We start from the raw sequence: 57,671 nt of genomic DNA on the forward strand, positions 1-57,671 counted from the left end.
GCCGCGCAGTATCGGTCGATGAGCTCAACCTGCTCGGCCTGGTCAATGCAAAAGCCGCGGTGGTTGAACCGCCGTCGATCGCCATCGGTGGCGTCGGCGCCCGGGCCTACAACGCACAGATCCGGGTCTTCCTCGACATCGACACCAACAACATTCCCGTTGCCGGTGGCGTGCTGGCACTGCTGGGCATCCGCCTGAAGCTGCCGGTGCATGCAGACGTGACCAATGCGATGGCGACCCTGACCAGCCTCCAGTGCGGCAGCACGCCTCCCACCGCGACGATCCAGGTCGAGTCCTCCGTGTTGCGCGCCTGCGTAGGCAAGGTGCCCGACAGCGAGCGGTTCTCCAAGCAGAACGTCTGCGGCGAAACGCTGCAGAAGGAGCAGATGCTGACACTGCTCGGTGCACCGTTGATCAATGACAGCATCAAGGTCAATACGCTGACCGACACCCAGAGCCTCACCCTTGCCGCCGGCGCGACCGGTTCAACCCAGGTCAACGCCCTGGAAGTAGGTACGGCCGTGTCCGAACTGGTCGGAGAACTGCTGCGCGTGCTCTCCGGTGTACTCGATCCGCGCGACGATGGCATGAGCCAGGGCTCGACGGCCGCCCAACTGGCCGACCGCTACCTGAAAGCGGCAAATGCCGGTCGCAAGCGATACGATGTTGACGCAACCATCAAGCTGCTGGAATTCGGAGACAGCACGCAGGGCTTGAAGCCACTGGGAAACTGGAATGTCACGAAGGGGGTGCCTACCAGTTGCCTGCTGGTGACCTGTATGGTCGACGGCAAGGTCTGGCAAGGATTTCGCAACGCGGTGACCGGGGTTGGTTCGGGTCTCCTCGATGGTGTCCTGGGAGCGCTTGTGGGTGGCCTGCTGGTCAAGCAATGCAACAGCCTGATCGGCGCGTTGGATGACACCACCTACAACAACTGCATGAAGTACAACCTGACTTCTTACTTGCAGACTGCCGATGCCGGCTTCCTGGACCAGTTTGCCGGCGACGGCGTCACCGCACCCGGCAATGGCCCGGTCAGCTGTTCGGGCCTGCTGTGCTTCCTGCTGAAGCCCGCCCTGGATGTCCTGAAGCCGCTCCTCAACAGTGTCGGCTCGCTGCTGCGCTCGCTGCTGGCCCAGGTACTGGGCCTGGAACTGGGCCGTACGGATGTGCACGTGCAGTCCATCCAGTGCACGCCCGCACAACTGGTCTACTGACCCGTGACGGGCGCCCTTGGCGGCGCCCGCGCGCATGCTAGACTCCCGGCGGGGAACCACCTTCATCTCAACCCACACTCATCCGTGGATGGTCTAGACATGCGAGAAACTTCAGGGGGCGCGGTCTTCGCCCGGCACACGCGCGGCGCGGCACTGCTGGCCGTGGCCATGATGCTGGTGGCACCGGCGGCGATGGCTGCCCGTGGCGACCGCGAAGCAGCCGCAGAGCCGGCCGCACGTACCGCACCGGTAGTGCGCAACACCGTTGATGAGCTCAAGCAGCTGATGGATGCCCGCCAGCTGACCGAGCTGCGTACCACCTACAACGGCAATTACGGCGCGAGCCTGCTGTTCAATGCCAGCACCCTGACGTACTACGTCGCGCTGTTCCAGGAGAAGAACTTCTGGCGGGTGATCAAGACCGACGCGGTCGACAACGCCGAGCGTGTCTACCGCACCTTCGCCCAGCAATCCGAGCAGCTGGCACAGGTCTACATCGACACCACACGCCTGGAAGCCGGCAAGCGTTACACCGAGCGCCTGGTGGCCTACAACGAGGAACGCCTGCGAACGCTGCAGCAGGAAATGGAGCAGCAGCAGGCGCAGTCGGCCCAGGTCAGCGCGGCCCTCCAGCAGGCCCAGCAGCAGGCGGTCAGCCTGAGCAGCGACGTGCAGAGCACCAACAGCCAGCTGGACGCCCTGCAGCGCCGCATCCAGATTCTGCAGGCCGAACAGGGCAACCCGGAGCTGAGCCTGCCCAAGCCGGACAGCACGCCTTCGCCTGCACCGGCGGCAGCGAGCGACGGTCGCTGAGGGCCAGCCCGCCGCAACCCGCTCAACGGCGCCTACGGGCGCCGTTGTCGTTTCCGGCCCCTCGATTCAGCGACACGCGTCGTACACCGCGTCGTCCAGCTGCCGGCGCTGTACCAAGTCCAGGCGTTTGGCCCTGGCCAGCATCTTCGTGCGCTGCGTCCGCGCACGCTCACAGGCGGCGGGATCCGTACTGATGGGTATCAACGCTGCCCGCCCGCGGCCCGACTGCACTGCGCGCGGCCGCGTCGACGCTGCCCGGGTCGCGCTCTCCGTCCTGGGTTGCGGTCGCCGCGACAATGGCGGCTCCACCGGCACCTCCCAGCGCCACTCCGCATGCCCCTGGCAGGGCGTCTGCTGATACACCGGATGCGGTCCGTCCACGCATTTGTAGACGTTTGTCTGCGCGTGGGCCGCCAGGGACAGCAACAGGCACAGCAGCGGGCTGCATCGCAGGCACGACATCGGGGACACCTCGACAGGACTGTCGTCCATGGTCAGCCGAGCGGCTGCGCACTGCCAGAGCGATATGCGTCACAGTCCGCGCATTCCGGCACAGCCATGCAAGCCCGCACGCAGGCACTGCGCTGTACTGCCGAGGGCACCGGCACACCCGCCAGCGCCTCCCCTCCCTTCCGCCAAGGAAACCACAATGAGCAACTTCGTCACCGTCACCGACGGCGCGCGCATCTTCTACAAGGACTGGGGCACCGGCCAGCCGATCGTGTTCGCCCATGGCTGGCCGCTGTCCTCCGATGCCTGGGACCCGCAGATGCTGTTCATGGGCCAGAACGGCTACCGCGTGATCGCCCACGACCGTCGCAGCCACGGCCGCTCCAGCCAGACCTGGAACGGCAACAACATGGATACCTACGCCGACGACCTCGCTGCTGTGATCGAAGCACTGGACCTGAAGGACGCCATCCTGGTCGGCCATTCCACCGGTGGCGGCGAAGTGGCCCATTACATCGGCCGCCACGGCAGCACGCGCGTGGCCAAGGTGGTGCTGGTTGGCGCCGTGCCGCCGCTGATGCTGAAGACCGAAGCCAATCCGGCCGGTACCCCGTTGGAGGTCTTCGACGGCATCCGCAAGGGCACCGGCGGCGACCGCTCGCAGTTCTTCAAGGACCTGACCACGCCGTTCTTCGGCGCCAACCGTGATGGCAACAGCGTCACCCAGGGCATGCGTGATTCGTTCTGGTTGCAGGGCATGCTCGGTGGCGTAAAGGGCCAGTACGACTGCGTGCACGAGTTCTCGGAGGTGGACTACACCGAGGACCTGGAGAAGATCGATGTGCCGGCATTGGTGGTGCACGGCGACGATGACCAGATCGTGCCGTTCGATGCCTCGGCCAAACTGTCCTCGCAGATCATCAAGGACGCCGAGCTGAAGGTGTACGCAGGCGCCCCACACGGCCTGACCGTTACCCACGCCGACCAGTTCAACGCCGACCTGCTGGCCTTTGCACGCAGATGATGTTCCGCGGCGGTGCCGCAAAGGTGCCGCCGCCCCTTCGGTAGTGCCGGCCGCTGGCCGGCAACCCGATCAATCCATCGCAATCTGCGCAGCCGGCCAGAGGCCGGCTCTACCAGGGGCAGCTCAGATGTCGTTGTGGTGGTGCGGGACCCCGGTCCTGGGCAGCGGATCGTGACCGCCGACGAAATGACGCACCACCGGTCCTCGTTCACCGCGATGCAGCCCGCGCAGCACTTCCTGGATCGCCTTGTCATCGGCGGTGATTCGTTCGTGCTGGCGCAGGTGCTCCAGCCACGACGGAGTCACGAAATACTCCAGGTGGATGCCCGGACTGGCCACATCCTCGACCACGCCCCAGACCACGGCGCCATCACGACGACGGGTCGTCCCCAACGCGCGCATCTGTGCCTGGAACGCGGCACGATCAGCATCGTCGATGCGGTACTCGATCGTGACCAGCACCGGGCCGCGGTCATTCGATACCGGCACCGACAGCTCCGGTGCCGGCCAATGCCCGGCCGGCCGCAGGTTCAGGTCTTCGGTACCGGCGATGCGCACGCGCCACACCAGCAATCCGCCGATCACCGCACCGGCGGCGGCCACCAGCAATGCCAACTCCGGTGACGTGCGTTGCGCAAGCGCGCCCCAGCTCAGGCCACCGGCCGCCATGCCTGCGGAGAACACCATGATGTACAGCGCCAACGCGCGCGCACGTACCCATGCAGGAACCGCGGTCTGGGCAGCGATCTGCAGCGACGACAGCACGGTGATCCAGGCAAAGCCATTGACCAGCATCACCAGCGGCAACACGTACCAGCTTCGGGTCACTGCCAGCCCGACCAGGCTGAGTGCCAGCGACAGCGTGGCCAGCAGCACCAGCAGGTCACGGTCCAGCTGCGCGCGCAGCTTCGGCAGCAGCAGCGCACCGCCCACCGCGCCGATACCGATGCAGCCCAGCAGCATGCCGTACTGCCCTGCTCCACCGTGCATCTGCCCGCGCACGACCACCGGCAGCAACGCGTTCATCGCGGCGGCGAAGAAGAAGAAACCGACCGACTTGATCAGCACGGCCTGCAGCCGTCCAGCGCGGCTGGCGTAGCGCAGCCCCGCCTTGAGTCCGGCGCCGAAGCCTTCCGGTGGCAGGCTGGATTGCTTCGGGTCACGCTTCCAGCCCCACACCACGAACAGCATCGCGGCGAAGGTGATGGCATTGAAGCCGAATGCCCACACCGCACCCAGCTGCGCCACGATCACGCCACCAATGGCCGGGCCGATCGAACGCGCGATATTGATGCCGATCGAGTTCAGCGCCACCGCCGAGGCCAGCATCGGCGGTGGCACCAGTTCAGACACGATCGCCGCCTGCGCCGGCATCGCCATTGCCGCGCCGCAGCCCATGCAGAACGTCAGCAGCACCAGCAGCTGCGGGGTCAACAGGTCCAAGGCGGTCAGTGCCGCCATCACTGCCGCCACCAGCAGCATCCACCCCTGGGTCGCCAACAGGTACCTGCGGCGATCGACAATGTCGGCCAGCGTTCCGGCCGCCAGTGCCAGCAGCACGATCGGCACCGTGGTGGCCGATTGCACCAGGGCCACCATCAACGGCGAACCGGTACGCTCGGCCATCACCCAGGCGGCGGCCACGTCATTGACCCAGGTGCCGATGTTGCTGGCCAGGATCGCCAGCCAGATCGAGCGGAACATCCGGATTTTCAGCGGGGACCAGGCGCCTGCGGCCTGTGCGGAAGGTTGCGACGCCGTTGCGTTCACCATTGCCATGCTCCAACGATCGAGGCGAACAACGTGTCCTGGCCTCCGGCCTGCTTCAGCGCAGGACCGGCGTCGACCCAGGCCAGCTGCAGCTGCCATTGCCAGTGTTCGCTGGCCTGCCAGCGGGTTTCGGATTTGTACTGATTACCGATGCGGCGCGCGCCACCGGCGCTGCCCGGCAAGGCCACCAGCGGTGCCGGCGTGGTGTAGACCGCATCGGCGCGACGATGCTTCCAGGCCATCTGTACGCCCAGCTCCGTCGTCACCGCGTCGTGCAGGCGCAGGCCGAGGGTCGGCTGCAGATCCATCAGGTTGGCCGGTACCAGCAGGCTGGCTTCGCTGAAGTAGGCCGATTTGGGAAACAGCGCATTGAACGTTCCCAGCCGCCCATCGCGAAGATTGCCATCACCGCTGGCGATGTCGGCCTTCAGTCCCAATCGAGGTTGCAGTGGCAGTCCGCTCCAGCGCCAACCCGTATCGGTGGCCAGTGTCCACGCGCGGATGTCGAGGTCGCCGACAAGTGTGCGCAACTCACCGCCCTGCGCGACCAGCTCGCTGTTCCAGTCCAGTGCACCGCTCTGGCCGAACCAGCGCGCACCCACGGTCTGCCGGCGCTCGGTGCCGCTGCCTGCTGCGAAACGCGCATCTTCGCGGCGATAGTCCAGCAGGTACAGATCCCACTGCGCGGGCCTCTGGCCACGCGCCGTGGTGGCATAGGCACCCCACAGGTGCGCCCCGGACTCAGCGCGGTCATCGAAAGCACCCGGCCGGTTCTGCACCGGCCGCAGCGCCATCAGATCCAGCGTGCCCAGCCGCCCCTTCCAGCCCGCGCGCGCGCCGTCGAACGCCAGCCGGATGTTCGGCCCGTCGCGCACAGACAGCAGGCGCGAGCTCCCGTAGCCCGCCTCCTGCCGGCCCAGCTGCAGGTGGATGCCACCGCGCTGCCAGCGCCAATAGGCCTGCTGTACGTCCAGTGCACTGCGGTCGGTTCTGCCCGGTCCGCCTGCCTTGCCATTCTCAGCGTGCACACCCAGCTGCAGCTTCGCCTGCCAGTTCCCCTCTGCATAGGTGGCCGAGGCCAGTGCACGCAGCAGACCGTAGCCATCCTCGCTGCCACCGATGCCGAAGCGGGTCGGGTCGTAGTACATCCCACGCACGCGCAGCGACGCGTCCCACTGCAGCTGGCCGTCGCCAACCTCATTGCAGACGCCGCTGTCGCAGGCGAGCGCCACTGACGGCGCCGCCAGCAGTGCCAGATTCAGAACGCGAAGCACGAGCATCCCATTGCGCCCCAGAACGCGGTCAGGTCGTCGGTCGGTGCCGCATGCTGTGCGGCGTGCCCGTGCGCACCATGCGTGCTGCAGGCCACGCCATGGTGATGGCGATGGGCGGCGGCCAACCCGGTGGCGGCACCGCCGACGTGGTAGCCACCGAACCGGTTGACCGGCGACCAGTCCGGCATCGCCGGCGGCAGCTGCGGCGCGAGCCCTGCATAGTCGGCATCTGCATGCACGATGCGTCCACCGACCACGGTCAGCACGCTGGTGATGTCGGCGATCTGCGCGTCATCCACGCGGAAGAAGTCGGCCGAGAGCAGGATGAAGTCTGCCAGCTGACCGGCTTTCAGGGTGCCCTTCACCGCCTCGTCGCCGGAGAACCAGGCGCTGCCCTGGGTCCACAGGCGCAGCGCCTGCTCGCGTTCAAGCAGGTTCTCATCGCCATACAGGGCCAGGCCGCCCACGGTGCGTCCGGTCACCAGCCAGGACAACGCCACCCAGGGGTTGTAGCTGGCCACGCGGGTGGCGTCGGTACCGGCACCGACCGGCACGCCTTCGGCCAGCATGCGCTTGACCGGCGGCGTATGCCGCGCGGCCTGCACGCCGTAGCGCTCGACGAAGGCTTCGCCCTGATAGGCCATGCGATGCTGCACGGCGATGCCGCCACCCAGCGCACGGATGCGCTCGATGTTGCGCGGGGTAATGGTTTCGGCGTGATCGATGAACCAGTGCAGGCCATCGAACGGCACCTCGCGGTTGACCTGTTCGTACACATCGAGGATGCGGGTGATGCTCTCGTCGTACGTCGCATGGATGCGGAACGGCCAACGCTTCTCGACCAGCAGCTTCACCACATCGTGCAGTTCCGGCTCCAGCTCCGGCGGCAGTTCCGGGCGCGGCTCGTTGAACAACTCGAAGTCGGCCGCGGAGAACACCAGCATCTCGCCGGCACCGTTGTGGCGCAGCAGGTCATCACCCTGCCGCGGCTGCAGCATCTCGCTCCATCCGCGGAAGTCATCCACTTCCTTGCCCTTGTTCTGGGTGAACAGGTTGTAGGCGATGCGCACCGTCAGCTGGTCATCGCGATGCAGCTGCTCGATGACCTGGTAGTCCTCGGGATAGTTCTGGAAACCGCCGCCGGCGTCGATCACCGAGGTGATGCCGAGCCGGTTCAGTTCGCGCATGAAGTGGCGCGTCGAGTTCGCCTGGTACTCGATCGGCAGGCGCGGGCCCTTGGCCAGCGTGGCGTACAGGATCAGCGCATTGGGTTTGGCCAGCAGCAGCCCGGTCGGGTTGCCCAGCGAATCACGCACGATCTGCCCGCCCGGCGGATCCGGCGTGTCCTTGGTGTAGCCACAGGCCCGCAGTGCGGCGCGGTTGAGCAGCGCGCGGTCGTACAGGTGCAGCAGGAACACCGGCGTATCCGGTGCGATGTCGTTGAGCTCCTGCAGGGTCGGCAGGCGCTTTTCATTGAACTGCGCGGCAGTGAAGCCACCAACCACGCGCACCCACTGCGGCGCTGGCGTGCGATCGACCTGGGCCTTCAGCATCGCCATCGCATCGGCGAGCGAGCGCAGGCCATCCCAGCGCAGTTCCAGGTTGTAGTTCAGACCACCGCGGATCAGATGGGTATGGCTGTCGTTGAGACCCGGCAACAGGCGCCGGCCCTGCGCGTCGATCAGGGTCGCTTCGTTGCCCCAGCCACGCATGATCTCCTCGTCGCTGCCGACGGCAACGATGCGCCCTTCCTGCACGACCAGCGCCTGTGCATGCGGCTGCTGTGGGTCGAGGGTGGTGATGCGGGCATTGCGGATGACCAGCGTGCTCATGCGACGCTCCTTGGAAGTGGAATCGAGTGCGGCACCGGCACGGCCCGCCAGGCCCAGCGCCAGCGCGGCGCTACCGGCCAGCACGACGTTGCGGCGGCCGTGATCGAGTGGATCGTGACTCATGCGAGATCTCCCGGAAAACGTTGACCATCCAGCGCCCAGGCGCCTGGCCCGGCCAGCACGAGGGCCAGCAGTACTGCCGTCCACATCAACGGGTACTCCATGCCGCCGCGCATCCAGAACCAGCCCCTGGGCAGGGCCAACAGGACGGTGAAGCCGATGAAGGCCGCCGCCGCAAGCGCGGCAATGCGGGTCTGCCAGCCCAGCAGCACGCCCAGCCCGGACAGCACCTGCAGCAGTGCAAGCAACAGCGGCAGCGGCGTCATCGCGGGCAGACCGAAGCCGCGCAGCTCGACGGCGAATCCGGCCAGCCCGGGGCCACCGAACCAGCCGAACAGCTTGCCCAGCGCATGCGGCAGCAGGAAGCCTCCTGCCGCCACGCGCAGCATCAGCAGGGCCAGGTCGAGGCCATGGCCAGCCAGCATGCTCAGTGCCCGCCTTCCTGCGCGCCGAACATGCGCTTGGCGTACTGGATGCCGATGCCATAGCCACCGGCGTGGTCGCGGGCGATGCCGGTGGTCAGGTCGTAGGTCTCGCCACGCGCCCAGTCACGCTGCAGCTCAAGCAGGTACTGCACGCTGGTCATCGGTACCGCACCGGCCTGCACCATGCGGGTGATCGCACGCTCGTGCGCTTCTTCGCTGACATCGCCGCAGGCATCGGTGATCACATGTACCTCGAAGCCCTGCGCCAGTGCCGACAGCGCTGGGCCGACGATGCAGACGCTGGTCCACAGGCCGGCAAGGACCAGGCGACGCTTGCCGATGCGGTTGATCTCATCGATCACCGGCTGGTCTTCCCAGGTGTTCATCGAGGTGCGGTCGAACACCGTCTGGCCCGGGAAGATCTCCGGCAGTTCCGGGAACATCGGGCCGGAGAACGACGCTTCGGCGACGGTGGTCAGCAGCACCGGCACGTTGAAGCCCTTGGCGCCCTTGCTGATCAACGACACGTTGTTGCGCAGCGCGGAGATATCGATGGTGTGGGTGGCGAATGCCATCTGCGACTGGAAGTCGATCAGCACCAGGGCATGGTCGGTGGGCGACAACAGGGCCGGGGCGGGCGTGGCGGTGGCAAGGCTCATGGTTGGACTCCGTTGGAAACACGATCAGGGGGAAGCAACAGGGCCGCATCGCCGGCCAGGTACTGGCCGGGGCTGCAGCCGGTCTCGGCGCGGAAGCTGCGGACGAAATGGCTCTGGTCGAAGAAGCCCAGCTGCTGCGCCAGGCAGGACATCGGCAGCTGCGCGACCGGCAACAACTGGCGCGCACGTTCGATGCGGCGACGGCGCACGTAGCGCAGCGGGCTGGCGCCGGTACCGGTCCGGAACAGGCGCACCAGATGGAAGCGGCTCACACAGGCGGCGGCCGCCAGCTCGGTCACCCGCAGCGGCTGCGACAGGTGCTCATCGACATAGCGCAGAGCGCGCTGCAACGCGGCGGCCTGCTGCGGTGCCAGCGGCATGGCGGGCGGATCAGGCGGAAAAACAGTGGCCATGCGGGACGCCGCGAAGGGGTGGCCCATGGTGCGTGGCTCCTGCGCGATGCCCTACCCCCGTCGGTCGGGCCCGGCACCTACCCGAATGGGGGAGGCCGACGTCCGAGCAGGCGACGTCCGAACAGGCGCGCATCCACGGAATACGCCCCCGGCCCCACCATCAGCAGTGCCAGCGGCAGCACCGCCTGCGGCCACGGCGCCTGCTGCGCGAACAGGCCCACGGCCGCCGTCAGCGCCGCCAGCGGCGTCACTGCGCCCGCCACCAGCATTGGCACCGCCAGCAGGTACAGCGTCGACCACCCGCCCACGTGCGTGCCGGGCATGCACAGCGCGGCAGCCAGGCACAGCCGCAGCCACAGCAGGCCGATGCCCGGACCGCGATCAGGGAACATCACGAACAGCCGCTGCATTGGCCGGCTCCAGAGGACATGCCGGCGTCATAGCCGACGCCGTTGCCCACTGCCTACCCCGTTCGGGTCACCCCGGACTGCCCCGCACCTGCCAGAATGCGCGCCATGCGTGGCTGCCCCTTCCCGTTCCTGCGTCGCCTGCCGACGCTGCTGACGTGCCTGCTGTTGTTGACCGCCCTGCCCGCCTTCGCCGTGCAGCACCCGGTGGTGAGCAGCGGCCTGCCGGGCTATGAGCACACGGCGTGGCGTGTCGGCCAGGGCGCGCCCGGCGACATCTGGGACATCGCCCAGGATCGCGATGGCATGCTGTGGTTGGCCACGGGCTCCGGCCTGTACCGGTTCGATGGGCGCCGCTTCGAACGGCAGGCAGCACCTGCGGGCAGCAGCTTCCCCTCCACCAACATGGTCACTCTGGCGCTCGGGCGCGATGATGCCTTGTGGATCGGCTACTTCCAGGCCGGCATCAGCCAGCTCACGCGCGGCCAGCTGTCCAACTACGGCCGCGCTCAGGGGGTCCCCGTCGGCGTGGTGCCGCACTTCAGCCAGGACTCTGAGGGCCGGCTGTGGGCGGCGATCAACGGCGGGCTGCGCCGGTTCGATGGCCAACGCTGGCAACCGCTGCCAGCCGCGACCGGACTGCCCGGGCACCGCGTGCAATGGGTGCTGCATGACCGCCATGGCACCTTCTGGGTGCTGGCCGATCTGAAGATCTGGATGCGGGAACCGGGCCAGCCAACGTTCAAGAACACCGGCATCGCCGTTTCGCAGATGGCGACACTGGTGGAGAGTCCGCAGGGCGAGGTGTGGCTGGCCGACCGTGTGCGCGGCACATCGCCGCTGGCCAATGCCCATGGACTACTGGCCGAAAGCGAGCGTGAGGCACGACGCCTGCCGGACCTGGTCGCCGCGCGCCTGCAGTTCACCGCCGACGGCGCACTGTGGGCCACGATGAGTCCGCACGGCGGCGTTGCAAGGGTCACCTTCGAGGGGACCCGTGCCGTACGCATGGAGCGTTTCGACTCGCCGCACGGGCTGACGGCTACGTCGGCCGTGCCGATCATCGTCGATCGCGAAGGCAATCTGTGGGTCGGCACCAATCTCGGCCTAAACCGGTTCCGGGCGCGCAGCGTACACACTCTGGCAGTCGGCCCGAGCGATCCCTACCGCTCGCTGGTGCGCGCCAGCGACGGCCGTGCCTATGGCTACGGTGAAGACCTCAAGCCGTACGATCTGCGCCGCACTGTGCTGGAAGGCAGCGCCATGCAGCTCCAGGCCGCTGCAAGGCAGGCGCCCACGCCGATCTGGCAATTCGATTGGATCAACCTCGCGCGCACCCTCCAGGGCCGCACCACGCTGATTCCGCTGCCCGCACCGTTCACCGGGCAGCCCCTGCACGCACTGCTGTTTCCCGATGATGCGCAGGCTTGGGTGTGTTCCGGCGAACGCGGTGTTCTGCATTACAGGCAGAGCCGATGGCAGCGTGAATCCCGCCTGCCCGAGCAGGCCTGTTCCGCGCTGGCATTGGACCGCAGCGGCCAACTGCTGCTTGGTTATGCCGATGGCCGGGTGCGCCGCATGGGAACCACGGCCATCGACAGCTTTGGTACCGCACAGGGCCTGTCGGTCGGACCGGTGACCGCCATGCTGCACCACCAGGACCTGCTGCTGGTCGCCGGTGAAGCCGGGCTGGCCGCTCGCATCGACGAGGGACGTTTCACCGCGGTACGCACCGATATGGCTGGGGTGCTCGAAGGCATCACCGGCATGGTCGCCGATGCGCACGGGCACCTGTGGCTGAATGGAAGCCGTGGCCTGGTAAGGCTGGAAAGCAGCCTGCTGCGCCACGCGCTGCGCTCGGGATCGCAGGTAGCGCCGCGCCTGTTCGATGCCGTGGACGGCATGCCGGGCATCGCCCTGCAGAGCGGGCCGATCTCCACGGCTGTCCTGGCCGACGATGGCCTTTTGTGGCTGGCCACCAACCAGGGCCTGGCCTGGCTGGACACCCACCGTTCGCACGTCAATGCGATGGCTCCCAGCGTCCGTATCGGCGACGTTCTGTATGGCAGCGAGCAGGAGCCGCTGCGCGATGGCCTGCGCCTTCCGGCCGGCACCAGCCAGTTGCAGATCGATTATGTGGCATTGTCGCTGGCGCGGCCGGAGCGCAACCGCTACCGCTATCGCCTGTCCGGCGTGGACGAGGGCTGGCAGGAGGCTGGCAGCAGCACGCGTGCCTATTACACCAACCTGGCACCGGGCAACTACCGGTTCGAGGTGGAAGCGGCCAACGAGGACGGCATCTGGAGCACCGCGCCCGCCAGCCGCAGCTTCCGCATCGCCCCCACCTTCATGCAGACCGTGTGGTTCAAGTTGCTGTGTGCGGCCGCCGTGCTCGTGCTGCTGGTGATGGCCGTGCGCATCCGCAGTGGCCAGCTGGCGGCACTGTTCCGTGCCCGCCTGCAGGAGCGCCACGGCGAACGCGAGCGCATTGCCCGCGATCTGCACGACACGCTGCTGCAGGGCAGCCAGGGCCTGATCCTGCGCCTGCACGCGATCAGCCAGTCACCGCAGACCCCGGCGCCGATACGCAGCCAGCTGGAGTCGGCGATGCAGCTGGCAGAACGCAACCTGGCCGAAGGCCGCGAGCGCGTCAACGCATTGCGTGACGGTCCTTTCGCTGGCCGCGACCTCGCTTCGGCACTGGCCGACGTGCATGCCGAGTACGCCGGGCATGGCACCAACCCACTGCGCTTGACCGTGGAAGGTGCGACGCCTCCACTGCAGGCCGACGCCGCTGAAGAGGTATTCCTGATCGGTCGCGAGGCGATCCGCAACGCGTTGCGCCATGCCAGCGCGAGCGCTATCGAGGTGGAGCTTTCCTACGGCACGCGATGCTTCCTGCTGCACGTGCGCGACGACGGCGTCGGCATCGCAGACGAGAATGCCGGCCATGGTCACTGGGGCCTGCAGGGCATGCGTGAACGCGCGCAGCGCCTCGGTGCGGAACTGCAGCTGTGGACCCGCGCCGGGCTGGGGACCGAAGTCGCGCTGGCGGTTCCCGCCCGGCGCCTGTATCACCGCCGGCCATCGCGTTGGCACTGGCCCTGGAGCAAAGCAAACCATGACTGAGTCCCCTGCCCTGATCGGCGTGCTGGTGGTCGACGACCACCCCCTGCTGCGTGACGGCCTGGCGGCGCTTCTGGGCGCCCATTCCGACCTGCGCCTGCTCGGCGAGGCCGCCGATGGCGAGGACGCCATCGCGCGCTACCAGCAGCTGCAGCCGGACGTGGTGCTGATGGATCTGCAGATGCCGCGCCTGGATGGTGTGGAAGCCATCGTGCGGATCCGCACGATGGACCCGCGCGCGCGCATCATCGTGCTGACCACCTATCGCGGTGACGTGCGTGCGGTCAGGGCACTGCAGGCCGGCGCGAGCGCCTATCTGCTGAAGGACATGCTGCGCCACGAGCTGGTCGATACGATCCGCATGGTCGCAGGCGGGCGGCGCGCACCGATTCCCCCGGCCGTGGCGGCCAGCATCGCCGCGCACGTGGTGGAAGACCGCTTGTCGCCCCGCGAGACCGAGGTGCTGCGTCACGTGGCCGGTGGCCTGTCGAACAAGCGCATCGGCGAGCGCATGCAGATTTCCGAGCAGACGGTGAAGGCGCACATGAAGAGCCTGATGGACAAGCTCGGCGTGGGTGATCGCACGCATGCGGTGACCCAGGCGCTGAGGCGCGGCATCATCAGCCTGGACGACAGCGGGCACGATTAGGGGGGTGTTCGGCAGGGCCTGCAGCCCTGCACCCGCGGAGGCAACGGCAACAGCAACAGCGTGCATTCGGTGGGATGGCGGGATGGGTCCGGTGGCGGGGGACGCCGTGAATACGTCCTTGTAGGCTCGGTCGCCGCATCCATGCGGCTCACGCCCCCGCCACCGGACCCACCCCGCCTTCGACAGATTTCCGCGATCTGTCGGAACGACGTATTGCCCTTGTGGGTGTCGACCTTGGTCGACACAGTAGATCCACGCCATGCGTGGATGACTCATTCGATATCTGACAGATGTGTCGACCAAGGTCGACACCTACCAACAGCCACCGGAATCTGTCGGAGGCGGCTGCCAAGCCTACACGGACGTACTTGCGGCGTCCCCGCACTCGGACACCACACCACCAACCCACGGAATCCACGCTGTTGGGGTTGCTGTTGAGGTTGCCGGCCAGCGGCCGGCACTACCGCAGGTGCAGGGCTGCAAGCCCTGCCGAACACCATCCCCTACTTCAAACGCAGCAGCAGACTGCCGCCCGCGCACACCACCGCCAGCCAGGCCACGCCGTGCCAGCCCCACTGCGCCAGCGCCAGGCTGCCCAGCGCACCACCGGCGGCCATACCGATGAACATGCCCGTGAACAACAGCGCATTGAGGCGGCTGCGCGCCGGCGGCACCAGGCCGTAGACCAGCGTCTGGTGCGCCACCAGCGCCGACTGGAAACCGAAATCGAACAGCAGCGCGCTCACCACCAGCAGCGGCAGCAGCGCAGCGGGCGGCAGCCAGGACTCGGTCAGCAGCAGGCCAAACCCCAGCAACGCCACCCCGATCGCCAGCCGCGCCACTGCGTGGCACCCCAAGCGATCGGCGAATCGACCCGCAAACGGTGCAGCCAGTGCACCCGCCGCACCCGCAATACCGAACGCACCCGCCGCCGCACTGCCCAGGCCCAGACGTGCATGCAGCATCAGCGCCAGCGTCGACCAGAACGCACTGAAGCCGACCGCCAGCAACGACTGGCTGGCCACCGCACGGCGCAGCTGCGGCTGCTCACGCCACAACGCAAGCAATGAACCCAGCAGCGCCGGGTAGCGCAGCGTGCTGGTCGGCGCGAATCGTGGCAGCGCACGTGCCATCACCGCCCCCATCGCCGCTACCGATACCCCGGCCAGCACGAACTGGGTGCGCCAGCCCCACGCCTCGGCCACTACGCCGCTGACCACCCGTGACAGCAGGATGCCCAGCAACAGGCCCGTCATCACGCGGCCGACAATCTGGCCGCGCTGGGCATCCGGCGCGAGCACCGCAGCGGCCGGCACGATGTCCTGCGCCAGCGTGGCCATCAACCCGACCAGCAGGCTGGCCATGAGCAGGCCTGGCAGGTGCCCAGCCATCGCCGCAGCGCCCAATGCCAGTGCCAGCAACGCGGACTTCAACAGGATCAGGTGGCGGCGGTCGAACCGGTCACCCAACGGCGCCAGCAGCAGGATGCCCAGCGCATAGCCGAGCTGGGTCAGGGTCGGCACCAGACCGGCGGCGCGCTCGCCAGCGCCGAGGTCCTGGGCGATCAAGCCCAGCATCGGCTGGCTGTAGTAGAGCGAGGCCACCGAGAAGCCGGCGCCGGCCGCCATCGCCAGCACCAGCGGCGTGGACGGTGCGGTCGCGGGTGCAGCGACGACGGATAGCGAAGGGGTAGACATGGCGGAGTCCGGTAAAGGAAGTGGGCGTATCCTGCCGGTATTCGCCATACGTCTGTAGTAGGCTTCATTACATATCCTTCATACGCCATACGCATGAACGACCTTGCTTCCGGTGCGGATCGCCTGGATCTGCTGCGCACCTTCCTGCGCATCGTCGATGCCGGCAGCCTGTCTGCCGCGGCCGTGCAGTTGGGCACCACCCAGCCGACAGTCAGCCGCCGCCTTCAGGCACTGGAGCGGCAGCTCGGCCTGCGCCTGCTGCAACGCTCCACCCATGGCCTGCAACTGACCGAGGAAGGCCTGCGCTGCCAGCGTCATGCGCAACGCGTGGTCGACGAATGGGAGTCGCTGCAGGCCGAACTGCACGGCGAGCCAGAAACACTGCGCGGACGCCTGCGGGTGATGGTGCCGCATGCCTTTGGCCAGGCGCAGCTGCTGCCGACCATGCTCGCGTTCCTCGCCCAGCACCCGCAGCTGAGCCTGGAATGGATCCTGGAAGATCGGCGCCCGGATTTCATCGCAGAAGGCATCGACTGCGCGGTCCGGGTGGGGCCGGTGGACGAACCGCGCATGGTTGCATTGCCGCTGGCCGAGGTGCCGCGCATCGTCGTGGCAGCGCCCGCGCTGGTGCACGCCACCGCAGTCAGTACACCGGAACAGGCACAGTTGCTGCCTTGGATCTCACTGATTACCTACTACCGCGAACACCTGCTGCTGCATGACGCACAGGGGCGCGCGCATACGCTGTCTATCAGCCCACGCCTGCTCAGCGACAACCTGTTCGTGGTGCAGCAGGCCGCGCGTGCCGGGTTGGGCGCCGCCGTGGTCTCGGCCTGGCTGGTCGCCGAGGACCTCGCACAAGGGCGCCTGGTGCAGCTGCTGCCGGAGTGGCAGGCACCGGCCCTACCGGTTCATGTCGTATTTCCTGCCGCGCGCCAGCAGCCGCCACGACTGCGCGCCTTCATCGATGCGATGAAGGCCGCGCTGCCGCAATTGCATGGAATGCGGCCGGCGCCGCGTTAGGTCATCGGCCGCATCATCCACGCCATGCGTGGATTCTGCCCCGCCCCGCAATCAGTTGGCCTTGGCCGCCTCGGCATTCCACGCTGCGACCCTGGCCTTGGTGTCGGCCAGCATCTTGTCCAGCGCGGCGCGGTCATACACGTTGCCGCGCAGGATCACGCTGTCGATCTTTTCGGTGGCAGCAATGTCCTGCAGTGGGTTGGCGGTCAGCAGTACCAGATCGGCGGCCTCGCCCTGTGCGACACCACCGTAGCGGTCCATCTGGCCGAACCAGGCCGGGCCGGAACGGGTTGCGGCCGACAGCGCCTGCGGTGCGCTCAGGCCTTCCTTCACGAACAGCTGCAATTCCTGGTGCAGGGCGATGCCCGGGAAGTTGAACGAGTTGAGGAAGCCCGCATCGGTGCCCGCAATGATCGTCACACCGGCTTCCTGCAGCATCGGCAGCACCGCGGCCACCTGGTGGTACTGCGCGTGGCGCGCTTCGATCTGTGCCGGCGTGGCCTTCGCCGCGCGGTCCACGCGCCACTGGTAGGTCGCGCGCAGGCCCGGGCCGATGTAGGCCAGGTACGGATCGTTGGCGTGGTCATCCTGGTCAAGGAAATCGAGGATGCGGCCACCGTTGAGGGTCGGGGTCACGAACACGCCGCGCTTGGCGAAATCGCGGTAGGCGTGCATCGCCGTGTCACGGTCGAAGCTGGCGTCGAGGCGGCGGTTGGCTTCGGCGCGGTCGATGCGGCCGGCACCGAAGTCGGCGGCAATCTGCGCTTCATCCTTGCTGCCTGCCTTGAATGCGTAGTCCAGATGCTCGATCGAGGCCAGGCCTGCATCGACCGCCTGTTCCACGGTCAGCGCCATCGGAATGTGACCCGAGGCCTTGAACCCGGCCTTGCGCGCAGCACTGGCCGAGTACAGGAACAGCTCCGGCTTCAGCGTGCTGTCGGTAATCTTCACGAAATCAACCTTGTCGTGCTGCAGGCGGGCGATCGCCTTGTCGGCGTCGGCCTCGCTTCCCACTTCGATCGTACCCTTCCAGACCGGCTTGATGCCTTCGATCTTCGCGCCCGAACTGAGCAGGCGCGGACCAAACAGCGTGCCCTTGGCGATCTCGCCGCGCCACTGCAGCACCTGCTCGGGCAGGTCACCGGAACAGTCGCGCACGGTGGTGATGCCGTGCGCGATGTACAGCGGCAGCAGCGCCTTGTTCTCTTCGATCAGCGCCGGGCCACCACCGAAGTGCACGTGCATGTCCCACAGCCCCGGAATCAGGTACTTGCCCTTGGCATCGATCTGGCGGGCCGCGCTCCACTGGCTGCGCAGCTGCGCGTCCGGGCCGACGGCGACGATGTCCTCGCCACGGATCACCACGCTCTGCCCGGCCAAGGTGCTGGCGTGCTCGACATCGACCACGGTGGCATTGCGGATCAGCAGGTCGGCGCGCTCGGCAGCAGACGCCGACAGCGGCGCCACCGCAAGGAGGATGGCAAGGGACAACGGACGGGAACGGAACATGGACAGCATCCTGATGGGCACGCCCAGCGTGCGGGTGGAAGGGGTTTGCATTCAGCGCACCGCGCCGTGCTGGCGCAGCAGGGTTTCAATTCCGGTATAGCCGCGCTGGCGCGCGTGCGCCAGCGGCGTTACGCCGTCGCCGTCGGCCAGCTCAGGGTCGGCACCTGCCTCCAGCAGCAGCTGCACGATCTGTACATGGCGCGCACCACCGTCACCCAGCAGGATTGCTTCCAGCAGCGCGGTCCAGTGCAGGCGGTTGACATGGTCCACCTCAACACCGGCACGCAGCAGCGTGCGCACAGTGGCGACGTGGCCGCGCTCGGCGGCGGGAATCAATGCGGTGCCGCCATAGCGGTTGGTGCTGCGCAGGTCGGCGCCATGCGCCAGCGTCATCGCCAGGATCTCGTCCAGGCCACGCGCGCCGGCGTACAGGTAGGCGCTGTCCTGCATGGCGTCCTTGGCATTGACGTCGGCGCCGGCTTCGATCAGTTCACGCGCGGCGTCTACATTGTTGCCATGCGTGGCCAGCAGCAGCGCGGTACGGCCCTGGCCATCACGCGCCTCCAGATCGGCGCCGTCCTCCAGCGCCCCACGCACTGCCTCGGCATCGCCGCGGGCGGCGGCATCGCGCAGGCGGCCATCGACGTCGGCTTTGGACGTTGCGGTGCAGGCCGGGGAGATCATGGCCAGCAGGAATAGCAGCAGCACGCGCGCGAACGGCGCAGGCCAGCCAGGGGAACGATGGACGCGCATGACGGTGTCTCCTCATGGCCGTCGCCACGGAACGCCGTGCGACGGTAGCAACAGCCGGGCATTGCCGGCCCCTGCCCTGCATGGTAGAAGTCGGCCCGGGTATCCAGAAGTGAAATGTTCAAATGCAAGACAGTGCCAAATCGAATAGGACCATGTTCGAACTGGACCTGCTGCGGGCGCTGGTGATGGTGGCCGACTGCGGCAGCTTCACCACCGCGGCCACGCGCCTGCATTCGACCCAGTCCACGGTCAGCCAGAAGGTGCGCCGGCTGGAGGAGCTGGCCGGGCATCGCCTGCTCGAGCGCGGGCACCGCGATGTGCACCCCACCGACGCCGGCCACACCCTGCTCGGCTACGCGCGGCGCATGCTCGACCTGAACGAGGAAATGGCACAGGCGCTGGCGGGCGCCACCGTGGAAACCGCGGTGCGCATCGGTGTCCCCGAGGACTTCGTCAACGCGCAGACCACACGCATGCTGGCCGCTTTCAGCCGCCGCCACCCGCAGGTGAAGCTGGAGATCAGCAGCGGCCTCAGCCGCGACCTGGCGCACGGCTTCGACCACGGCGAGCTGGATCTGGTGCTGGTCAAGCAACGCCGCAACAGCCGCCAGGCGGTGCATTGCCGGCGCGAGCCGATGCACTGGATCGACAGCCTGCGCAGCAGCTGCCTGCAGCAGGACCCGCTGCCGCTGGTCACCTTCCCGCCACGCGGGCTGTACCGCGACGAGATGATCCACGCCGTGGAGGCGCTGGGCCTGCGCTGGCGCATCGCCTTCACCAGTTCGTCGCTGAGTGGCATCCAGGGTGCGGTGGCCGATGGCATCGGCATCAGCCTGCTGCCGCGCCGCGCGGTCACCCGCGATCACCGCATCATCGATGGCGAACGCGAGCTGCCGGTGATCGACAATTACGAGATCGGCCTGCTGCATCGTGCCGACGCAGATGATGCCGTGCGCGCGCTGGCCAGCGAACTGTGGCGCCAGGTGCAGCGCGAACCGGATTGACCGCGGTAGAACCACGTCATGCGTGGATGGAAACGACCGTCCGGCATCCGAAAGGGCCCTGAAGCGTCAGCGAGTACGCGCCTGTCGCAAAAGGCCCACTGATCGCGAGCCGGATTGACCACAGTAGATCCACGCCATGCGTAGATGGAAACGACCGCCCAGTATTCGAAATCGCGGTGAAGCGCCAGCAGGTACACGCTTGCCGTAAAAGGCCGACTGATGGCGTACCCAATGCCTGGGCGATAGGGTAGCGAACGCCCTTCTCCGAATTACCTCACCCATGACCAACACGTACCAGGTTACTTTGACCCCTGCTCCGAAGGACGAAGCCGACATCCGGTTCGATCCTCTGCCACCTGCGCTCATCGCCCACATGCAGCAGCAGCGTGCACAGGTTGCTGCCCTCGTCGCATCTGCGTTCCCTACCGTGCCTGTTCAATGGCCGCTGCTGCCGAGCACGCTGCAACGCGTAGTCGATGCAGAACTGATCGATCACGATGATTGTGACGGTTGGGAAGCACTGGGGGTCGCATTTGGTGATTGTTTGGCACAGCGTGTACCGGAACTTGCCTGGGCCCAGGTAACCGATGCCTGGGGCGTCGATGCGGTTCTCCGCTATGGCGACGCCAATATCATGGTCAGCGCCGGCACCCTGTTGATCAAACGCGTCGAAGAAGGCAAGACCATCGAGATCAACCATCTGCTTGAAGCTCTGGAGGAGTTCGTCATCCAGCAAGCGCGCAAGTCCGGCTGAGCCCATGAGAGAACGATTGAATCGCGTAGAATGACGTATTCGCACATTGATGCTGCGCATGCGGAAGCAATCACAGTTCGCGCACTGATCATCGATATCTGATCAGACCTGACGCACCAAGGCACTACATCGCAGGCTACAGTCGCCCTAGTTTCCGTGCCCCACGGCGCCTCGCCATGTCCGATGAAATCCCCACCCGCTTCGATCCCCTGCCCGCTGCACTGCAGACGCATCTGCAGCACCAGCGCTTGCTGATCGCTGCGCGCGTGGCCGCCGGCTTTCCGACGTTGCCGGTGCAGTGGCCGCTGGCGGCCACCACGCTGCAGCGCGTGGTCGATGCCGAGCTGATCGACCGCGACGACTGCGATGGCTGGGAAGCACTGGGCGTGGCGTTCGGTGACACCCTGGCCCAGCGCGTGCCGGGCCTGGCCTGGATGCAGGTCACCGATGCCTGGGGCATCGACGCGGTGCTGCGCTATGCCGACAGCAGCCTGCAGATCGGCGCCAGCACGCTGCTGCTCAAGCGCATCGAGCAGGGCGAGCTCATCGACATCGCCCATCTGCTGGCGTGGCTTGAGGAATTTGTCGCCACCCGCGCCGACGATTACGCCTGAAAAGCTGCCGAGCATGGCTCGGCGCAACCGGAACTGGCGTGGCGTCGTGGGTAGATCCACGCCATGCGTGGATGGAACCACCGCGCGGCCACATTCATCCACGCATGGCCTGGATCTACAGCCAACGGCCATCAACTGCCACGCGTCGCTCCACCGGCACTGCGGCCACAGCGGCCGGGCCGTGGTCGGCACGCACCGCCACGAATGTGGCCGGATGCCCTTCCACAAGACCGTACTGCGGCAGCCCGATCACCTGCGCGGCATGGGTGGTCACCATGTCCAGCGCCAGCATCAGGTCGGCATCGGTATGGAAGCCGGAGCGGTAGCCCAGCAGCATCGCGCGTTGCAACAGGTCGCCGTTGCCATACGGCCACCAGCAGTCGCGGATGTTGTCGTTCCCGGCGAACACGCGCACACCAGCGTCATGCAACGCGCGCAGCGGCGGGAACGGATGATCGCCCGGCGCGTTGCTCATGATCGCCACACCCGCCGTCGCCAGCGCCTCGCCCACCTGCAGCGCGCGTGCCAGCGGCACCTCGCCCAGCGAATAAGCATGACTGACCGCCACCCTTCCCTGCAGGCCGGCGGCCCGGGTCCGCGCGGCGATACGCAGCAGCTGGGCCAGGCCGGTTTCGCCAGGCTCATGCAGGTGGATGTCCAGCTGCACGCCATAGCGCTCGGCCAGGCCGAACAACAGTGCCAGCTGGCCCTCGGCATCGCCATCGAGCGTGGTCGGATCGATGCCGCCCAGCACGTCCACACCCGCTGCAAGGGCCTGCTCAAGCACCGCTGCGGTACCCGCGCAGGACATCACCCCGGCCTGCGGGAACGCCACCAGCTGGATGCGCATGATGCCGGCGCAGCGCAGCGCGGCCTCGCGCACCGCTTCCAGGTGGCCCAGGCCGGTGCTGCCATCGATATCAACATGACAGCGCATCGCCACTGTGCCGAAGCCGCTGCACTGGCGAATCAGCGCCTCGGCGCGATCGACCATCGGCGCCGCAGCCGCCACTGCCGCCTTTTCCACCGCCAGCCGCTCACGCAGGCTGTTCACTGGCTGATGCGGGTGCCAACGGTCACCGACGAAGCTCTTGTCCAGGTGAATGTGGCCGTCGACCAGCCCGGGCAGCACCGAGAAGCCCTTCAGATCGACGCATTCCGCCCCATCGTCGGGCGTGGCATGGCCGTTGAGCCCGCTGATGCGGCCATCACGGATGTGGAAATGCAGTTGCGCGCCGTCGCGGTCGACACCGCCGTGGATGAACTGGAGGGTCATCGGGAACTCCCGAAATGCCAAGAGTGGCGCCATCGTGCGCCTCGCCGCAGCCATCGGCCAACGAAATATCTGAATGGCACGCATTCACCAGAACGATGATTCCCCCTGCGACAACCGGTCGCAGCCACGCCGTGCACCCCCCTGAACGGGTAACATGGGCGCCTGTTTCCGCTGTGATGCCGCATGGGCCCGTCCGACCGCCACGATCGTCTCCGCCGCTGGCAGGCCGCGTCCCTGCTTGCCGCCGCTCCGATCGCCAGCCTGTCCGCCACTGATGCTGCGGCCGCCGCGCCGCTGCAGTCGCCGCCGGGCCAGCAGCGCATCGCCCCGGCTGCGCTGGTCGAGCGCCTGCACCAGCGCGTGCTGTCCGGGCAGAGCGCCACCGCCACGCTGGAACACTGGTGCGCCGAGCACGGCCTGGCCGAACAGGCGCGGGTGCGCGCCGTGCGCATACACGGCCAGGACAAGCCGGCCCCCGCCGACGTGCTGCAGGCGCTGGGCGTGAAGCCGGGTACCGACCTGCGCTATCGCCGCGTGCAGCTGGTCTGCGGCAGCCGCGTGCTGTCCGAGGCCGACAACTGGTACCTGCCTGGTCACCTCAGCCCGGCCATGAACCAGGTGCTGGACAGCACCGACGAACCGTTCGGTCGCGTGGTCGGCCCGCTCGGCTTCCAGCGCCAGACCCTGGCTGACCAGACGTTCTGGCCGCCGCGGGGCGAAGGCGATCACGGCGTGATCCTGGAAGTGCGTGCCCTGCTGCGCGACCGCCAGCAGCAGCCTTTCAGCTACGTCATCGAGTCGTACCTGCAGCAGGCGCTTCCGTAACGCGCCGCGGCGCCGGGCATCCGCCGGCTACGGGCCCGTGATGGCGTTGGCTGCAGGATCCACCGAGAACACGAAGCGCCCACCACGCTGGTCCCTGCCCCATGTCATCGGCGCCGTGGTCAGACTGTAGACCGGGGCCGCCTTGTCCGTGCCGATCGCCTCGGACCAGGCACTGAAATCCTCATCAGTACGGCTTCGGATCTCGCCAACACACAGGCTGTAGCCACAGGCGAAAGACACCAGCGTGCCGTCGCTGCCGATGAGCCGCGTCGCGGCCGTCCTGTAGAGCCGGGTCAGGTCCTGCACTTCCGGGTGGCCAGCCGCATCGCGCTCGAACTGGCTGATCGCCTGCGCGAAAGCCTTGTCGGAACCCAGCAGCGCCTCGCTCTTCTGCACGGACACCGCACCCTCGCTCAGCAGCATGCGCTCGCCCTCGAGGAAGTGCCCCTCCGGTTGCGCGAGCCCAGCGGCAGCCGTCGTGGCACTCGATGCCTTTGCCGCGCGCGATGGCCCAGCGTGCTCCGCTGGCTGCGCGTGAGACTGCGCAGGCGCGGCATTGGCCACCTCCGCGGCATCCTCCACGCTGGCCGCCTGCCTGCCACTGCAACCTGCAATGGCCACCACTGCAATCACACTCCACACCCTGACATCCATGCGCATCCTCCTCCGGGTAGCGCCACAGCATGCCACGCGCGCAGCGGCAACACGGGTGCACTGCACAAAGAAAAGCCCAGCAATGCTGGGCCTTTCGTTCGCCTGCGGAATCAGCGGAACCGGTAGTCCAGTTGCACCCAGTACTGGCGGCCATACGGGTCGTAGTTGCCGACCGGGTAGAACGGCCAGCCGCCACCGTTCTTATCCGCCGGCGGGCGGCTGTCACGCAGGTTGTTGACGATCACACCCACCGACAGGTTCTCGCCGAACTGGCGGAACACGCTGGCGTTGTAGGTCATGTACGGCGCGATGCGGCCACTGCCATCGGTCTTCGGCAGCGAGCCGAAGCGGTTGCCGTACAGCGTGGTGGTCCAGTCACCCTGGTTCCAGGTGATGCTGCCGTTGGCCTTGCTGCGCCACTGGTAGTCATCCAGCGAGTTTCGGATGTCGCGCTCGGGGTCGTCGGAGAACTGCCTGTATTTGTGCTCCAGCACCACGGTGTAGGCCAGGCGCGTGGTGAAGCGGCCATAGCGGCCGGCATCGAAACGCCAGTTGCCCTTCAGGTCCAGGCCGCGAACCGATTCGGAGGCCGCGTTGATCGGATTGATCAGCACGCGGGTCACCTGGTCCGGCTGCACGGTGGCATTGGACGGATTGCGGATCACCCGCGACAGCGCGTCCTGGCACAGCGGCGAACCGATATCGCGCGCTTCGCCGCCCAGCGTCCGGCCCAGGCGGCAATCGGCCTCATCACGCAGGATGCGGCTGGTATCGAGGCTGGTCACTTCGTTGTCGATGCGGATGTCGTAGTAGTCAGCGCTGAAATCCAGGCCGGACAGCGGCGACCAGACCACGCCGAAACCATACGACTTGGCCGATTCCGGCTGCAGCTGCGCATTGGCGCGGTTGCTGTAATCAATCGACAGGCCGTTGTAGTCGCAGTTGTCGTACGACTGGCCCGCCGTGCGGCAGCGCCAGTAATCGGTCATGCCCGGGTTGTAGCCGCGGGTTTCGGTGGCAAACACGTAGTTCATGTCCGGCGCACGGAAGCTGGTCGCCGCCGTACCACGGATCAGCAGGCTCTCGATCGGACGGAACTCGACGCCGAAACTCCAGGTGGCCTTGCCGATGTGCTCGCCACCGGCACGGTACTGGTCATAACGACCGGCCAGGGTGGTGGTCAGCGACTGCAGCAGCGGCAATTGCAGCTCCACACCTGCAGCGTAGCGGTCACGCTCGCCACCGGCGCCGACGCCTGCACTGGTGTTCCAGAACTCGCCGCTGCCCAGGCGCGGGTCCGGTCGGTTGCGATAGCCCTGGCTGCCGGCCTCGACCACCGCTGCCAACGCCGCATCGCCCCCAGGCAACGCGAACAGGCGGCCATTGACGCTGGCACTGAAGGTCTGCAGCCATGCCGCGTTACGGCTTTCCTGGTAGTCGGACAGCCCCTCGTATTCGTTCGGGGTCAACGGCTGGAACAGGCGCGCCGGATCCGGCGCATAGACCTCAACGCCGTTGCGCACACCCAGCTTGGGGCCGAGCAGGTATTCATTGATGCCAGCCAGCAGCACCGGGCGACGCGTGCGGTTCTCGTAGCGCGAACGGCTGTAGACCGCCTCGTAGTCCCAGCCACTGTCCCCGATCTGGCCACGCGCACCGACGTTGAACGACCACGAGTTTTCCAGGAAGCGATTGGCATTGCGCGGCAGGCCGCCGATCTCCTCCGGCGCAAAGCGACGGTACCAGCTTTCCAGGTTGCCGGTGGTCTGGTTGTAGAAGTAGTTGCGGGCCGAGGTCCAGGTCGGCGCACGCGTGTTGTTGTAGATCCGCGCGCTGCCCACGGCGACATCGGCGAACAGGTCAGTGGTCTCGTTGACGTGGAAGGTCAGCAGGCCATAGCCATTGAGGTTGCGCTTCTGGGTCTGCACGGTCCAGTAGCTGGCGGCGGCCTCGTTGCTGCCGCAGTACCAGCCCTGGCGAGGGTTGAAGGCGCGGAACACGCTGCCGCCATAGATGTCAGACGCTCCGTCGCAGCCAGTGACGCCCGGATCGATGTTGCGGCCGGTGGCGGCATTGCGGCGATAGGCGATCGCGGTCGCCTGCGGTGCCTTGCCGGCCGGATCATCGTCCAGCGAATCCATGAAATCGCGCTGGCGCGCGTGGATCGCCTTGCGCACATCGAACTCGAAGCCGAACAGCGCATCCCAACGCTCGCCGGAACTACCACCGACCACCTGCGCGCGCTGGTTGTCGCCGCCGCCCTGCTGGGTGCCACCGGCGCGCACGCTCACATCCACGCCCTCAAAGCGGTCCTTGAGGATGATGTTGACCACGCCGGCGATCGCATCGGAGCCGTATACCGCAGACGCACCTGCCGCCAGGACCTCGATGCGCTCGATCAGCGCACTGGGAATGTTGGCCAGGTTGACCACGTTCACCGACCCTTCGTAGGCCAGCGGGTAGTCGGCCTGGCGGCGGCCGTTGACCAGCACCAGCGTGCGGTTCGGGCCCAGCCCGCGCAGGTTGATGGTGTTGGCGGCCGGGGTGAAGGTGTTGCCGAAGTCCTCGCCCTGTACGTTGCCGGTGTTCTCGGTCAGCGCGCTCAGTGCGTCGAAGGCATTGCGGTAGCCCTGCGCATCGATCTGCTCGCGGCTGATCACCGTCACCGGCGACGGGCCCTCGACACTGGCGCGTGGAATGCGCGAGCCGGTGACCTTCACTTCCTGCAATGTGGTGGGTGCGCTTTCCTGCGCGAAGGCCGGCATCGAGACCAGCATCAGGGACGACAGTGCGAGCACCAGCGGACGCGGGCGCAGCGCCTTGGGAGAGGCGGACATGGGCTTCCTGGAGGAGTTGGGCGGGTGGTACGGGGCCAGCGGCCTGTGGGGCACATAACGATCCCGTAACGAAAGTGTCCTGAATGGGCGGTTTCAACGGAAATGACCAGCCCTGATGGGCTTATGCCTGAACCGAATCAGGCCCGCCGCGCGGTTCGCCGCACTTTTGCAACGAATTGAATGGCCTGCCGCGGCCGGCACGGCCATCGTTCCGGGAATGATGACCCCGTACCCCACATCCCATCTCCCCCCCATGCGCCCGGTGTCGCGCCGCCATCTGCTGCAGCTGCAGGCAGCATCGGTCACCCTGCGCCCCTTCCAGCGTACCGACCTGCCGGGCTGGCGCCTGTTCGACGACCGACGCCGACGCGGTCGGCCGCTTCACCCCGGCATCGACGAAGAAGCGCGCTTCCTTGCCCATATGCACCGCTCACGCCTTGAACAGGACAACGACCAGTTGATGCTGGGCGTCTTCGAAGACGAGCGTGGCACGGTATTGGACCAGCTGCACATCCGCCTGCATTCGCTGCACGCACGCTGCGCCGAACTGCTGTCACTGCAGCACTGGCATCCGCACACCGATGCAACGTTGCAGGCGTTGTGCCCATTCCTGTTCGATGACGTTGGCCTGCATCGCGTGTTCGTGATGCTGCCGCCGGACTGCGGCGCCCCCTTTGCCCATGCACTGCGGGCCCACGGCTTCGAACCGGAAGGCGTACTGCGCGATCAGTACCTCGACCTGGAGGGTTGGCAGGACCGCCAACTGATGGCACTTACCGCACCGATATGGCGCAGCCAGCGCTGCACCATGGACTAGCGCACCCGCTCCAGCGCGTGGCCGGCGCCGGTCAGGACCGTGCAGGCATGGTCCTGCAGCTCTTCGCCGCTGGCCTCGTTGCCGGTGCCTGCATCCACGCGGGTGGCCAGCAGGATGAAGCCAGGGCCGTCCTGCACGTTGTCCCGACCCGCGACAACCAGGCTCCATTGGCCGACGTCGTCCACGCCACTCAGGTCATGCGCAAGCAGGTTGAGGGGATTGGCGGTCAACGCCGCGCCCGGCAGCAGCCGGGCCTGGTACTGATGGCCGCGCAGCAGGACCGGCAGCGGCGTCCACCGGGTGCCCAGGGCGCCGGCATGTGCGTCCAGCGCCTGCAGCACATCGGCACGCAGGCAATCAACATGGATGTGCAGCTGATGCTGCGAGCGGCCGTATGGCGAGTTCAGCGCCAGGCTGGCGACAGTGCGTGGCAGAGGTTGGCCCAGGGCCTGTTCGGTATGGCTGCGGGCCTGCCATGCCGCCGCGAAGTAGTTCGGTGCGCCCTGCTGGTACAAGCCGCGGTTCTCGATGCCGCTGATCTTGTCCAGCGGCATCAGCAGGAACTGGTAGTCGCCGTGCGCATCCTTGACCACCACGTCGCGGCGGTCCGCCGCCGCCTCCACCTGCAGGCAGTCCCCGCGCGGCCCGTCGGTGCCGCGGCAATCACGCTCGATCAACCGCCACAAGGCGCCGGAATGCGCCGGCGGCGGGGGCGCACTGGCACAGCCCGCCAGCACCGGCAGGGACAAGGACAACAACAACGGCAGACGGGGCACGGCACTCACATCGATGGCTCGGCCCACGGCCGCGGCGCGTAGTGTAGCCCGCCCTCTCAGCCAGGTACTGCCTCGGTCGCTTCGGCCTTCTCCTCCACCTTGCCGGGGGTGTACTTGGTGGCACCGAAATACAGCACCCGCCACTGGCTCAGGTTGCCGATGAACCAGTGCGCCACCGAGTCGTGGCCGTAGCCGTCGAAGAAGGCCTCCACCTCCGGCGGCAGCAGGGTAGTGTTGTCCCACGACTCCAGGGTCACCCGCTCGGCCATGGTCAGCGTCGCGCCCCGCTCGCGGCGGCGACGCAGGCCGACGATCTTGCCCAGCATCGTGTCGTTCTCCTTCTCCAGGCCGCGGCGCTGCTTGCGCACCGCTGAAAGCTCATCGTCCCGCGCCTTCAGTTCATCGGACACCCGATTCCATTCGGCCGTCTTGTCCGCGTTGCCCTGGTCGGCCAGATGCAGGTTGTCGTTGCCCCACGGCGATGGCAGCTGCGACTGGCGACGGCGCAGGGTCCGCACCTGCTCGCGCAACGCGTCCTCGCGCGCCGCCAGCCGCTGCATCGACGGCAATTTGTCACCGCGCGCGACGCGCACCCGCAGCCAGCGGTACAGCAGCTCCATGTGCGAGGCCTGCACGTCCTCCATGCGCCCGCGCTTGACCCGCACCGCCTGCAGATAGGCGTTGAACACGGCCTGCAGCTCCGGATCCTGCTTGTCGAACTCGGCCTTGACGTGATCTTCCAGAAGACTGATCGGGTTGAGCAGCACGCCACCGGCCTGCGCCATGTCGTACATCTCGTTGAGGGAAAAGCGCGCGATGCTGTTCTGGCGCCCCTGGTGTTGCGGGTCATAGCCGCCGCCCACATCCGAGTGCACGCCCGGGAACCAGATTTCCACCGTATTGGCCGGGTACAGCGCGTGCTCCCGCGTTGAATCCAGCGGGAACTGGCCACGCAGCTCATGGGCGGCGGTCATGTGCACCGACTGCTCCACGATTTCCGGAACCACCATGCCTTCGGCCCAGCCGGTATGCCCATTGCGGTAGTTCACCGCGGCGGCGGCCAGGCTCGGCCACACCGAGCACACCGTATCGAACACACCCATGAAACCGATCCGCAGCGGAATGCGCTCGCGGTACAGCCAGGTGCCATCGGCCTGGCGCCGGCAGCGCGCGGCCAGGTCGCGGGCGAACGCGCGTGCCGATGCCGCGCCGCGCGAAAAGCCCAGCACCGACACGCTGACCACCAGGATACGCATCGGCTCGGGCTGGGTGTCGATCAGCTCGTCCAGCGCCTGCAGCGCGAAGTCGATGCGCTCGCGACCGCCCTTGCCGATCGACAGCCCGAGCAGGCCGCCGCTGTCACCCACTTCCGGGCAGGGCGTGCCGACGCCGGCCAGATACTGGCGTTTGCTGTTGCGACGATCCATTACATGCGCGTCGTAGAGCCGGGCGATGTTGGAAAGCGCCCGCTCCCCCACATCCTTGGCCAGCTCCTCTTCGCGATTGTTACCCGTGCCGTCGAAGAACACGCTCAGGTGCAGGCTCTGGGTGCACCCGGTGGTGGCCGCTTCCTTGTCGGGCACCGTGCCGCACATCGCTTCCTGGCGGCGGCGACGCTCGGCATCACTCAACGGACGCGTTCCGCGCGCCAGCCGCGCCGTGCGCGCCGTGCCTTCTGCCTGCGCGATCGGATCGGGGGTACCGGGTTCGAGATCCACCTGGCCCGGAATCGCGGTCGGATCAGTACTGGTCATGGTCCTTGTGCTCCTTCGGCACCGGCATGCGTCGCACATCCCATTTGTTCACGCTCTTGTCCAGCAGCTCCGCCTCGACATGGCCGTCGGCGTAGAAATGCAGCAGCAAGGTCGCCGGGTTGGGCGGATACGGCGTCTTCAGCGGCACCACCGCCTCGCGCGGCACGCGGTGCCCTTCGCTCAGGTAGCGGTTGGTGGCCAGATCGTAGCGGTTGGCCTCGATCCAGCGTACACGGACGCTGTCCGGCCCCTTGCCGCGCGGCGCACGCGGCCCCATCCCGGAGCCGCCATTGGTGTAGCCGTCCAAGCCGCCCAGAAACTGCCCATCGACGCGCACATCGGCCAGGTAATACGGGCTGTAGTTGAACGCGAACAACGACATGATCGGCGTCTTGCCGCGCGCCATCGCCCGGCTGCAGCCGACACCCACCACCAGCAGCGCGATCACCGCCAGCGCGCTCCACCACAGATACTTGTTGCTCATCATCGCGATCTCGCTCCGTTCAATCCCAGCTTTCTTCCAGTGGCCAGACTTCGTCGCCGATATCGGCCGCGCTGCGCCGCCCGGCGGCGAAGTCCTGCAGGCGCTGCTGCCAGGCCGGGTCATCGCCGAGATCCGTACCGGCCAGCAGCGCCCAGGTCGCCACCATGACCACACGACGGCTGTCTTCGATCCCGGCCGCGGCGGCCGTTGCCACCACGCGCCGCAGGAAGGAGTACCAGCGCGCGCGCGGCAGGCGCGTCAACAGCTCGGGGTCGGTCAGCTGGAAATGGTCGATCAGGGTGTAGGGGTAGCTGGCATCGATCAGCGCGCGCCGCTGCGGCGCCTCCAGCACCCACGGTGGGTCATGCGGATCCTGGCCAATGTCGTGCAGTTCCAGCTGCGCCCATTGCAGATCGTGGCGCAGGTACCACCAGCGCTCCCCCAGCGACAGGAAGGCCCGGCATTGTGCCTCGTCGAGCACCTGCACCCACCAGGGCAGCACGCGTGCGTCAAAGAAGCGGGCCAGGAATTCCTTGCCGTTCGGGTAGCGCGCGTCCAGGCGTCGTTGCAGGCGCTGCTGGAGCGCCTCGCCGGTCAATGACGTTTCGATCACGCTGAGCAGGCCCGGCGAACGTGCCTGGGCGGTGGCACGCTGCAGCAAGCGGTCGATGTCGATGCCCCGCGGCAGCCGCGCCAGGAACACGCTGGCGTCATCGCTGCCGTCGGCCAGCAGACCATCGAACAGGCGCAGCGGCGCCCATGGCAACGCACGCAGCAGCTGCAACGGCTGGTCGCACTGCGCGCCATCCAGCAACATGAAACGTTGCATGTCCGCATCCAGCGGCGGCAACGCGAGCGGAGGGAAATGCCAGGCCGGGCCCATCCTCAGCCTCCCTTCGGCGTCAGCGGTGCGGCGCGTTGCGCCGCAAGCAGCAGGCATTCCTTGCACACCGACTGCGGGAACACGGGCAGTGGATAGCGCCCCCCACCGCCAGGCAGGAACGACTTGCGGCCTGCATGCACGGTGATCCGCCCCGGCGCATTGAACACGATGTTGCCGTCGCTGATGGTAAGGCTGGCACCGGACGCAGTCGCCACCTGGATCGTGCGGCCAGCGCCGAGTTCAACGGCGGCCTGGGCGCTGGCGGCCCGCAGCGCTTGCCGCGCCTGTACGCCCACCCGATCCTGCTGCGCCTGGATGTCCAGCAGCTGGGTTGCACTGGCCAGTGTCAGTGTCGCGTTCGTGGTGTCGGCACCGGCCATGCTCGCGGCCAGCACGCCGATCGCCTGGCGGCCATGCCAGCGCGCCTGCCCCATCACCGTCGCATCGCTGTGCTGGCCACTGCCCAGTACCAGCGTTTCACCCTGGGCCCAGTGCAGTCCCTGCCCCGCCACCATCACTGTCCCTGCCGGTGCGGACAGGCCCAGCAAAGCATCGCCGGTATGGGGCACCCGACCATCGGCCGCGTCAGCGCTCCGTTGCGCGGCCGCGCCGCTGGCGTCCTGCAGCGTGGTTCCGGGCACGGTACTGGCCACGCTGGCCAGCAGCACCGGCAGCGGTGCCCGCGTACCGTCAAGCGAGGAGCGCTGCGGCGACTGTACGCCCAGGTGGGCCGCGGGCTGCACGGTCAGATGGCTGCGCGCCGCGCCAGCCTGTTGCTGCGCCAGCGTCGCCAGTTGGCGCATCAATGCGCTCGCCTGCGGTGCGGCACCTGCGGGCTCCTGGCCGCGATGCGCATGGGCATCCAGCCACAGTCCACGTTGCCCCCGGACGCTGCCCCACGCGTCGCTGCGCAGTTCAAAACCGGTTCCGCGCAGGCTTCCGCGATGGTTGTCGGCCTGGTGCCGCAGATGGCCTAGGCTCAGCGCCGAATCCTGCTGGCTGCTGGCCAGCTGCGCACGCAACTGCTGGTCGCTGTCATCGAACAGCAGGCGGTTCCACCCCTGCCCCTGCCACTCGCGCGACTGTACGCCCCACAGCGCACCCGCATGCCGATGCGCCTGCTCGCCTCCGGCCGCTGCATGCCACGCCGGTGCCTGGCCTCCCCCCAGGTTGGCCTGTGCACTGCCGGCACCATCGCGGGCCTGTGCAAGCGGCGTGGTATCGGCTTCGCCACTGGCGCCGGCGGGCGTCGGTGCAATACCTGCTTCACCGCGCCCGTTGTAAAGCGCCCCCAGCACCAGCGGACGATCGATGTCGCCTTCCAGGAAGCCGACCAGCACTTCCTGGCCGATCCGTGGCAGGAACTGGCTGCCCACTCCCGGGCCCGCGTAGCGCTGCACCACCCGCAACCAGGCGCTGTCCGCGCCGCCTGCCGCGTCCTGGAAATGGAAACGCACGCGTATCCGTCCCAGTGCATCGGCATGCAGTTCGTCGCTGGCGCTGCCCTGCCCGGCCACGACGATCGCGGTCTGGTAGCCGGGGGCCAGCGGCCGCGGGTTGCGCCGCACACCAGTGCCATCTTCCAGCACTGGCCGCCAGCGGCGGTCGCGGGCGAGCGCGCTGAACGCGTGGCTGTAGCCGTGTGCACGTACCTCGGCCTGAAGCGTGGGGTCGCCTCCGCTGGCCGCTTCGTCCGTGGACAGCGCCTGGCGCAGATCGACCGGCAGATTGTTGACACCGGCGTGCTCGACATCCACCAGCAGGAGTTCCGTCGGCACCTCGCCCGGCAGGCCGGTCAGCACCCAGGCCTGCCCGGCGTCGGCGCTGCGCACGCTGCCCAGGCCCTGCCACTGCAACGCCTGCGCTTCCATCGCTTCAGCCACCAGGTGCGCGTGATGCTGCAGCTCTGCGGCATCGGCGAAGACGTGCGCACCGCTGGCATCGTAGGCCTCACGCAGCCCATGGCCGCCGCCCTGCACCGGCACCTGCCCCATCAGCGACCGGACGCTGCGGTAATCGCCGCTGTGCAACTGCACGCGGGTGCTGTGCAGCCGGCGACGTTGTCCCAGCTGCTGCACACCGTCGTGGCGCTCGCTGGCATCGGCGCGGTGGAAACGGATTCCACCGTTGGCACGTGACTCCGCCGACTCGGGCAGCGTGGTTGAATCAGCGAACAGCAGCAGGCCATGCCCGGCCGTCGCTTCCTCGACATCCTGCACGCACCAGCCCAGCCCTTCCTCGGCCAGCAACCGCTGCACGAAGGCCAGGTCGGTCTCGCGATACTGCACGCAGTAGCTGCGCGGCCGCGAGCCGGCCAGCAGTTCTTCGACGTCATCGCTCCAGCGCCACTGTGCGTATTCCGGGTGCATCTGGAACACCGCGTCCACAATCTGGCGCACACCCTGTTCCTGGAACACGCGGCTGCATCTCGCCTGGTCGAGCCACCACGTCCAGTCGCGCAGCGAAATGCGGTAGCGCACCAGCCCTCCATCACTGCCCACGCACCGGGCAGCGGCGATGACGCCATGGCGCGGCCAGTCCTGGCCGTCGGCCAAACGCACATGCAGGCAGGCCGGCTGCCCCAGCCATTCGGCCAGCGGCAGCGAAGCGTCCAGCGCGAGTACATCGATCGTCAGATGCCGCCCCTGCGACAGGGCGTCATGTCCATGCCAGTGATCGACTACGACCGCGGGCATGCCGGGTAGATCCAACCGGTACAGGCGGCTGCCGGCATCAAGGCCAGCTGCCTGCACCATGAGGTTGCGCATCGCTTCCATGGCGTTCCTACCGTTGCTGCCCCACGAACGGCGGGCAGGTCCTTCCCCTGTAGGTCGACGGTAGCAGATGGAAAACGGCGGTGCACGCGCGCACCGTCACGCCCGATTAACGTTCTGGATCAATAGGTTCCGTAGGACACTTCCACCACGACCGGCTTGCCCTCGCCCTGAAGCGGCTGCAGGGTGAAACGGTCCAGTGCGCTGCTGTCATCGCCCAGCGGCGTGCTGCGGAACTGCAGGCGGTAGGTCGCGCCCGCCTGCACGCTGCCATCGGGCAGCAGCCGTGCATCGGCGGGCAACAGCAGCCCGCCCAGATCGCTGTAGGCTTCGGGCGCGTCGCTGAAGCCGTAGCCAACCAGTTCGTCCGTGCGACGCATCTGGTAGACCCGTGTCGGCCACGGGCGCGCCGTGCTGCGGCCATTGCGCAGGTCGCTCACCCACGGTTCCGGCAACTGGTAGGTCTTGCGCAGCGCGGTGTCGTCCAGTTCGGCGCTGGCCACCTGCAGGCAGCACACCAGCCGCTTGCTTTCACGGTCGTAGATCGAGAAGCGCGCGTCGCGGGCCACGGTGGTGGGCAGTACCGCGAACGGCACGTCCCGCAGTGCAGGCTCGGCACCATCACGGGAATCCAGGTTGCGCCAGCCACCGAAGGTCGGCTCGGCTGCATGCGCCAGTGGCGCAGCCAGGCACAGCGCCACCACGAGCCCAGGGGCCGCGCGTCCGATCCAGTTCTGCATGTCATTCATCCGTCGATGGCACCTGGCCAATCAGTTTCGTGAGGATGCCATGAAGGTGCAGCGGTTGCCATGTCGGGCCAATTGCCGGGACGGCGCCGCGCCAGCGAACAGGCCCCCTCCTGTGCTGGCCCGGCCAGGCAGGCCGCCGTCATCATTCCAGCCGTCGCCACACGCTGCTGGTCGCCATCAGTGCGCTTCGAACACCATGTACGCAGTCTGGTACCCGGTAAAGCGGACGCCATCGAATCCGAAGCAGAACCGCCCTTCGTTGATCGATCGGTAGGCCAGTATTGTTCCGAGCAGACAGAACTGCTGCGCATCCACCGACGTTTCCAGCGTCCCATGCCCCATCGGACGTCCCCTGCTGGACAAGGCGCCGGACAACGCATCGATCGGCACGGGATACACCACTCCGCTCCGGGCGTTGATCACCACCACCGAGCGCTGGAAGTACTCAGGCCATTCCTCCAGCTCCGCCACGATGTAGTGCCCGTTGAAGTTCGGTCGCTGTTCGGCGATCACCTTGTTGATCTCGGCACGATGCCGATCATCACAGAAGTTGATCGGACTGCTGAGGAAGGTGCAACCGGAATGGGGAGAGAGCATCCTGACGCCGGCATACCCTGCGTTGCGTGCCGTGGAGGCAGGATTCTCTCCGGTCGTTGCCGGGTCAGTTGTCGATGCACCCGCAGCCAGGCTTTCCGATGCACCCGGCTTTCCGGCGCACGCGGCGGTCGCAAGAAGAAGACTGAGCGGCAGGAACGAGCGCAGGCCGCGCCCGACACAGGCAGCGACCCACTTCTGCGCGCGGCCAACCGCGCGCATGCCTGCAGGCCCACTGCGGACGCCTGGCTCCATCCCTGGCAGGTCCCGATCTAGTAGGTTCCGAACGGAACCTCGACCTTCAGCGCCGCGCCTCCCTTGGCCGGCTTCAAGGTGTAGGTCTGAACGCCACCGTCACCATCGGCCAGCGAGGTTTCCCGGCGCTGCACCGTATACCGCTCTCCGGCGATCTCAAGCGTGTTCGCCCCGACCACCCGCGCGTCGGGCGGCAGCAGAAGGCCCCCTGCTGCTTCGCGTTCTTCCTTGAAGGTGTAGCTGCCCAGCGCCCCCTGCACCTTCAGCAGCTGGACGCGTGGACGATAAGGCGCTGCATCGAGATTCCAGCCATTGACCAGGTCGGTGACCCAGGGCCCCGGAATATCGAAGCGATCCTGGAGCTCGCTTTCGCTCACCTCAGTGCCTTCCACCGACAGGCAGCACACCACCTTGCCCGCCTTGGCGTCGTACACCGCCCAGCGGCTTCCTGCCGTTGCGGCATGGGGCAGCATGGAGAAGTGGAACTGGCGCTCCAGATCACTGTCGGAAACCCTGCGCCAACCACCCACTTCGGGAGGCTGTGCATGGCAACCCACCGCAAGCAGTACACCGGCTGCCGCAAGAGCAGCGCGAATCGCGAAACCAGCCATCTTCAGTTGCCTGTCTTGGACCAATGGGGATCATCGACCTTTTTCGGCTTGCCGTCATGGTTCCAATGCAGGACATCGTAACTGGCACCCACATCGATGATGTCACGCTTGCTGCCGATCGTCACACTGGTGCCGTCGGCCTTCTTGACCGTCTTGCCAATACCCCAGGCCGGACTCAAGCGCATGTCGATCGCTTCACCGCCATTGTGGTTGGACCGGTACGGTTTGCCGATGGCACCCGCAGCCCCGTAAGCGCTATCCATTGCCTTGGCCCCCTGCTTGGCGGCCTTCAGATCCGGCTTGCCATTGGCATCCAGATGCTGCCAATCGATGTTTACCGCTGCATCGCCATTGCGCGGCTCGAACGCCGGCACTTTGGCCGGGTCCATGCCATTGACGATTTCCCGTGCGTAGTACATCAGGTACGAGCGTTGCGGGGGGCGCAGCGTCGTATTGATGTTCACGCTCACGCCGGCTTCCTTCAGTGCCGCCAGGAAGCGGGTGATGTTCGATTGGAAGGGTTCCTTCAGGTCCGCGACCTTGTTGCTCTGCTTGAACCGTTTATGCCACTGGGCGCCGCTCTTCTCATGCTCGCCGTTATAGCTGTCGTCCTTGCTGGGCGCTGCGTTGGCGTTGGCCGTGGCCACCGCGGAATAGAAATTGTTCAGCAGCCCAATCGGGTGCAGGTGGAAGACCTCCGGTGCGCCCGGAAAGCCCTTGACCCTGGGTGCCACGTCCTTCCACCAGCGCAGATTCTGGATGCGCAGCTTTTCGGCGTTCCACTCCACTGCACCGTCGAGCATGAGCGGGTCCAGCTCGTTCCACTTGGCATCCTCCCCGCCCCACTCGCTCTCGTAGCGCACGATCATCCGGCTCAGTGCCTGCGCCAGCAGGGGCTGCTTGCTGGCCGCCTGCAGTTCGGCCTTGCTGATATGCCCGTTGCCATCGGTGTCCAGCAGTGCGTGCAGCTTCCGGACCAATGCGCTGCGCTCGACCTTGTCCGCACGCATGCGGTGGTCGGTCACTTCGTGGGGCTGCAGCACCCCCATCTTCACCAGCGTCGCGGCCATCATGTCGACCGGCTGGATGCTGCCCTCTTCCACCGTCTCAAAGCCCGGCCAGGCCCAGGGCGACTGCCAACCCACCTTGGCGTGCCCGGCCTCGCAGGCCCACCCCAGCACAAAGCTTCCTGGCTTCTCGCCACATGCCGCGATTTCCCACCAGGCCTTGCCATCACTGTCCAGCGCCCGTTTCGGCGCGGGCAGCCGCTCCAGTTCGGCGCGTGACATGACCCGGACCAGCCCCACGGCCTCGACATCGGGTCCGTCGGTGCGCAACGGGTGCTTCTTCCACCACTTCATTCCGCCCGCCGAACACTGCTGCAGATCCTTGCGCAGGATCCAGAACGGCTCGCCCAGCGGCATCCGCATCTCGCGCCGTTGATAGTTGTGCTTGCGCGCCTCCTTCTCCGACTGGGTGCGCTGCGTATCGGCAGGGCCCACGAACACGCCAGTGAACTGCCCATCCTTTGCGTTCGCGTAGCTCTTGCTGCTGGCCGAATAGGCGCCCAACGCCTTGCGATCGAGCACCTTCAACTCCGACTTCTGGACAAGCGTCCACGCACCCAGTCCCGCGTCCTTGAGCTGGATCAGGCCAGGGTCCGGATCCATGACTCCGTCTGGTTCGGCCGCCTTCTTCAGGCGCGCGCCCTTCTCGATCACGAACAGGCTTCCCGTTCCCGGTGGCAGCAGCGACGCGTAGCGGCGCGACTTGGCCAGGAACACAGGCAGTTCGTTGCCCGCAAAGACCTCCATGTGCAACATCGGGCGAATGCCGCGCTTGGGCAGCGGCTGAGCGTCGACGTACTGCTGATACTCCCCCACATGTCCCAGCAGCGCGCCGGCACTGATCGCAATCGGTGTTTCCGGAATGACCACCTTGTCCCGCTGGACCGGCTGCTTCGGGCCCGGATCCAGTTCGGGCATGAATACCCACCCCTGCTTCGCGGCCGGATCCACGGCCTCGCCCGGCCGGACCGGCGCGATCTCGCCCTCGATGACGCGGTCGATCTGCGCCCACTTGTCCTTGCGGTTCTTGATGGTGATCCGCGCACCGCGCGGCAACAGACCCAGCCGGGTAGACCGGCTGCTGGCCTCGCTGCGGATGTTCAGGCCGATGATCGGCGCGGGTGAAGCCTCACTCATCTGCGTGTGCCTCCTGCACGACGTTTTCCCATTCCTTCACCTGGCCGGGGCCCCATCCCAGCTGCTCCAGCGCTTCGGCAACATCGTCGGAATCTCCCGACGTTCCCCCGCAGTCGCAACCGATGTGGTCCTCCTCATCGATCGATGCCTGCGCTGGCGCAGGAGGCGGCGGTACGTCCTGTGCATCCTTCGCCTTCTCGCCGACCACGAACTCGTTGCCCTCGGTCCAGAAGCCGGGACGCGCGCGTTTGCGATCCTCCTGGTATCCGGTGAAGTCCATCAGGTGCATGTACAGGCTGTAGAACGAAAGCTCGCTTCCAGGCTCCGGCGCTGCGGCAGGTTTGGAATCCTTTGAATCCTTCGCTGTCTTCGTGGCTGGCGCCGGTGCCACCGCCTTGGACGGACCTGTCGCAGTGGAAGCGGTCGCTGCCTGCGGCGTCGTCGGCGTGCTGGCTCCCTCCTTCGATGCTTTCTTGTCCTGCTCTTCCTTCTCGGCCTTCGCGGCCGCCTCGAACTTCGCCTGCGCGTCGGCCGGCAGCTTCAGTGTATGCCGCACCAGTACGAATCCCTTCGAATACAGCGCTTTGCGCTGGACCTGCGGGAACGTGATTTCCGGATAGCGCTCATCGATCCGATACGCCACCACCTCGCCGTCCTTGATGCAACGCACGCCCTGGGTCTGGTCCAGAACGGTGCCACTGCCTGCGTCGAAATGAACGCCGCCGTGCCACAGGCCACTGGCTCCCACCGGGAAGAAGCCATCGTCGACACGCGCCAGCGCCCCGTCTTCCAGTGCCGGGAGGCCCAGGTACATTGCGCCATCAAACGCATCGCTCTTGCCCTGGCGCGGGAAGGGATACATCCAGGTCGTCTGCGCCTCCACCGGCGCGCAGCAGCCCAGTTCGTACCCTCCGAATTTCTTCATGTACTTCGAAACGCTCGACCCGTAGGCATCGGTACCGTCCTCGGCACCGCCCGTACGCAGGAACGCAAGGACTGCTGGCCGCACCCACTGCCCTGTCTTCTTGTCCGGTTTGCCAGGGCCGTATCCCTTCAGGTGGGCGGCTGCGATGATGCCGGACTCGGTCACCACGAACCCCTTCATGGTCTGGCCGATGAACTTGGTCGTGCCGAAGTAGCGCCCCTGCCTGCAGAGCTCGCGCATCCACTCTTCACCGGCCTTGTCCTGCATCGCCTCATTGGCCAGGAACACCTCACGGCTGGTGGCGCCATTCTTGCCGGTCCACTGGCCCTTCCATTCCTGCTTTCTCTTGATCTCGGCCGTGGTCTTGTAATAGCCGAGCTGCATCAGCGCCTGCTCACCGAACTGGTACTTGCCGATGTAGTTGAAGCTGTTGATGATGCCGATGTCGCCGCTCGACTCCTCGAAGCCGACAGCATCAAGGAATGCCTTCAGGTTCCGAGCGCTCATTGATTGTCTCCGCAGTCACCCAGCTGCCTCACCATCTCAAGGCGCGCCGGTTTGCGTGCGTCGATCACCGCACGTTGCGCATCCGTGGGATGCCCCAGCCAGCGCACCTCACAGTTCAACGTCAACCGGCCCACCATGCGCCGACCGCTGGGGTCGTACAGGGCCGCCAGCTGCGTTGAGCCGCAGGCGTGTGCCTGGCAGGCCGAATACAGCCACCAGGTCTGTCCCTCGATCGAAAGCGGCTTGCCGGCTGCACTGGGACCTGTCAGCAAGCGCTCCTTCAGTCCTGGTGCCGCATCGACGGAGACCTCGGCCAGAAGGGTATCGAAGGCCCGGGCCACCGTTGCATCGCTGCGCCCGCAGCCATCGGGCGCCGGCGTCTTCTTCCCCACGAGCGCGAACAGGTAGGTCGCCAACGGCTGCTCCGCGCAGGTCGGTTGCGGAAGTTCAACGGCGGCATCGTTTGAGCGCGCGCCGGTTGCCGCACCGTCCAGCGGCGCAGCAACAGCGCCCCCCCACGACAATGCCGCCACCAGTGGCAGCAGACGTATCGTCTTCTTCATGTTCTTCATCCCGAGAATCCGATGATCCGCTTCTGCTTCATGTCGCCCAGCACCCAGGACGGCAGTTCGCTCTTATGGTCGCTGGGACCAAGGAAGGATTTTCGCTGCGCATGAACAGCGATTGATCCGGGTGCGTTGACCACGATCTGGCCATCGGCAACGGTGATGCTGGCACCACCTGACGTGGCGATGTGCAGCGTCTTGCCTGCGGCAAGCTCGATATGCGCCTGGGCACTGGCACCACGCAGGCCTGATCGCGACTGCATCCGGATGGAATCGCTCTGGGCCTGGACGTCCAACGCGCCGATGCCACTTACAACGGACAACGCAGAAGCAGGCCCGGAACCCTGCTTGGCCGCGCTTGCCAGCAGGCCCAGGGATTGGCTTGCATGCAGGCGCGCCTGTCCCATGACCGTGGCATCGGAGTGCGACCCACTGGCCAGAAGCAAGGCCTCGCCACTGCCCCACATCATCCCCTGCCCTGCAACCTGCACCACGCCGTCCGGCGCTGACACGCCAAGCAGTGGGGCACCGCTGTGGGGAATGCGATCCTCGCCAGCCTCGGTAGCGTGCTGCGGCGCTTCAGCGACGCCGGCCTGGTACTGGGTTCCGGCAACCACCGTGCGCGCCGCCGCCGACATCGCCGCCAGAGGGGCCTGCTTCTGCACGATCCGCGAACGCATCACCCCTCGGGCCCCCTCCTGCATCGCCAGCGGACTGGTCACATGCGTGCGCGCAGCCTGGGTGAACCGCTCGCCCAACGTCTGCAGCTGGGCCAGCAGCGCGGAGGGCTGCACCGCCTCGCCCGCGGGTGCGGACGATCGATGGCCATAGGCGGTGAACCACACGCCCGCCGTCGCGCGCACCGCACCCCAGGCATCGCTGCGCAGCTCGAAGCCGGTGCCACGCACGCTGCCCACGTAGTTGTCGGCCTGGTGCCGCAGATGGCCCAGCGTCAGCTGCGATGCCTGCTGGCTGCTGGCCAGCTGTGCACGCAGCTGCTGGTTCGAATCGTCGAACAGAAGATGGTTGCTGCCTTCACCGCTGTCCCACTCGCGTGAGCGGATACCCCATAGCGCACCGCCCTGGCGATGCGCCTGGTCGCCGGCACCGGCCGCATGCCAGGCCGGTGCCTGGCCGCCACTCAGATTGGCTTGTGCGCTGTGCCGCGCATCGCCGGCCTGGCCATAGGCCGATCCATCGCCCTCACCACCGGCACCGGCAGGCGTCGGTGCGACACCAGCCTCGCCCCGGCCGTTGTACAAGGTTCCCAGCACCAGCGGCCGATCGATATCGCCATCCAGGAAGCCGACCAGCACTTCCTGGCCGATGCGTGGCAGGAACTGGCTGCCGACACCGGGTCCGGCATAGCGCTGTGCCACACGAAGCCAGGCGCTGTCGTTGGCACCGTCGCCCTGCCCCTGCTGGAAATGGAAACGCACGCGCACGCGGCCGTGGCTGTCGGCATGCAGATCCTTGCCGCTGCCGCCGTGGCCGGCCACCACCACGGCGGTCTGGTAGCCGGGCACGGTCGGGCGCGGATTCAACCGCGCGCCGGTGCCGTCCAGCAGCAACGGCCGCCACGGTGTGGCGCGCTCGACCGCTTCGAAGCGATTGCCGTAACCGACCGCTTCGGCCTGCTGCCACAGCGCGGCGTCTTCTCCATCGGCGGGCGCTACGCCCAGTGCATCATCAAGGCTGCGCCGCAGGTCGGTAGGCAGGTTGTTGATGCCGGCGTGGTCGATGGCGACCAGCAGCAGTTCCGGTGGCGTCGCGCCCGGGGCCTGCTGCAGGCGCAGCCAGTTACCCGAGTGCAGGCCGCGTACGGTACCGTGCCCCTGCCAGCATCGGCTGTGTGCTTCGCGCGCCTGCGCCAGCAACCGTGCCTGACGCGAAGCGGCGGCACCATCGCTGAAGGCATACGCGCCCACCGCATCGAAATCCTCGCGCGGCGACTCACCACCACCGCCGTCCATCGGCGACTGACCGGCCAGCGCACGGACCTGGCGGTAATCATCACTCTGCAGGCTGACCGAGGTACTGGCCAAGCGTCGGCTCAGGCCGATGGCCTGCACGCTATCGCTGGTTTCGCTGGCATCACTGCGATGGAAACGCACGCCAATTCCCGTGCTGGTCGCATCTTCCGGCAGCGCAACGCTGTCAGCGAAGATCTCCATGCCGTTGCCACAGGGCGCTTCCTCGTCGGCGTACAGCCGCCACCCCAGGCCTTCTTCGGCCAGCAGCCGCTGCAGAAAAACCAGATCGCTTTCGCGGTACTGCACGCAGTAGCTGCGTACACGCGGGCCAAGGAAATCGTCGACGCCTTCGGCCCAGCGCCAGCGTGCAATTTCGCCATGACCGGCAAGGACGGTGTCGATGATCGCGCGAACGCCCTGCTCCTGGAAAACGCGACTGTGGCGTGCATGCCGCAGCCACCAGGTCCACGACACCAGGCGCAGCCGGTAACGCACCAGGCCGCCATCACCCCCCATCCGGGCCGCGTCGGCAACCAGGCCGCTGCGCTGCCACGGATTGCCGTCGGCCAGTTGCGTGACCAACGTGGCGCGCGTGGCGGGCAGCGAATCCAATGCGATACCTGCATCGGTGGCAAGCACCTCAACCTCGGTCCACGCATCCTCGCCCAGCGCGTCACGCCCGCGCCATCGCTCCACGGTGCATGCCGTGAATGCCTCGGATTGCAAACGATACAAACGCTGCGCGTCGCCAAGACCGGCGGCTCGCGTCATCAGGTAATTCAGCTGATCCATGCCAATTCCAGAGTGAAGACGCCAGATCCTTGGATATCTGGCGTCGGTTTCCAGCCGCCAAATCTACCAGATCGTAGTGTTCGTCAAAATCACGGCGCAGAGCCCCGCATCGAACTGCGCTTTCCGTCACATAACCGACGGCGCAGCGCATTCAGGCATAGTGACGTTCGCGGATGCCTTAACGGGCTTCACATTCAACGGCTAGAATCATCCGCAGTCCCCAACGAGACCTGCCATGCTGGATCAGGAAGCCCTGCTGGCCCCGATTTCGGACCACGCCCCGACCGGTGAAGACCTGTCGTTTTCGGCGGAGTTCGATCGGATCATCGAAAACCGTCGCGCCGACGACCCGACCCTGGACCAGGGTGCGTGGCAGACAGACATCAAATACGCCGACTGGAGCAGCGTACTGCGCGAGTCCAACGACCTGCTGCAGACCCGTACCAAGGATCTGCGCCTGGCCGGCTGGCTCAGCGAGGCGGCCACCCAGCTGGATGGGTTCCAGGGCCTGGCCACCGGCTATCGGGTCACTGCTGGGCTGTGTGACCGGTTCTGGGACAACGTGCACCCGCAAGCGCCGGATGGCGACTTCGAGGAGCGCATCGGCAACCTGAGCTGGTTGCTGACCAATTCGCTGCAATGGCTGCGTTCGGTCCCGATCATCGCCGCGCCCCAGGGCCGCTTCAGCCTGGCGGACTTCGAGCACGCCCACGCCCGCGCCAACAGTGGCGAGGACGATGACGGCCGCCCCAGCCTGGACATCCTCAATGCCGCGCGGCGCGATACGCAGCATGGGTTCTATCGCCAGCTGGCCGATGACCTGCCCGACTGCAGCCAGGCACTGGCCGAGCTGCAGGCTGCGGTCGACAACCGCCTCGGTCTGGATGGCCCCAGCTTCAGCGCGGTGCGTGAACAGCTGGAACACCTGCAGCGCACGGTGCTGCGATTTGCACGGGATGCCGGCGTCCTGCTGGATGGCCAGACCGAGGACGTGGAGGCCGACTTCGACGAACCGGCATTCACTTCCGACCCTGCGGGCTTCGATGCTTCACCCGCCCCCGTGCCCACGCGCGGCCCGGCCGGTGCGCCCGGCTCGCGCAAGGAGGCGCTGCAGCAACTGCGCCAGGTCGCCGAGTTCTTCCGCCGTACCGAGCCGCACAGCCCGGTGGCCTATCTGGCCGAAAAGGCTGCGCGCTGGGGCGAGATGCCGCTGCATGTCTGGCTCAAGCGGGTCATCAAGGACCACGGCACGCTGGAGCAGATGGAAGAGATGCTGGACGTCAACCCGGAAGACTGAGCGCTTCCGGGCCATCGAGCGGAGAGCGGGCCTGGCCCGCTCTCCGCGCGGTTACTGGATCTTGAATTCGATGCGACGGTTGCGCGCGCGGCCATCGTTGCTGGTGTTGTCCGCCACCGGCTCATCAGGCCCCTTGCCCAGCACGTCCATATGGCTGCCCGGGATGCCCTTGGACATCATGTAGTTCTTCACCGCCAGCGCACGCGCGTGGCTCAGGGTCAGGTTGGATTCACGCTGGCCAACATTGTCGGTGTGGCCGATGATCAGGAATCGGCTGTCCGGCATCTGCGCCATCTTGGCCACCATCTCGTCGAGGATGCTCATGCCGAACGGCGTGAGGCGGGCGCTGCCACTCTGGAACTCGATGATGCGGTTGGCCAGGGTCTGGTCCAGCACGTTCTGCTGCGATCCCACCTTCAGCGCGTTGGTGACCGTGTAGCTGGTGTTGCTGGCCAGGCTCAGGTCACTGGCGACCTGCTGGCGCAGGGCCTCGTTGCCGACCTCACCGCTGATCTTCACGGCCTGGCCGTTCACTTCCAGCTTGCCGGGCGACACCCGCTTCAGGCCAGGGTTGATCATGCCGGATACGTAATCGCCCCAGTTCGGCGGCGTGGCGATGGTCTCGACCTGGACGCGGTCGACAACGCGATCGGCCCCATAGACCGCGCGCAGGTTGTTGAGCAGCTTGGCCTTGGTTGCCTGGTCAGGCACCACGCCTTCGATCACCACCGGGCGCTCCGTGGTCGCCTGGGCTGCAGCCGGCGCGTTCTGCGCCGACAGTGGCGCGACGGCCAGCAGCAGCGGCAGCACGAGAGAAAGAGAATTGCACAGGCGCATCGTCAGGTTCCCAGGAAAGTCTCGCCGAACAGCTTGCGTGCGGTGGCCAGGGCCAGGTCGTCACGGTCGAGGAAGCTGCCGAAGCGGTTGAGGTTGTAGTCGCCGCGCAGGTAGTCGTCCACCCATTCCGAGTGCTGGATGCGGATCAGGAAGTCGCCGGCCTCGGCCGGATCCAGCACCGCGCGCAGCACCTGGCGGTCGGCGCCGTTGAAGCCGACGATCATGCTCGGCGCGGCATCATTGCGGATCAGCACGGCCAGTTCGAAATCACCGCGGGCGACGAAACTCGACAGCAGGTCGAGCCAGAATGCCGCCACCAGCGGGCGATAGGCGGGATCGCGGACCAGTGGGAACACCAGTGCCTTGTCGATGTTGACGTCACCGCCGCTGAGCACCGGCTGCAGCAGCAGGCCCAGGGCCGGCAGCACCTGGCGCAGCGCCAGGTCACCATGGCCGGAATCGCGCAGGCGCTGCTCGAGGTCGGCGACCGTGGTGTTCTCCAGGAAATCCTGGAAGCTGCCGTTGTAGTCACCGGGATCGGTGCTGATGCTGAAACGCGCGTCGGCCAGCTGCGCCAGTGCCTGTGCGGCATCACTGTCCTGGTAGGCCTGGCGGGCGAGACGGGCCAGGCCCGACCACGCGTTGGACATCGCCAGCGGGCTGCGCCCGATGAACGGCAGCGGTTCCGGTGCATCCAGGCGCAGCGCCGACAGCAGCGGGAAGCGTCGCTCGGACGCATCGCGGCTGGCCAGGAAGTGACCGCACAACACCATCTTGCTGCGCGAGCCAAGGAAGGCGTAGTGGATCTCCGGTGCTTCGTCGTAGCGCTGCTTCCAGTCCGGGCTCTGGCTCAGCAGCTCCAGGCTTTCGCCGGCCCAGCGATCCAGCCAGCCCAGCAACTGATGGTTGTCGGCCGCACGCACGAAATCGCCACGTGATGGCACCTTGCCGAAGTACGACACACCGGCGCTGACCACGCGGCTCATCGGGCACCTCCGCTGACCGGTGCAGCGGCAGGGGCGGCGGGTGTGGCCGCCGGCGTTGGAGCCGCGGGCGTACCACCCGCCACGCGCTCGGGCAGCTGCAGCCCGCGCTGCCAATCGCCGCCACCCTCAGCACCACCGCTGCCGGCCCGGCGCACAATACGCATTTCCACCGTCACCCCCACGCCATTGCCATTCCAGGTGATGCGGCTGGAGTCGTCCAGGCGCTCGTACTCACCTTCCGCCATCAGGCGGTTGAAGCCGTTGGCGCCGGGCGCACTGAACACCTCCACCGTGCGGCCATCGCCGGTCACCGCGGTGATCTTCACACCTGGCACCTGCCCAGCGTTGGGGTACTGCATGGTCGTCCACTGCGGCGGCGTATTGCGGTAGCGCAGCACCTGGCCATCGATCTCGATGGTGTATTCCAGGGCACCCGCTGCCGGCGCCGGCAGGATCTCAAAGATGGTGGTGTCCTGCGCCGCACCGGCCGCCGAGCCACTCACCCAGTTGCCGTAGTTGGCGACCAGCTCGGCCGACAGGTTCACGCCCTGCCCGGCCCAGCGCCGGGTCTCCAGCAGCGGGCCGCGCTGGATCACCAGCGTCCCCAGCGCGTCCTTGTTGAAGGCGGCGATGCTGCCACTGGCACCGAAGATGGCGGCGATGTCGCTCGGCGCAGCGTCGACGTCGGAGTTGAGGTTGAACGGATACTGCTGGCCGATGCGCGCCTTGAACGGGTCGTAGACCTGCGCCTTCCAGGTCTTGTTGACCTCATCCTCGGTGGGCGGGATCAACGCGCTGAAGGTCTGGGCCAGCGGACGCAGCAGCAACGGACGCAGGGCTTCGCGCTGTTTCTCGTCCAGCCCGGTCAGCACCTGCTCGTCCACCAGCGCAAGGCCCACGCTCAGTTCCGACCCTTCATTGCTGAAGGTGTCCTGCATGAGCTTGCGGGTGCCGACGCCGATTTCGCCCTGGCTCTTGATCGCGTTCAGGCGGGCACGCAGCTTGGCCAGCGTCTCGAAGTACGCGGTGATGACGGCAGGCTGGTCACCGCGCTCGCTGGTCAGCCGAGCGATGCCTTCGAAGGCCTTGCCGATCGGGCCGACCGGCTGTGCAGCCGCCGTCGCCGCCGGGTCCTTGCGCAGGATGGTGCGCTGGAACCAAGCCACGAAACCCTTGCGTGCCTTGCTGGAGCGGGCCAACGCCTGCGGGTTGTCCCAGACGGTCTCCTCGTTGATGCGTTCCAGCAGAGCGCGCAGCGGCGAATTGCTGGCATCTCCCAGCTTGTTGATGCGCGCCACGGCCTCATCGAAGGTGCTGAACTCCGCCACGCTCAGGCCCTGCAGGAACTTGGTCCACTCGCGGGCGTAGTCGTTCTTGTACATGTTCACCAGCTCGCGCGAGACATGCTCCGGGCTGCCAGCCAGTGACAGGTCGCTCTGCTCGGTGGTGCCCAGTACCCAGTCGGTGGTGCTCAGCTGGGTATTGGCCGCCTCCTTGATCGCATCCTGCACATACTCCTCCCACGCCTTGCGCGAGAAGGCGCCGGAAATGGCGTAGCTGCCGTTGATCAGGCGGCCATTGCGCTCGACACCCACCAGGCTGTCGACCGTGGTGGTACCGAAACGTGCGCCGGCCCGCGCCTTGATCTGTGCATACACGCGCTCCATCGCCGGCTGGCCCTTCATCACCTGCCCCAGCGCCTGGCGCGTATCGGAGACCAGGGTGACCTTGTTCTGCACCTGCGGCCAGCTCGGCTTGCCGGCCTGCGCCACGTAGAACGTCATCAGCTTCTCGGCCGCGCGGACCATTTCCTCGCGGCTCATCTGGCCGCGGTTGGCCTCCAGCCAGGTGCGCCAGAACAGGGTCAGCTGCTGCGACAGGTGCGCGCCTTCCACGTACTTGGGATTACCCAGCATCAGGTAGGTCTTGAGCGCGTTGTAGGCATCGTTGGTGCTGGTCGGCGAGGCATTCTGGTACAGCACTTCGCTCTCGGCGGCGGTACTGTTGCCCTGCCCCAGCTTGTCGCGCTCGGCTACCACCTGACCGAGGTAGTTCTCCAGGTTCGATACGGTGGGGGCCAGCATCACCTGCTGCATGCCATGGTTGTACTCACGCAGCAGCTTCTCGCGGATGGCCGTGCCCTGGTACAGGCCGAGGTGGGTGGTGATGCCGCCCTCCTTGCCGTAACGGTCCAGCTGCTCCATGCGGTCCTGCAGCAGCAGGAGCGCGTCGATGCGCGACTTCAGGTCCATGCGGTCCTTCTGCACCCGCACGGCCTGGTCCAGATCCTTGGTCGCATTGGCCACCAGCTGCGCATTGGTCGTATACGACCAGGTCCACAGGCCCAGCGCCAACGCCAGCACACCTACCGCGCCGAGGAACACGCCATAGCGCAGGCGGTTCTGATGGGGGCTGGAATACTGCCGCACCAGCTCCTTGTCAGCAAAGATCACCTTGCGGAACAGATCCTTGAGGAAGAACGCGGTGTGGCCGGTCGGCGCTTCATCGACATTGGAGCCGCGCTCCAGGTTGAACTGGCGGCCGACACGCTCGGAAGCATGGTGCACCGAGCGCCCTTCCTGCAGCGCGCTGGAGAAGTAGAAGCCGCGGAACACCGGCTTGAACTGGTACGGATTGTCTTCGAACAGCGTGGCGATGAACGTACGCAGCGCCGGCTTGATGCCGACGAACTCCAGCGGCAACGACAGCAGGCCCGGCGACACCTCGCGGCCACGCTGCATCGCCATATGGGTCAGGCTCATTTCCTTGATGCCTTCGGCCAGCTCATCGAAGTGGCTGTCGAAGGCGGCCAGTGCATCGCCCTGCTGCTGTACGTCGAACGGCAGCGTCGCGCCCCACACGTGCTCGCGCTCGCCCGGGTCCAGGTTGCGGAAGAATTCGCTGAAGCCGGCGATCAGGTCAGCCTTGGTGAACAGCACGTAGACCGGCGCGAACACTTCCAGCCGCTCGGTGATTTCCTGCACGCGCTGGCGCAGGTTCTTGGCCAGCTCGATCGCGAATTCCGGCTTGCTGCCGGAAAGCTCGGCCAGGCTGGCGGCGATGATCACGCCGTTGATCGGCGCGCGTGGACGGTTCTTCTTCAGCAGGCCGAGGAAGGTCAGCCACTCCATGCGGTCCTCGACGCTGACCGAGTAACGGCCGGCGGTATCGAGCACGATGCCATTGGTGGTGAAGTACCAGTCACAGTTGCGGGTGCCGCCGATGCCCTGCACCACGTTGCCGCGGTTGTCCTCGAACGGGAACTGCAGCCCGGAGTTGAGGATGGCCGTGCTCTTGCCGGCCGCGGGATTGCCGATGATCACATACCACGGCAGCTCGTACAGCGCGGCGTTGCCCTTCAGCACGCCCATCCGCGAGGACTTGATCTGCTTGACCGCATCCATCATGCGGGTGCGCAGCGCCTCGGTATCGGCACGCTGCGCCGGCTGCGACGAGGCCACCGCCTTGTCCGCCTCATCCTTGACCATCGCCTCCACGCGCTTGGCCGCGCGCCGCGCGAGGATCCGCTTGATGCCCCAGACCAGCAGCGCCAGCAGCAGCAGGCCTGCCAGCACGACGGCCACCCAGATGCCTATCTGCCGCGCTTCGGCTTCACCGTAGTGGGCCAGCGCAGCGGCACCGACCAGGCCGATCACCATCCACAGACGGTAGTCGCGCAGGTAGTAGCTGAAATTGCTCAAACTCATGCAGGGATCCAGGGGTCAGGAGGCCGACGGCGCATCGGCCGGCAGCGTCGGGGAAGGAAGAGGATCGACCAGGCCGAACAGGCGCTGCTGGTTGTCGGCAACGCCGAGCAGCAACACCGGTTCGGCCTGGCGTTGGAGTTGTGCATGGGCCAGCGCCAGCTGGGCGATCGGCAGCACCGGCCCCAGCTCGCCGGCACTGATCGCCAGCGCCAGGCTCTGCGGACTGAAATCGAGGTCGGGCGCCAGCGTCGCGGCGATGGCAGCGGCATCGACCATCAGGTCGCCGCGGTGATCGGCATCGTGCAGCACGAACTGCGCCTGCGCCTGCGCCTGGCCGAGGGAGGCATGCCAGTGCGTGGCCAACACCGCCAGCTGCCGGCGCTGCTCGGCCGGGCGCTGCGCTTCGATCTGTTCGGCACGCACCAGTTGCGGGCGCCACACGCGGCCGGCCCCGTCGTGCGCCAGCGCCCGGCTGGACAGCAGCACGCCGGCGGCGCCTTCGCCCGGCACCCGGCCATCGGGATTCTGCGCGGTCGCCAGCACGCCCGAGGCCTGCCAGGCCGCGACGAGCGCGGAATCGATGAAGGAGGTGGCCGCCAGCACCAGGTGCCAGCGCGGCTGCCCCGTCGACAGCGCATCGATCACCCGCTGCAGATGCGGCCAGACTTCGCGGGCGCCATCCAGCGTGGTGACGCGCACATCGAAGCGGCGCGCATCCAGGCCCGCCAGGCGCGCCTGCTCCAGCAGCCAGTCCTGTGCCCAGTGGCGCAGCGGATCGGACCAGCTGCCGGGCACCAGAAGCTCGATGCTGAGTACGTTCTCCACGCGCTGTTCGTCGCGACGACGCAGCCCTGCCACCACCACCTCCTCAGAGGCCACGATCTCCGGCAGCACCGTGAACACGGTTTCCAGCAGCTCTTCCAGCACCGGTCGCAGCAACGCCAGTGCGCGGCGTTCATGCGCCGCCGTGTCGATGCCATCCTGGCGCGCCTGCACGACCTCGAACTCGTCCAGGTCCTGGGCCGCGCTCATCCGCACCGGCAGGTTGTAGTTGTCACGGAAGCGCCCATCCAGCGAAGGGCGCGGTGGCGCCGCAGCCGTCGCCAGCAGCGCCGGCGCATCCAGATCCACGCCCAACCGAAGGGTGCCGGCAAGCAGCGCGACCGAAGGCGGCGCAGCGGACTGCGGATCGGTCGCCTCCTGCTTTGCAGCTCCCGCCTTGCCGTCATCAGACGTGGCCTTGTCCAGCGCCGATTCCGCACCACGGCGCACAGCGCCGCGCAGCATGAAGCCTGCGCTGCTCAGCCCAACAGGCAGCAGGCCCAGGTAGGCCAGCATCTGCATGCCGGTCGGTACCGTGCCGCTGTTGCGCCAATAGAGAATCGTCGCGCCCCAGGTAGCGATGAACACCATCACCACCGACGCTGCCTTGCCCAGCCATCCTGCCATCAGTTGCCCTGCTCCATGCGCTGCTCCCGTCGACCGCGCTGATCAGCGCAGGCCGGTAGCGGCCTGCGAAGCCACCAATGTCGCCCCGCATCCGGTACGGTCACCGTCGCGCGCCACCGGTTGGCCGTCGATCATGACGGTTGCGTCACCACTGACGATCGTGGTCGTGCCATGCATCGCGCACACGGCACGGTCACCCACGCGCGCCACCGGCTTGCCATTGATGTCGGTCTCGCCAGTGCCTGCCACCACGCTGCCACCGTGGCTGAGCTTGTCACCAACGACAATAAATGGTCGTGCCATCCATCATGCTCCTTGATCCTGTGTGACCTGGCGCTCCATCGCCCCCTGTGCCCCGGCGACCCAGATCATCGCCATAACCATACCAGCACCACCGTGTGGTTATCACCCTTGGCGTGACAGCTCTTCACGCTTGGCCGCACGCGCCGCGCGGCAGCGGGATGTCATTTCCACGTGAACATAGTCCTTGATGCTGCGCCAGTTGCCGCCCCAGTCCAGCCCTGCCTGTTCAGCCAGTTCGCCGTACAGGAAGTAGCCGCGCTTGGTCCACTCATCATTCATGTCCCACTGCAGCTTGCCGTCACGGATCGGGGCGCTGTCCACGCCCAGGCCATACTGATGGCAGCTCTGCCACGCACCAGCCCGTGTCGCCTTGCCTCCCGCCATCAACTCGGCCTGGCGCTCAGGGCTGCGATAGCCCTCGATCAGCACCATCTCGTAGCCATACTGGCGCCGCATCACCTCGTAGATGGCCAGCACGCGCTGCTGCAGATCCGCATCGATCTGGTTCCACTTGCGGTCCGCCGTGACAATTTCAGGCCGCAAACGACGCACCTCGGCGGTCGTGAACACCTCCGGCGGCGGTGGCGGCGGCGGGGTCAGACGCTCGCCACGCAACAGCTGGGCCACCATCGAACTGGATTCCGCCAGATCATCGCCGCGAAAATCTTCCAGCACCACCGTCTGGCGCGTGACCAGTATCACAATTGGAGGAATCACCAGAGCGGCCGTGGCAATTGCCAGAATCGGCCAATGACGCCGGATCGCGCTATGCGCCGCACCGGCCTCTTCACGAACCCCACTGCGCACCCGCGTGACGCCGTGACCGACCTTGTCGCCGACCCGCCCGGCCCTGCGCCGGAATCCGCCGAACCGGCGCGCCAACGCCTGGCGCAGCGACTCCACCGTCTCAGGGAACAACAACACCCAGCACACCAGTGCCACAAGCAGCACGACGGCAATGGCTGCAACCACGATTGGCAACACTGGTCCTCCCTGACACGCGATCTGGTTGACGCCCCAACCGCTTTCACTAAGAATGCGAAAATTCGCTTCGGCAGATGCCGACTCAAACCAAGGGCTGGAAGCACTTGAATAATGGCGGAATCAACCGGCCAAGTCTGCTCTCAGGGGGAGCGCAGACCAAAGGCCAGGCCCCCAATGCGGGCCGTATTCTGGCAGACATGGAGGGCCGGCAGGCAACCGCGTCGCCTCGTGCTGCGCGCGTATCGTCTGGTGGCACCCGTCGCCTCGGGCTATGGCTGGCCATCGGCGCCGCCGTCGTCGCAATTGCCGGGCTTGCTGCGTGGGGCCTCTCCGGCAGCGCCGATTACCCCGAGCCCAGCGAGTATTCGCTGGCCCCGGATCCGGCTCACGCAACGGGGCACCCGGATATCCCCGCCACGTCATCACGCGACGGCGCGGCCATCATCGTGGATGCGCCGCCTGCAGTGGGTGAGCCCGCGCTACCTGCACCCGCAGAGAGCATGACGCCCGTGCCTGCCGATGCAGCCGCGGCAGTCGCCGCCCCCGCCACGGCAACAACAGGCACCAGCGCACGCAGCCCTGCAGCAGCGTCACGCAGCACGCGCGAGGCGCCGCGGGCCGGCACCCAGGGCAAGGGCGATGAAAACCTGCTCGGCACCCTGCTCGGCATCATCAAGGAAGAAGACAAGGCCAAGGGCAAGGCGAAGGCCAGCACCCAGCCGCAGAGCATGGATGACCTGATCGCGCAGATCGAGGCCGACCAGCGCAAGCGCACCGAGGACGAGCGTGCCGCCTTCGAGCGCGTGGCCAGCAAGAAGTCCGCGTCGACCGAGTCGAACATCCAGGCCCAGCTGCGCAGCTGCCCCAGCCCGACCTCGCTGAAGGGCGTGGATTGCCGCCGGCGGATCTGCGCCGCCGTGAGCGGCAAGGACCCGGCCTGCCCGGCGATGTAGTTGGTCTACTGCGGCGTCGGGCCGTGCCCGACGCAGCGATGACGCATGCCCGTGAAGATCGAACCGATAAGCCTTGTCTACATTGCGTTGGTGCTTGGCCTTCTCAGCCTCGTCTCGCACTCGGTTTATCACTACCTTGCACGCTTCTCGCGCTGGCAATCCAAGACGAAGCGCTGGTTGGCGATCAGTCCGCTGCTGGGCTCCATGGCGCTGCTCATCTTCACGGTGTACTACGTTGCTACGCACTAGCCGGGTAGAGCTTCCGGTCCAGCCCCCATGGGTTGAGTATCAGGCGTTGCCGGAGGTCCACGGCAGAAGCGCCAGCAGAACCATCGGCGCGAGCACGATCACTGCATTGAACAATGCCGGCAGCAGCCAGCGGACCCATAAGCGTGGCGCCCGTTCCTCGCTTGTCCGCTGCTGTGAGCATGCGCTCCGGTTGAGTGGTGCCTTCATCGTCAGGGAGTCCAGCTCGCTGGCCAGGGCGTCGGGCCACGCAACACGAGGTGCGTGACGCAGCAGCCAGAATCCCGCCAGCTCGAACCAGAACATGAGGCTGCCGAGAAACAGGACAGACAACCAGCCGGAAAGCCCTTTGACACGATGGTCAGGATCAATCCAGGGATCGAAGACGAGCCGCTCCATCCGTGCCAGATCCGCTTGCACTCCACCCGTCGTCGGAGCGAAGGCAACCTGAGGAAGCGTTCGCATATTCCCGTTCATATAATGACGAATGAACTCCCAAAGCTCTTCGGGACCTGCGTCGTTGAGCTCCGGCTCCGACAGGGGCAGGAACTTGTCGATCTGGCGACTGCCTGGCGTCAACTCAACAACAGCGAGTACCTGGACTGGCGTGGAGCCATGTTTGCCACGGACGAGATCTCTCCTGCTGATGGGTACCGCAGCATCGTAATCCAGACTTACCCAGCCTCTTTTCGTGTCCACCCAGTAGTAGAACTTTCCAAGCCGGCGACTGAGTACCACCGGCGGCTCAGCAGGCTTGCGATACAGATGACAGACCGACGCCAGACAACCGATCGCCCCGCCAGCATACAAGGTGACCAGCAGAATCAAATGCGGCCAGCCCTGCGCCCAGCTCTCGATCGTCAAAGCCACGTTGATCGCCATACTGATGAGTGGTAACGACGCGACCAGTGACAGGACGAACAGAAAGCCCCGATTCGAGGGTCGCTTCCAGCCTGCGAACACCAGGGAGCTCTCGTCAATCCACTGAACCGCACGACCAGGGCTCGTGGACGCCCGCCCCGGCAGACCCACCTCCTGCAGGAAATGCCCCCAGTGCCCGTTCTGGCCTGGGAGCATCTTGAATCCGGACACCTTCATCTCTCCCTCTCAGCCGCACGTTCCTTCAGCTGATGCCCCACCTCATCGTTCCGGGCCTTCGCTGCAGCTATCGACTCCTTCCAGAAGTGCTCCATCTTCTCCGCGCGCCCTTCCGCATGATCGACCCGCCCGTACACGCCAGGGGCGCGGAGTGGCGGCGTACCCGAAGAAGCCGCCGTGCCCCTGACGATGGACGCGGGCCAGACTGGCTTGCGGCACAGCTTCATCGCCAGGAAGCGGAACAGTGCCCAGGGCAAGGTGAGCGGCAGCGCGATCCACATCAGCCCTGAGCCGGCCGAAGACACATGAATGATGAATGCATTGCGGAAACTCGGTGCTACCGAGGTGTAGAGCTGCAACGGCGGGAACGGGAGCGCGGAACGCCCCTCTTCCATGAAGCGCCGGATCATTTCCCAGTGCGCGAGCACGACGGCAGGGTTGGAGCCGCAATCCGACCCTACTGCGAAGGTGTGGACCACCTGATCGCCGCGCATCACCAGGCCCCTGAGATCGTAGGTGTAGTCCTCGCCAGGTCCCGCAGGCTTGTCCCTGCCGATGATGAAGCGGACATCCGACCAGGGCGCCGACACCACCTTGTTACGCCCACCCGTGAAGACGTGCACCTGACGCGTAGCGCGATCAAAGCGGATGGGGTAGTACCTATAACGCAGGATATCCCGGAAGAGCATCTTCCATAGAATGAACGTCAAGAATGCAAGAACGAGGGCGATCAAGCCTGCGATTGCATACACCTCATTCGATTCGAGCGGCCCAGTCCGATCAACCAGCGATGAAGTTGCGTGCAGGATCGCAATGACGAACAACAGCCCCAGCATGATGAAGACGCTCGCCCCCATCAGCGCCCAACCTCGATACACGAAATGACGATCAACATACTCGATGCAATCATCATCAATGGCGATGATTCCCTTATCAATCGGGACAAACGTGGATGAGTCGAAATGACGCACATCGGCAGCCCTTTCGTACTCGGCAAGGGGACGATTATTGCGATACCGCTGGGTAAGCCAGCCGGCGAACTGGCTCATCGCCCATCCTCCCTGCGCATGAAAGCGAAGTAGCAGCTGGACGGCACCCGCTGCCCCGCTCTGCGTTGATCGACAATCATCCTGACGAGCGCTCGATCAAGTAGATGATGCAACGGCCTGCTCCTGTGCCATGACGTCCGTCTCGACCAGTCCAAGTGGATCATCCGCATCAACCGCACACGCCTCCTCTACCCACTGCGGCCAAACAGGCATGCGACAGGATCGCAGGACCAGCCACCGGCAGAACACCAGGGGCAACAGCAGCGGCATCAGGATGAATCGGGCACTCAGCATGGCTGGCCCGAGGCTGTCCACCACAAACAGATAGCAGTTGCGCAATGAAGGCACCACGGACAGGTTCATCTGCCGACCGTCGATAGTGTCGACCACTTCCGCAGGACCGTCCTCCATGTAGCGACGAAGGAACTCCCAGATCGCCCGTATCTTCAGCTCGTCATCGAAGTAGTGGCCGACAGCGAAGGTCCGCTTGACGACGTGATGCTCAATGATGCTGCAACGCAGATCACGCAGGAACTCCTCGCTGGTTCCTCGCCCGATGTAGAACACGGCCTCATCCCAACGGACGGATACGGCTCCCTCCTTCCCGCCGGTGAAGAAGTAGACCGTGCGGTTACGCCGATTGAATCTCGTCGGGTACCAGACGTAGGTGAAGAACTCGTATCGAAGGGTGATATGCCAGAACAGTGCTGGGGCGCCGATCACGCACGCAGCCACCATCGCATACATCACCCAGTCCCAGCCGTCTCCCTCAAGGTTGGGGATGACCACAGTGAAGAGAAGAAAGAAACCAAGCAGGAACAATCCCAGCGTGCCAAGCAGGACCACGGTGGTCGATACCATGCCGCGCAGCCGGAAACGACGATCGATCAGATCGATGTAGGTCGAGTTGAAGCGGACCAGGCAGGCGCGCTCGGCAGGCGTCACGGGTTGGGGGGTATGGGCATCGAAACGC

49 protein-coding genes (2 of these 49 cut by a window edge) are annotated in these 57,671 nt (G+C 66.6%); 14 read left to right on the plus strand and 35 right to left on the minus strand.

Annotated features, from left to right (window positions below):
• Positions 1-1,217: the 3' portion of a TadG family pilus assembly protein gene (locus D7Y61_RS13000; protein WP_180866617.1), read on the plus strand. The gene continues 943 nt to the left of window position 1, outside the view; 1,217 of the gene's 2,160 nt are visible here — the last part of the coding sequence; the start codon falls outside the window, past its left edge; it ends in the stop codon at positions 1,215-1,217.
• Positions 1,218-1,316: 99 nt separating this feature from the next.
• On the plus strand, positions 1,317-2,030 hold the full coding sequence (locus D7Y61_RS13005) for a DUF2968 domain-containing protein (protein ID WP_180866619.1): 714 nt from the start codon (positions 1,317-1,319) through the stop codon (positions 2,028-2,030).
• 66 nt (positions 2,031-2,096) lie between these two features.
• Here the strand turns inward: D7Y61_RS13005 and D7Y61_RS22640 are convergent, their stop codons facing one another.
• Positions 2,097-2,492 (minus strand): hypothetical protein, encoded by a 396-nt coding sequence (locus D7Y61_RS22640; protein ID WP_258010359.1) that lies wholly within the window; start codon positions 2,490-2,492, stop codon positions 2,097-2,099.
• A 187-nt stretch (positions 2,493-2,679) separates the two neighbouring features.
• Here D7Y61_RS22640 and D7Y61_RS13010 point away from each other — a divergent pair, with 187 nt between their 5' ends.
• Entirely contained in the window at positions 2,680-3,504 is an 825-nt protein-coding gene (locus D7Y61_RS13010) for an alpha/beta fold hydrolase (protein WP_180866620.1), read from the plus strand.
• Between the two features lie 123 nt (positions 3,505-3,627).
• On the opposite strand, the gene D7Y61_RS13015 is transcribed toward D7Y61_RS13010, so the two are convergent.
• From D7Y61_RS13015 to D7Y61_RS13045, 7 genes are all read right to left on the minus strand, one after another.
• Entirely contained in the window at positions 3,628-5,277 is a 1,650-nt protein-coding gene (locus D7Y61_RS13015; RefSeq protein ID WP_180866622.1) for an MFS transporter, read from the minus strand.
• Positions 5,271-6,554 carry an alginate export family protein gene (locus D7Y61_RS13020; RefSeq protein ID WP_180866624.1) on the minus strand — a complete coding sequence of 428 codons (1,284 nt, stop codon included), beginning with the start codon at positions 6,552-6,554 and terminating at the stop codon, positions 5,271-5,273. Before D7Y61_RS13020 ends, D7Y61_RS13015 begins: the two co-directional genes overlap by 7 nt.
• The gene (locus tag D7Y61_RS13025) at positions 6,533-8,380 is read right to left on the minus strand and encodes an amidohydrolase (RefSeq protein ID WP_180866706.1); all 1,848 of its coding nucleotides are present in this window, start codon (positions 8,378-8,380) and stop codon (positions 6,533-6,535) included. Before D7Y61_RS13025 ends, D7Y61_RS13020 begins: the two co-directional genes overlap by 22 nt.
• Before the next feature lie 119 nt (positions 8,381-8,499).
• Entirely contained in the window at positions 8,500-8,925 is a 426-nt protein-coding gene (locus D7Y61_RS13030) for a DoxX family protein (protein WP_180866626.1), read from the minus strand.
• A 2-nt stretch (positions 8,926-8,927) separates the two neighbouring features.
• Positions 8,928-9,584 (minus strand): hydrolase, encoded by a 657-nt coding sequence (locus D7Y61_RS13035; protein WP_180866628.1) that lies wholly within the window; start codon positions 9,582-9,584, stop codon positions 8,928-8,930.
• A complete protein-coding gene (locus tag D7Y61_RS13040; RefSeq protein WP_180866630.1) occupies positions 9,581-10,024 on the minus strand; it encodes a helix-turn-helix transcriptional regulator in 444 nt (147 codons plus the stop codon). Before D7Y61_RS13040 ends, D7Y61_RS13035 begins: the two co-directional genes overlap by 4 nt.
• A 50-nt stretch (positions 10,025-10,074) precedes the next feature.
• On the minus strand, positions 10,075-10,407 hold the full coding sequence (locus D7Y61_RS13045) for a hypothetical protein (RefSeq protein ID WP_180866632.1): 333 nt from the start codon (positions 10,405-10,407) through the stop codon (positions 10,075-10,077).
• A gap of 96 nt (positions 10,408-10,503) precedes the next feature.
• Here D7Y61_RS13045 and D7Y61_RS13050 point away from each other — a divergent pair, with 96 nt between their 5' ends.
• Together D7Y61_RS13050 and D7Y61_RS13055 are read left to right on the plus strand one after the other, a co-directional pair.
• Positions 10,504-13,533, plus strand: a complete 3,030-nt coding sequence (locus D7Y61_RS13050; protein WP_180866634.1) for a sensor histidine kinase — start codon at positions 10,504-10,506, stop codon at positions 13,531-13,533.
• Positions 13,526-14,179 carry a response regulator gene (locus D7Y61_RS13055; RefSeq protein WP_180866636.1) on the plus strand — a complete coding sequence of 218 codons (654 nt, stop codon included), beginning with the start codon at positions 13,526-13,528 and terminating at the stop codon, positions 14,177-14,179. The genes D7Y61_RS13050 and D7Y61_RS13055 overlap by 8 nt, the downstream gene beginning before the upstream one ends.
• A 503-nt stretch (positions 14,180-14,682) precedes the next feature.
• On the opposite strand, the gene D7Y61_RS13060 is transcribed toward D7Y61_RS13055, so the two are convergent.
• A complete protein-coding gene (locus D7Y61_RS13060) occupies positions 14,683-15,876 on the minus strand; it encodes an MFS transporter (RefSeq protein ID WP_180866638.1) in 1,194 nt (397 codons plus the stop codon).
• A gap of 93 nt (positions 15,877-15,969) precedes the next feature.
• Here D7Y61_RS13060 and D7Y61_RS13065 point away from each other — a divergent pair, with 93 nt between their 5' ends.
• Positions 15,970-16,899: a LysR family transcriptional regulator gene (locus D7Y61_RS13065; protein ID WP_180866639.1), complete on the plus strand. Its 930-nt coding sequence runs from the start codon at positions 15,970-15,972 to the stop codon at positions 16,897-16,899.
• A gap of 51 nt (positions 16,900-16,950) precedes the next feature.
• On the opposite strand, the gene D7Y61_RS13070 is transcribed toward D7Y61_RS13065, so the two are convergent.
• Both D7Y61_RS13070 and D7Y61_RS13075 read right to left on the minus strand, forming a co-directional pair.
• Positions 16,951-18,408 carry an amidohydrolase family protein gene (locus D7Y61_RS13070; protein WP_180866641.1) on the minus strand — a complete coding sequence of 486 codons (1,458 nt, stop codon included), beginning with the start codon at positions 18,406-18,408 and terminating at the stop codon, positions 16,951-16,953.
• Positions 18,409-18,459: 51 nt separating this feature from the next.
• Positions 18,460-19,161, minus strand: a complete 702-nt coding sequence (locus tag D7Y61_RS13075) for an ankyrin repeat domain-containing protein (protein ID WP_180866643.1) — start codon at positions 19,159-19,161, stop codon at positions 18,460-18,462.
• A gap of 122 nt (positions 19,162-19,283) precedes the next feature.
• On the opposite strand from D7Y61_RS13075, the gene D7Y61_RS13080 reads away from it, so the two are divergent.
• The 3 genes from D7Y61_RS13080 (at position 19,284) to D7Y61_RS13090 (ending at position 21,533) form a co-directional block, all read left to right on the plus strand.
• Positions 19,284-20,165: a LysR substrate-binding domain-containing protein gene (locus D7Y61_RS13080; RefSeq protein WP_180866645.1), complete on the plus strand. Its 882-nt coding sequence runs from the start codon at positions 19,284-19,286 to the stop codon at positions 20,163-20,165.
• Positions 20,166-20,445: 280 nt separating this feature from the next.
• Entirely contained in the window at positions 20,446-20,919 is a 474-nt protein-coding gene (locus tag D7Y61_RS13085) for a DUF3806 domain-containing protein (protein WP_050509791.1), read from the plus strand.
• Positions 20,920-21,095: 176 nt separating this feature from the next.
• Entirely contained in the window at positions 21,096-21,533 is a 438-nt protein-coding gene (locus tag D7Y61_RS13090) for a DUF3806 domain-containing protein (protein WP_132810334.1), read from the plus strand.
• A gap of 115 nt (positions 21,534-21,648) precedes the next feature.
• Here D7Y61_RS13090 and D7Y61_RS13095 read toward each other — a convergent pair whose 3' ends face one another.
• Positions 21,649-22,809, minus strand: coding sequence for an amidohydrolase family protein (locus tag D7Y61_RS13095; protein WP_180866646.1), 1,161 nt, complete (start codon positions 22,807-22,809; stop codon positions 21,649-21,651).
• A gap of 183 nt (positions 22,810-22,992) precedes the next feature.
• Here D7Y61_RS13095 and D7Y61_RS13100 point away from each other — a divergent pair, with 183 nt between their 5' ends.
• Entirely contained in the window at positions 22,993-23,634 is a 642-nt protein-coding gene (locus D7Y61_RS13100; RefSeq protein WP_049398456.1) for a hypothetical protein, read from the plus strand.
• Positions 23,635-23,661: 27 nt separating this feature from the next.
• Here D7Y61_RS13100 and D7Y61_RS13105 read toward each other — a convergent pair whose 3' ends face one another.
• A complete protein-coding gene (locus D7Y61_RS13105) occupies positions 23,662-24,288 on the minus strand; it encodes a hypothetical protein (protein ID WP_180866707.1) in 627 nt (208 codons plus the stop codon).
• Between the two features lie 110 nt (positions 24,289-24,398).
• Positions 24,399-27,125, minus strand: coding sequence for a TonB-dependent receptor plug domain-containing protein (locus D7Y61_RS13110; RefSeq protein ID WP_180866648.1), 2,727 nt, complete (start codon positions 27,123-27,125; stop codon positions 24,399-24,401).
• A 217-nt stretch (positions 27,126-27,342) separates the two neighbouring features.
• Between D7Y61_RS13110 and D7Y61_RS13115 the strand changes: the two genes are divergently transcribed.
• A complete protein-coding gene (locus D7Y61_RS13115; RefSeq protein WP_180866650.1) occupies positions 27,343-27,942 on the plus strand; it encodes a GNAT family N-acetyltransferase in 600 nt (199 codons plus the stop codon).
• On the opposite strand, the gene D7Y61_RS13120 is transcribed toward D7Y61_RS13115, so the two are convergent.
• The 12 genes from D7Y61_RS13120 to D7Y61_RS13175 form a co-directional block, all read right to left on the minus strand.
• Complete coding sequence (locus D7Y61_RS13120; protein WP_180866652.1) at positions 27,939-28,718, minus strand: CDP-diacylglycerol diphosphatase; 780 nt, start codon at positions 28,716-28,718, stop codon at positions 27,939-27,941. The genes D7Y61_RS13115 and D7Y61_RS13120 overlap by 4 nt on opposite strands.
• A gap of 56 nt (positions 28,719-28,774) precedes the next feature.
• Positions 28,775-30,472 (minus strand): T6SS phospholipase effector Tle1-like catalytic domain-containing protein, encoded by a 1,698-nt coding sequence (locus tag D7Y61_RS13125; protein WP_180866654.1) that lies wholly within the window; start codon positions 30,470-30,472, stop codon positions 28,775-28,777.
• Positions 30,459-30,956 (minus strand): hypothetical protein, encoded by a 498-nt coding sequence (locus D7Y61_RS13130; protein ID WP_180866656.1) that lies wholly within the window; start codon positions 30,954-30,956, stop codon positions 30,459-30,461. Before D7Y61_RS13130 ends, D7Y61_RS13125 begins: the two co-directional genes overlap by 14 nt.
• Before the next feature lie 19 nt (positions 30,957-30,975).
• Positions 30,976-31,785, minus strand: a complete 810-nt coding sequence (locus D7Y61_RS13135; protein WP_180866657.1) for a DUF4123 domain-containing protein — start codon at positions 31,783-31,785, stop codon at positions 30,976-30,978.
• A 56-nt stretch (positions 31,786-31,841) separates the two neighbouring features.
• On the minus strand, positions 31,842-34,616 hold the full coding sequence (locus D7Y61_RS13140) for a type VI secretion system Vgr family protein (protein WP_180866659.1): 2,775 nt from the start codon (positions 34,614-34,616) through the stop codon (positions 31,842-31,844).
• 119 nt (positions 34,617-34,735) lie between these two features.
• Positions 34,736-35,353, minus strand: coding sequence for a decarboxylase (locus D7Y61_RS13145; protein WP_180866661.1), 618 nt, complete (start codon positions 35,351-35,353; stop codon positions 34,736-34,738).
• 186 nt (positions 35,354-35,539) lie between these two features.
• A complete protein-coding gene (locus tag D7Y61_RS13150; RefSeq protein ID WP_180866663.1) occupies positions 35,540-36,178 on the minus strand; it encodes a hypothetical protein in 639 nt (212 codons plus the stop codon).
• A gap of 50 nt (positions 36,179-36,228) precedes the next feature.
• Positions 36,229-36,822, minus strand: a complete 594-nt coding sequence (locus D7Y61_RS13155; protein WP_180866665.1) for a hypothetical protein — start codon at positions 36,820-36,822, stop codon at positions 36,229-36,231.
• A gap of 2 nt (positions 36,823-36,824) precedes the next feature.
• On the minus strand, positions 36,825-39,026 hold the full coding sequence (locus D7Y61_RS13160) for an SH3 domain-containing protein (RefSeq protein ID WP_180866667.1): 2,202 nt from the start codon (positions 39,024-39,026) through the stop codon (positions 36,825-36,827).
• Complete coding sequence (locus D7Y61_RS13165) at positions 39,019-40,458, minus strand: hypothetical protein (RefSeq protein WP_180866668.1); 1,440 nt, start codon at positions 40,456-40,458, stop codon at positions 39,019-39,021. The genes D7Y61_RS13160 and D7Y61_RS13165 overlap by 8 nt, the downstream gene beginning before the upstream one ends.
• On the minus strand, positions 40,455-41,021 hold the full coding sequence (locus D7Y61_RS13170; RefSeq protein WP_180866670.1) for a hypothetical protein: 567 nt from the start codon (positions 41,019-41,021) through the stop codon (positions 40,455-40,457). Before D7Y61_RS13170 ends, D7Y61_RS13165 begins: the two co-directional genes overlap by 4 nt.
• Before the next feature lie 5 nt (positions 41,022-41,026).
• Positions 41,027-43,789 (minus strand): type VI secretion system Vgr family protein, encoded by a 2,763-nt coding sequence (locus D7Y61_RS13175; protein ID WP_258010356.1) that lies wholly within the window; start codon positions 43,787-43,789, stop codon positions 41,027-41,029.
• 235 nt (positions 43,790-44,024) lie between these two features.
• Between D7Y61_RS13175 and tssA the strand changes: the two genes are divergently transcribed.
• Positions 44,025-45,086 carry a type VI secretion system protein TssA gene (tssA, locus tag D7Y61_RS13180; protein WP_180866676.1) on the plus strand — a complete coding sequence of 354 codons (1,062 nt, stop codon included), beginning with the start codon at positions 44,025-44,027 and terminating at the stop codon, positions 45,084-45,086.
• 51 nt (positions 45,087-45,137) lie between these two features.
• On the opposite strand, the gene D7Y61_RS13185 is transcribed toward tssA, so the two are convergent.
• The 6 genes from D7Y61_RS13185 to D7Y61_RS13210 form a co-directional block, all read right to left on the minus strand.
• Positions 45,138-45,923: an OmpA family protein gene (locus tag D7Y61_RS13185; RefSeq protein WP_110712637.1), complete on the minus strand. Its 786-nt coding sequence runs from the start codon at positions 45,921-45,923 to the stop codon at positions 45,138-45,140.
• Between the two features lie 2 nt (positions 45,924-45,925).
• Positions 45,926-46,909 (minus strand): type VI secretion system-associated protein TagF, encoded by a 984-nt coding sequence (tagF, locus tag D7Y61_RS13190; RefSeq protein WP_164161577.1) that lies wholly within the window; start codon positions 46,907-46,909, stop codon positions 45,926-45,928.
• Positions 46,906-50,616, minus strand: coding sequence for a type VI secretion system membrane subunit TssM (gene tssM / locus D7Y61_RS13195; RefSeq protein ID WP_180866677.1), 3,711 nt, complete (start codon positions 50,614-50,616; stop codon positions 46,906-46,908). The genes tagF and tssM overlap by 4 nt, the downstream gene beginning before the upstream one ends.
• A gap of 15 nt (positions 50,617-50,631) precedes the next feature.
• The gene (locus D7Y61_RS13200) at positions 50,632-52,065 is read right to left on the minus strand and encodes a hypothetical protein (RefSeq protein WP_180866678.1); all 1,434 of its coding nucleotides are present in this window, start codon (positions 52,063-52,065) and stop codon (positions 50,632-50,634) included.
• Between the two features lie 42 nt (positions 52,066-52,107).
• Positions 52,108-52,368, minus strand: a complete 261-nt coding sequence (locus D7Y61_RS13205; protein ID WP_110712641.1) for a PAAR domain-containing protein — start codon at positions 52,366-52,368, stop codon at positions 52,108-52,110.
• 102 nt (positions 52,369-52,470) lie between these two features.
• Positions 52,471-53,352 carry a M15 family metallopeptidase gene (locus D7Y61_RS13210; RefSeq protein WP_248857913.1) on the minus strand — a complete coding sequence of 294 codons (882 nt, stop codon included), beginning with the start codon at positions 53,350-53,352 and terminating at the stop codon, positions 52,471-52,473.
• Between the two features lie 500 nt (positions 53,353-53,852).
• Here D7Y61_RS13210 and D7Y61_RS13215 point away from each other — a divergent pair, with 500 nt between their 5' ends.
• Together D7Y61_RS13215 and D7Y61_RS13220 are read left to right on the plus strand one after the other, a co-directional pair.
• Positions 53,853-54,305: a hypothetical protein gene (locus tag D7Y61_RS13215; RefSeq protein WP_180866679.1), complete on the plus strand. Its 453-nt coding sequence runs from the start codon at positions 53,853-53,855 to the stop codon at positions 54,303-54,305.
• 45 nt (positions 54,306-54,350) lie between these two features.
• The gene (locus D7Y61_RS13220) at positions 54,351-54,554 is read left to right on the plus strand and encodes a hypothetical protein (RefSeq protein ID WP_180866680.1); all 204 of its coding nucleotides are present in this window, start codon (positions 54,351-54,353) and stop codon (positions 54,552-54,554) included.
• Positions 54,555-54,593: 39 nt separating this feature from the next.
• On the opposite strand, the gene D7Y61_RS13225 is transcribed toward D7Y61_RS13220, so the two are convergent.
• From D7Y61_RS13225 to D7Y61_RS13235, 3 genes are all read right to left on the minus strand, one after another.
• Positions 54,594-55,643: a hypothetical protein gene (locus tag D7Y61_RS13225; protein WP_180866681.1), complete on the minus strand. Its 1,050-nt coding sequence runs from the start codon at positions 55,641-55,643 to the stop codon at positions 54,594-54,596.
• Positions 55,644-55,645: 2 nt separating this feature from the next.
• Positions 55,646-56,698, minus strand: coding sequence for a DUF6708 domain-containing protein (locus tag D7Y61_RS13230; RefSeq protein ID WP_180866682.1), 1,053 nt, complete (start codon positions 56,696-56,698; stop codon positions 55,646-55,648).
• 96 nt (positions 56,699-56,794) lie between these two features.
• Positions 56,795-57,671 carry the 3' portion of a DUF6708 domain-containing protein gene (locus D7Y61_RS13235; RefSeq protein ID WP_180866684.1) on the minus strand. The gene runs 65 nt beyond the window's last position, so 877 of the gene's 942 nt are visible here — the last part of the coding sequence; the start codon falls outside the window, past its right edge; its stop codon occupies positions 56,795-56,797.

Origin of the sequence: Stenotrophomonas maltophilia, from assembly GCF_013464485.1 — a bacterium.
GTDB classification, from domain to species: domain Bacteria; phylum Pseudomonadota; class Gammaproteobacteria; order Xanthomonadales; family Xanthomonadaceae; genus Stenotrophomonas; species Stenotrophomonas maltophilia_AW.

Coding starts and splice junctions, on each gene's coding strand:
- D7Y61_RS13005 (WP_180866619.1), top strand. CDS start 1,317: ATGCGAGAAACTTCAGGGGGCGCGGTCTTCGCCCGGCACACGCGCGGC.
- D7Y61_RS22640 (WP_258010359.1), bottom strand. CDS start 2,492: ATGTCGTGCCTGCGATGCAGCCCGCTGCTGTGCCTGTTGCTGTCCCTG.
- D7Y61_RS13010 (WP_180866620.1), top strand. CDS start 2,680: ATGAGCAACTTCGTCACCGTCACCGACGGCGCGCGCATCTTCTACAAG.
- D7Y61_RS13015 (WP_180866622.1), bottom strand. CDS start 5,277: ATGGTGAACGCAACGGCGTCGCAACCTTCCGCACAGGCCGCAGGCGCC.
- D7Y61_RS13020 (WP_180866624.1), bottom strand. CDS start 6,554: ATGCTCGTGCTTCGCGTTCTGAATCTGGCACTGCTGGCGGCGCCGTCA.
- D7Y61_RS13025 (WP_180866706.1), bottom strand. CDS start 8,380: ATGAGCACGCTGGTCATCCGCAATGCCCGCATCACCACCCTCGACCCA.
- D7Y61_RS13030 (WP_180866626.1), bottom strand. CDS start 8,925: ATGCTGGCTGGCCATGGCCTCGACCTGGCCCTGCTGATGCTGCGCGTG.
- D7Y61_RS13035 (WP_180866628.1), bottom strand. CDS start 9,584: ATGAGCCTTGCCACCGCCACGCCCGCCCCGGCCCTGTTGTCGCCCACC.
- D7Y61_RS13040 (WP_180866630.1), bottom strand. CDS start 10,024: ATGGGCCACCCCTTCGCGGCGTCCCGCATGGCCACTGTTTTTCCGCCT.
- D7Y61_RS13045 (WP_180866632.1), bottom strand. CDS start 10,407: ATGCAGCGGCTGTTCGTGATGTTCCCTGATCGCGGTCCGGGCATCGGC.
- D7Y61_RS13050 (WP_180866634.1), top strand. CDS start 10,504: ATGCGCGCCATGCGTGGCTGCCCCTTCCCGTTCCTGCGTCGCCTGCCG.
- D7Y61_RS13055 (WP_180866636.1), top strand. CDS start 13,526: ATGACTGAGTCCCCTGCCCTGATCGGCGTGCTGGTGGTCGACGACCAC.
- D7Y61_RS13060 (WP_180866638.1), bottom strand. CDS start 15,876: ATGTCTACCCCTTCGCTATCCGTCGTCGCTGCACCCGCGACCGCACCG.
- D7Y61_RS13065 (WP_180866639.1), top strand. CDS start 15,970: ATGAACGACCTTGCTTCCGGTGCGGATCGCCTGGATCTGCTGCGCACC.
- D7Y61_RS13070 (WP_180866641.1), bottom strand. CDS start 18,408: ATGTTCCGTTCCCGTCCGTTGTCCCTTGCCATCCTCCTTGCGGTGGCG.
- D7Y61_RS13075 (WP_180866643.1), bottom strand. CDS start 19,161: ATGCGCGTCCATCGTTCCCCTGGCTGGCCTGCGCCGTTCGCGCGCGTG.
- D7Y61_RS13080 (WP_180866645.1), top strand. CDS start 19,284: ATGCAAGACAGTGCCAAATCGAATAGGACCATGTTCGAACTGGACCTG.
- D7Y61_RS13085 (WP_050509791.1), top strand. CDS start 20,446: ATGACCAACACGTACCAGGTTACTTTGACCCCTGCTCCGAAGGACGAA.
- D7Y61_RS13090 (WP_132810334.1), top strand. CDS start 21,096: ATGTCCGATGAAATCCCCACCCGCTTCGATCCCCTGCCCGCTGCACTG.
- D7Y61_RS13095 (WP_180866646.1), bottom strand. CDS start 22,809: ATGACCCTCCAGTTCATCCACGGCGGTGTCGACCGCGACGGCGCGCAA.
- D7Y61_RS13100 (WP_049398456.1), top strand. CDS start 22,993: ATGGGCCCGTCCGACCGCCACGATCGTCTCCGCCGCTGGCAGGCCGCG.
- D7Y61_RS13105 (WP_180866707.1), bottom strand. CDS start 24,288: ATGGATGTCAGGGTGTGGAGTGTGATTGCAGTGGTGGCCATTGCAGGT.
- D7Y61_RS13110 (WP_180866648.1), bottom strand. CDS start 27,125: ATGTCCGCCTCTCCCAAGGCGCTGCGCCCGCGTCCGCTGGTGCTCGCA.
- D7Y61_RS13115 (WP_180866650.1), top strand. CDS start 27,343: ATGATGACCCCGTACCCCACATCCCATCTCCCCCCCATGCGCCCGGTG.
- D7Y61_RS13125 (WP_180866654.1), bottom strand. CDS start 30,472: ATGACCAGTACTGATCCGACCGCGATTCCGGGCCAGGTGGATCTCGAA.
- D7Y61_RS13130 (WP_180866656.1), bottom strand. CDS start 30,956: ATGAGCAACAAGTATCTGTGGTGGAGCGCGCTGGCGGTGATCGCGCTG.
- D7Y61_RS13135 (WP_180866657.1), bottom strand. CDS start 31,785: ATGCAACGTTTCATGTTGCTGGATGGCGCGCAGTGCGACCAGCCGTTG.
- D7Y61_RS13140 (WP_180866659.1), bottom strand. CDS start 34,616: ATGGAAGCGATGCGCAACCTCATGGTGCAGGCAGCTGGCCTTGATGCC.
- D7Y61_RS13145 (WP_180866661.1), bottom strand. CDS start 35,353: ATGCAGAACTGGATCGGACGCGCGGCCCCTGGGCTCGTGGTGGCGCTG.
- D7Y61_RS13150 (WP_180866663.1), bottom strand. CDS start 36,178: ATGCGCGCGGTTGGCCGCGCGCAGAAGTGGGTCGCTGCCTGTGTCGGG.
- D7Y61_RS13155 (WP_180866665.1), bottom strand. CDS start 36,822: ATGGCTGGTTTCGCGATTCGCGCTGCTCTTGCGGCAGCCGGTGTACTG.
- D7Y61_RS13160 (WP_180866667.1), bottom strand. CDS start 39,026: ATGAGTGAGGCTTCACCCGCGCCGATCATCGGCCTGAACATCCGCAGC.
- D7Y61_RS13165 (WP_180866668.1), bottom strand. CDS start 40,458: ATGAGCGCTCGGAACCTGAAGGCATTCCTTGATGCTGTCGGCTTCGAG.
- D7Y61_RS13170 (WP_180866670.1), bottom strand. CDS start 41,021: ATGAAGAAGACGATACGTCTGCTGCCACTGGTGGCGGCATTGTCGTGG.
- D7Y61_RS13175 (WP_258010356.1), bottom strand. CDS start 43,789: ATGGATCAGCTGAATTACCTGATGACGCGAGCCGCCGGTCTTGGCGAC.
- tssA (WP_180866676.1), top strand. CDS start 44,025: ATGCTGGATCAGGAAGCCCTGCTGGCCCCGATTTCGGACCACGCCCCG.
- D7Y61_RS13185 (WP_110712637.1), bottom strand. CDS start 45,923: ATGCGCCTGTGCAATTCTCTTTCTCTCGTGCTGCCGCTGCTGCTGGCC.
- tagF (WP_164161577.1), bottom strand. CDS start 46,909: ATGAGCCGCGTGGTCAGCGCCGGTGTGTCGTACTTCGGCAAGGTGCCA.
- tssM (WP_180866677.1), bottom strand. CDS start 50,616: ATGAGTTTGAGCAATTTCAGCTACTACCTGCGCGACTACCGTCTGTGG.
- D7Y61_RS13200 (WP_180866678.1), bottom strand. CDS start 52,065: ATGGCAGGATGGCTGGGCAAGGCAGCGTCGGTGGTGATGGTGTTCATC.
- D7Y61_RS13205 (WP_110712641.1), bottom strand. CDS start 52,368: ATGGCACGACCATTTATTGTCGTTGGTGACAAGCTCAGCCACGGTGGC.
- D7Y61_RS13215 (WP_180866679.1), top strand. CDS start 53,853: ATGACGCCCGTGCCTGCCGATGCAGCCGCGGCAGTCGCCGCCCCCGCC.
- D7Y61_RS13220 (WP_180866680.1), top strand. CDS start 54,351: ATGCCCGTGAAGATCGAACCGATAAGCCTTGTCTACATTGCGTTGGTG.
- D7Y61_RS13230 (WP_180866682.1), bottom strand. CDS start 56,698: ATGAGCCAGTTCGCCGGCTGGCTTACCCAGCGGTATCGCAATAATCGT.